The organism is Sporosarcina sp. NCCP-2331, assembly GCF_023707945.1.
Lineage (GTDB): Bacteria > Bacillota > Bacilli > Bacillales_A > Planococcaceae > Sporosarcina > Sporosarcina cascadiensis.
The window spans coordinates 1-57,671 of the sequence record NZ_BRCD01000018.1 but is presented as its reverse complement, the minus strand read 5'-3'; the positions used below and the strand labels follow the sequence as shown (position 1 = coordinate 57,671).

50 protein-coding genes, 1 tRNA gene and 1 rRNA gene (1 of these 52 running past the window's edge) are annotated in these 57,671 nt (G+C 42.5%); 14 read left to right on the top strand and 38 right to left on the bottom strand.

What is annotated here, in order from left to right:
- Both NCCP2331_RS11565 and NCCP2331_RS11560 read right to left on the bottom strand, forming a co-directional pair.
- On the bottom strand, positions 1 to 10 hold the 5' end (the start) of the coding sequence (locus NCCP2331_RS11565; RefSeq protein WP_251670833.1) for a class I SAM-dependent methyltransferase. It extends 758 nt beyond the left edge of the window; 10 of the gene's 768 nt are visible here — the first part of the coding sequence; the start codon lies at positions 8 to 10; the stop codon falls past the left edge of the window.
- A gap of 302 nt (positions 11 to 312) precedes the next feature.
- Positions 313 to 1,209, bottom strand: coding sequence for a 3-hydroxyacyl-CoA dehydrogenase (locus NCCP2331_RS11560; RefSeq protein WP_251670831.1), 897 nt, complete (start codon positions 1,207 to 1,209; stop codon positions 313 to 315).
- 227 nt (positions 1,210 to 1,436) lie between these two features.
- On the opposite strand from NCCP2331_RS11560, the gene NCCP2331_RS11555 reads away from it, so the two are divergent.
- Complete coding sequence (locus NCCP2331_RS11555; RefSeq protein WP_251670829.1) at positions 1,437 to 3,248, top strand: sensor domain-containing diguanylate cyclase; 1,812 nt, start codon at positions 1,437 to 1,439, stop codon at positions 3,246 to 3,248.
- Positions 3,249 to 3,348: 100 nt separating this feature from the next.
- On the opposite strand, the gene NCCP2331_RS11550 is transcribed toward NCCP2331_RS11555, so the two are convergent.
- Positions 3,349 to 3,840 carry an STAS domain-containing protein gene (locus NCCP2331_RS11550; RefSeq protein WP_251670827.1) on the bottom strand — a complete coding sequence of 164 codons (492 nt, stop codon included), beginning with the start codon at positions 3,838 to 3,840 and terminating at the stop codon, positions 3,349 to 3,351.
- 264 nt (positions 3,841 to 4,104) lie between these two features.
- On the opposite strand from NCCP2331_RS11550, the gene NCCP2331_RS11545 reads away from it, so the two are divergent.
- Together NCCP2331_RS11545 and NCCP2331_RS11540 are read left to right on the top strand one after the other, a co-directional pair.
- On the top strand, positions 4,105 to 4,644 hold the full coding sequence (locus tag NCCP2331_RS11545) for a hypothetical protein (RefSeq protein WP_153722834.1): 540 nt from the start codon (positions 4,105 to 4,107) through the stop codon (positions 4,642 to 4,644).
- 133 nt (positions 4,645 to 4,777) lie between these two features.
- Positions 4,778 to 6,019 carry a dicarboxylate/amino acid:cation symporter gene (locus NCCP2331_RS11540; RefSeq protein WP_251670825.1) on the top strand — a complete coding sequence of 414 codons (1,242 nt, stop codon included), beginning with the start codon at positions 4,778 to 4,780 and terminating at the stop codon, positions 6,017 to 6,019.
- A gap of 134 nt (positions 6,020 to 6,153) precedes the next feature.
- Here the strand turns inward: NCCP2331_RS11540 and NCCP2331_RS11535 are convergent, their stop codons facing one another.
- A complete protein-coding gene (locus NCCP2331_RS11535; protein WP_251670873.1) occupies positions 6,154 to 7,572 on the bottom strand; it encodes an MDR family MFS transporter in 1,419 nt (472 codons plus the stop codon).
- A gap of 358 nt (positions 7,573 to 7,930) precedes the next feature.
- On the opposite strand from NCCP2331_RS11535, the gene sdaAA reads away from it, so the two are divergent.
- Positions 7,931 to 9,508: an L-serine ammonia-lyase, iron-sulfur-dependent, subunit alpha gene (sdaAA, locus tag NCCP2331_RS18455; protein ID WP_309296371.1), complete on the top strand. Its 1,578-nt coding sequence runs from the start codon at positions 7,931 to 7,933 to the stop codon at positions 9,506 to 9,508.
- Between the two features lie 59 nt (positions 9,509 to 9,567).
- Here sdaAA and NCCP2331_RS11520 read toward each other — a convergent pair whose 3' ends face one another.
- Positions 9,568 to 10,530 carry a tRNA dihydrouridine synthase gene (locus tag NCCP2331_RS11520; protein WP_251670824.1) on the bottom strand — a complete coding sequence of 321 codons (963 nt, stop codon included), beginning with the start codon at positions 10,528 to 10,530 and terminating at the stop codon, positions 9,568 to 9,570.
- Positions 10,531 to 10,728: 198 nt separating this feature from the next.
- Entirely contained in the window at positions 10,729 to 11,376 is a 648-nt protein-coding gene (gene bluB, locus NCCP2331_RS11515) for a 5,6-dimethylbenzimidazole synthase (protein ID WP_251670821.1), read from the bottom strand.
- Between the two features lie 920 nt (positions 11,377 to 12,296).
- Between bluB and NCCP2331_RS11510 the strand changes: the two genes are divergently transcribed.
- The gene (locus tag NCCP2331_RS11510) at positions 12,297 to 13,142 is read left to right on the top strand and encodes a pyridoxamine kinase (protein ID WP_251670819.1); all 846 of its coding nucleotides are present in this window, start codon (positions 12,297 to 12,299) and stop codon (positions 13,140 to 13,142) included.
- Between the two features lie 322 nt (positions 13,143 to 13,464).
- Here NCCP2331_RS11510 and NCCP2331_RS11505 read toward each other — a convergent pair whose 3' ends face one another.
- On the bottom strand, positions 13,465 to 15,582 hold the full coding sequence (locus tag NCCP2331_RS11505; RefSeq protein ID WP_251670817.1) for an ATP-dependent Clp protease ATP-binding subunit: 2,118 nt from the start codon (positions 15,580 to 15,582) through the stop codon (positions 13,465 to 13,467).
- Between the two features lie 221 nt (positions 15,583 to 15,803).
- Between NCCP2331_RS11505 and NCCP2331_RS11500 the strand changes: the two genes are divergently transcribed.
- Both NCCP2331_RS11500 and NCCP2331_RS11495 read left to right on the top strand, forming a co-directional pair.
- The gene (locus NCCP2331_RS11500) at positions 15,804 to 16,460 is read left to right on the top strand and encodes a reverse transcriptase-like protein (protein WP_251670815.1); all 657 of its coding nucleotides are present in this window, start codon (positions 15,804 to 15,806) and stop codon (positions 16,458 to 16,460) included.
- Positions 16,461 to 16,532: 72 nt separating this feature from the next.
- Positions 16,533 to 17,075, top strand: a complete 543-nt coding sequence (locus NCCP2331_RS11495; RefSeq protein ID WP_483882477.1) for a DUF2798 domain-containing protein — start codon at positions 16,533 to 16,535, stop codon at positions 17,073 to 17,075.
- A gap of 111 nt (positions 17,076 to 17,186) precedes the next feature.
- On the opposite strand, the gene NCCP2331_RS11490 is transcribed toward NCCP2331_RS11495, so the two are convergent.
- A complete protein-coding gene (locus NCCP2331_RS11490) occupies positions 17,187 to 17,732 on the bottom strand; it encodes a GNAT family N-acetyltransferase (protein WP_251670811.1) in 546 nt (181 codons plus the stop codon).
- A 646-nt stretch (positions 17,733 to 18,378) separates the two neighbouring features.
- Between NCCP2331_RS11490 and NCCP2331_RS11485 the strand changes: the two genes are divergently transcribed.
- Positions 18,379 to 19,203: an endonuclease/exonuclease/phosphatase family protein gene (locus NCCP2331_RS11485; RefSeq protein ID WP_251670809.1), complete on the top strand. Its 825-nt coding sequence runs from the start codon at positions 18,379 to 18,381 to the stop codon at positions 19,201 to 19,203.
- Between the two features lie 59 nt (positions 19,204 to 19,262).
- Here the strand turns inward: NCCP2331_RS11485 and NCCP2331_RS11480 are convergent, their stop codons facing one another.
- Complete coding sequence (locus tag NCCP2331_RS11480; RefSeq protein ID WP_251670807.1) at positions 19,263 to 19,979, bottom strand: toast rack family protein; 717 nt, start codon at positions 19,977 to 19,979, stop codon at positions 19,263 to 19,265.
- A 204-nt stretch (positions 19,980 to 20,183) separates the two neighbouring features.
- Positions 20,184 to 21,674, bottom strand: a complete 1,491-nt coding sequence (locus NCCP2331_RS11475; protein ID WP_251670806.1) for a DHA2 family efflux MFS transporter permease subunit — start codon at positions 21,672 to 21,674, stop codon at positions 20,184 to 20,186.
- Positions 21,675 to 21,831: 157 nt separating this feature from the next.
- Here NCCP2331_RS11475 and NCCP2331_RS11470 point away from each other — a divergent pair, with 157 nt between their 5' ends.
- Together NCCP2331_RS11470 and tnpB are read left to right on the top strand one after the other, a co-directional pair.
- Entirely contained in the window at positions 21,832 to 22,428 is a 597-nt protein-coding gene (locus NCCP2331_RS11470; RefSeq protein ID WP_251670804.1) for a TetR/AcrR family transcriptional regulator, read from the top strand.
- 230 nt (positions 22,429 to 22,658) lie between these two features.
- Positions 22,659 to 23,792 (top strand): IS200/IS605 family element RNA-guided endonuclease TnpB, encoded by a 1,134-nt coding sequence (gene tnpB / locus NCCP2331_RS11465; RefSeq protein ID WP_251670802.1) that lies wholly within the window; start codon positions 22,659 to 22,661, stop codon positions 23,790 to 23,792.
- A 145-nt stretch (positions 23,793 to 23,937) separates the two neighbouring features.
- Here the strand turns inward: tnpB and NCCP2331_RS11460 are convergent, their stop codons facing one another.
- Positions 23,938 to 24,849, bottom strand: coding sequence for a hypothetical protein (locus NCCP2331_RS11460; RefSeq protein WP_251670800.1), 912 nt, complete (start codon positions 24,847 to 24,849; stop codon positions 23,938 to 23,940).
- Positions 24,850 to 25,080: 231 nt separating this feature from the next.
- Here NCCP2331_RS11460 and NCCP2331_RS11455 point away from each other — a divergent pair, with 231 nt between their 5' ends.
- Complete coding sequence (locus tag NCCP2331_RS11455; RefSeq protein WP_153723480.1) at positions 25,081 to 25,377, top strand: hypothetical protein; 297 nt, start codon at positions 25,081 to 25,083, stop codon at positions 25,375 to 25,377.
- A gap of 144 nt (positions 25,378 to 25,521) precedes the next feature.
- Here NCCP2331_RS11455 and NCCP2331_RS11450 read toward each other — a convergent pair whose 3' ends face one another.
- From NCCP2331_RS11450 to NCCP2331_RS11410, 9 genes are all read right to left on the bottom strand, one after another.
- Positions 25,522 to 28,068: an AAA family ATPase gene (locus tag NCCP2331_RS11450; RefSeq protein WP_251670798.1), complete on the bottom strand. Its 2,547-nt coding sequence runs from the start codon at positions 28,066 to 28,068 to the stop codon at positions 25,522 to 25,524.
- A gap of 620 nt (positions 28,069 to 28,688) precedes the next feature.
- Complete coding sequence (locus NCCP2331_RS11445) at positions 28,689 to 28,922, bottom strand: hypothetical protein (RefSeq protein ID WP_153723482.1); 234 nt, start codon at positions 28,920 to 28,922, stop codon at positions 28,689 to 28,691.
- Positions 28,923 to 29,035: 113 nt separating this feature from the next.
- Positions 29,036 to 29,827 carry a DUF2935 domain-containing protein gene (locus tag NCCP2331_RS11440; RefSeq protein WP_251670796.1) on the bottom strand — a complete coding sequence of 264 codons (792 nt, stop codon included), beginning with the start codon at positions 29,825 to 29,827 and terminating at the stop codon, positions 29,036 to 29,038.
- Between the two features lie 490 nt (positions 29,828 to 30,317).
- Positions 30,318 to 31,898 (bottom strand): hydantoinase/oxoprolinase N-terminal domain-containing protein, encoded by a 1,581-nt coding sequence (locus NCCP2331_RS11435; protein ID WP_153723484.1) that lies wholly within the window; start codon positions 31,896 to 31,898, stop codon positions 30,318 to 30,320.
- A 1-nt stretch (position 31,899) separates the two neighbouring features.
- Positions 31,900 to 32,991, bottom strand: coding sequence for an S-methyl thiohydantoin desulfurase family protein (locus NCCP2331_RS11430; RefSeq protein ID WP_153723485.1), 1,092 nt, complete (start codon positions 32,989 to 32,991; stop codon positions 31,900 to 31,902).
- Positions 32,988 to 34,319 (bottom strand): purine-cytosine permease family protein, encoded by a 1,332-nt coding sequence (locus NCCP2331_RS11425; protein ID WP_228551148.1) that lies wholly within the window; start codon positions 34,317 to 34,319, stop codon positions 32,988 to 32,990. Before NCCP2331_RS11425 ends, NCCP2331_RS11430 begins: the two co-directional genes overlap by 4 nt.
- 21 nt (positions 34,320 to 34,340) lie before the next feature.
- The gene (locus NCCP2331_RS11420; RefSeq protein WP_194841217.1) at positions 34,341 to 34,937 is read right to left on the bottom strand and encodes a TetR/AcrR family transcriptional regulator; all 597 of its coding nucleotides are present in this window, start codon (positions 34,935 to 34,937) and stop codon (positions 34,341 to 34,343) included.
- Between the two features lie 1,161 nt (positions 34,938 to 36,098).
- Positions 36,099 to 37,535, bottom strand: coding sequence for a MocR-like pyridoxine biosynthesis transcription factor PdxR (gene pdxR, locus NCCP2331_RS11415; RefSeq protein ID WP_251670794.1), 1,437 nt, complete (start codon positions 37,533 to 37,535; stop codon positions 36,099 to 36,101).
- A 244-nt stretch (positions 37,536 to 37,779) separates the two neighbouring features.
- Entirely contained in the window at positions 37,780 to 38,253 is a 474-nt protein-coding gene (locus tag NCCP2331_RS11410; protein WP_251670792.1) for an S-ribosylhomocysteine lyase, read from the bottom strand.
- Between the two features lie 244 nt (positions 38,254 to 38,497).
- On the opposite strand from NCCP2331_RS11410, the gene NCCP2331_RS11405 reads away from it, so the two are divergent.
- Entirely contained in the window at positions 38,498 to 39,829 is a 1,332-nt protein-coding gene (locus NCCP2331_RS11405) for a Na+/H+ antiporter NhaC family protein (protein ID WP_251670789.1), read from the top strand.
- An 864-nt stretch (positions 39,830 to 40,693) separates the two neighbouring features.
- Here the strand turns inward: NCCP2331_RS11405 and NCCP2331_RS11400 are convergent.
- The 8 genes from NCCP2331_RS11400 to groES all read right to left on the bottom strand — a co-directional run bounded on the left by NCCP2331_RS11400 (position 40,694) and on the right by groES (position 47,679).
- Positions 40,694 to 41,464 carry an ABC transporter permease gene (locus tag NCCP2331_RS11400; RefSeq protein WP_153723490.1) on the bottom strand — a complete coding sequence of 257 codons (771 nt, stop codon included), beginning with the start codon at positions 41,462 to 41,464 and terminating at the stop codon, positions 40,694 to 40,696.
- Positions 41,457 to 42,389, bottom strand: a complete 933-nt coding sequence (locus NCCP2331_RS11395) for an ABC transporter ATP-binding protein (protein ID WP_251670787.1) — start codon at positions 42,387 to 42,389, stop codon at positions 41,457 to 41,459. Before NCCP2331_RS11395 ends, NCCP2331_RS11400 begins: the two co-directional genes overlap by 8 nt.
- Positions 42,390 to 42,849: 460 nt before the next feature.
- Positions 42,850 to 43,293, bottom strand: coding sequence for a protein-export chaperone SecB (locus NCCP2331_RS11390; protein WP_251670785.1), 444 nt, complete (start codon positions 43,291 to 43,293; stop codon positions 42,850 to 42,852).
- A gap of 3 nt (positions 43,294 to 43,296) precedes the next feature.
- On the bottom strand, positions 43,297 to 43,692 hold the full coding sequence (locus NCCP2331_RS11385; protein WP_251670783.1) for a hypothetical protein: 396 nt from the start codon (positions 43,690 to 43,692) through the stop codon (positions 43,297 to 43,299).
- 12 nt (positions 43,693 to 43,704) lie between these two features.
- Entirely contained in the window at positions 43,705 to 44,283 is a 579-nt protein-coding gene (locus NCCP2331_RS11380) for a hypothetical protein (protein WP_251670781.1), read from the bottom strand.
- 263 nt (positions 44,284 to 44,546) lie between these two features.
- A complete protein-coding gene (locus tag NCCP2331_RS11375; protein ID WP_251670779.1) occupies positions 44,547 to 44,816 on the bottom strand; it encodes a hypothetical protein in 270 nt (89 codons plus the stop codon).
- 890 nt (positions 44,817 to 45,706) lie between these two features.
- Positions 45,707 to 47,347 (bottom strand): chaperonin GroEL, encoded by a 1,641-nt coding sequence (gene groL / locus NCCP2331_RS11370; RefSeq protein WP_251670776.1) that lies wholly within the window; start codon positions 47,345 to 47,347, stop codon positions 45,707 to 45,709.
- Positions 47,348 to 47,394: 47 nt separating this feature from the next.
- Positions 47,395 to 47,679 carry a co-chaperone GroES gene (gene groES, locus NCCP2331_RS11365; protein WP_153723493.1) on the bottom strand — a complete coding sequence of 95 codons (285 nt, stop codon included), beginning with the start codon at positions 47,677 to 47,679 and terminating at the stop codon, positions 47,395 to 47,397.
- Positions 47,680 to 47,872: 193 nt separating this feature from the next.
- On the opposite strand from groES, the gene NCCP2331_RS11360 reads away from it, so the two are divergent.
- Entirely contained in the window at positions 47,873 to 48,604 is a 732-nt protein-coding gene (locus NCCP2331_RS11360; protein WP_153723494.1) for a CPBP family intramembrane glutamic endopeptidase, read from the top strand.
- Between the two features lie 37 nt (positions 48,605 to 48,641).
- Here the strand turns inward: NCCP2331_RS11360 and dacB are convergent, their stop codons facing one another.
- The 4 genes from dacB to NCCP2331_RS11340 form a co-directional block, all read right to left on the bottom strand.
- Positions 48,642 to 50,132, bottom strand: a complete 1,491-nt coding sequence (gene dacB, locus NCCP2331_RS11355) for a D-alanyl-D-alanine carboxypeptidase/D-alanyl-D-alanine endopeptidase (protein ID WP_153723495.1) — start codon at positions 50,130 to 50,132, stop codon at positions 48,642 to 48,644.
- Positions 50,133 to 50,262: 130 nt separating this feature from the next.
- The gene (gene tatC, locus NCCP2331_RS11350; protein ID WP_251670774.1) at positions 50,263 to 51,066 is read right to left on the bottom strand and encodes a twin-arginine translocase subunit TatC; all 804 of its coding nucleotides are present in this window, start codon (positions 51,064 to 51,066) and stop codon (positions 50,263 to 50,265) included.
- Between the two features lie 17 nt (positions 51,067 to 51,083).
- Entirely contained in the window at positions 51,084 to 51,275 is a 192-nt protein-coding gene (locus tag NCCP2331_RS11345; protein WP_153723497.1) for a twin-arginine translocase TatA/TatE family subunit, read from the bottom strand.
- Positions 51,276 to 51,339: 64 nt separating this feature from the next.
- Complete coding sequence (locus tag NCCP2331_RS11340) at positions 51,340 to 51,987, bottom strand: redox-sensing transcriptional repressor Rex (RefSeq protein WP_251670772.1); 648 nt, start codon at positions 51,985 to 51,987, stop codon at positions 51,340 to 51,342.
- A 153-nt stretch (positions 51,988 to 52,140) separates the two neighbouring features.
- Here NCCP2331_RS11340 and NCCP2331_RS11335 point away from each other — a divergent pair, with 153 nt between their 5' ends.
- Positions 52,141 to 54,066, top strand: a complete 1,926-nt coding sequence (locus NCCP2331_RS11335) for an ABC-F family ATP-binding cassette domain-containing protein (protein WP_251670769.1) — start codon at positions 52,141 to 52,143, stop codon at positions 54,064 to 54,066.
- A gap of 421 nt (positions 54,067 to 54,487) precedes the next feature.
- Here the strand turns inward: NCCP2331_RS11335 and tsaD are convergent, their stop codons facing one another.
- The 6 genes from tsaD to rrf all read right to left on the bottom strand — a co-directional run bounded on the left by tsaD (position 54,488) and on the right by rrf (position 57,660).
- Positions 54,488 to 55,510, bottom strand: coding sequence for a tRNA (adenosine(37)-N6)-threonylcarbamoyltransferase complex transferase subunit TsaD (gene tsaD / locus NCCP2331_RS11330; RefSeq protein ID WP_251670767.1), 1,023 nt, complete (start codon positions 55,508 to 55,510; stop codon positions 54,488 to 54,490).
- Positions 55,507 to 55,959 carry a ribosomal protein S18-alanine N-acetyltransferase gene (gene rimI / locus NCCP2331_RS11325; protein WP_153723501.1) on the bottom strand — a complete coding sequence of 151 codons (453 nt, stop codon included), beginning with the start codon at positions 55,957 to 55,959 and terminating at the stop codon, positions 55,507 to 55,509. Before rimI ends, tsaD begins: the two co-directional genes overlap by 4 nt.
- Positions 55,952 to 56,653 carry a tRNA (adenosine(37)-N6)-threonylcarbamoyltransferase complex dimerization subunit type 1 TsaB gene (gene tsaB, locus NCCP2331_RS11320; RefSeq protein WP_153723502.1) on the bottom strand — a complete coding sequence of 234 codons (702 nt, stop codon included), beginning with the start codon at positions 56,651 to 56,653 and terminating at the stop codon, positions 55,952 to 55,954. The genes rimI and tsaB overlap by 8 nt, the downstream gene beginning before the upstream one ends.
- A complete protein-coding gene (gene tsaE, locus NCCP2331_RS11315) occupies positions 56,650 to 57,066 on the bottom strand; it encodes a tRNA (adenosine(37)-N6)-threonylcarbamoyltransferase complex ATPase subunit type 1 TsaE (RefSeq protein WP_376776822.1) in 417 nt (138 codons plus the stop codon). Before tsaE ends, tsaB begins: the two co-directional genes overlap by 4 nt.
- Before the next feature lie 375 nt (positions 57,067 to 57,441).
- Positions 57,442 to 57,517, bottom strand: a tRNA-Asp gene (locus tag NCCP2331_RS11310).
- Positions 57,518 to 57,544: 27 nt separating this feature from the next.
- Positions 57,545 to 57,660, bottom strand: a 5S ribosomal RNA gene (rrf, locus tag NCCP2331_RS11305).
- Between the last annotated feature and the right edge of the window lie 11 nt (positions 57,661 to 57,671).

The following is a 57,671-nucleotide window of genomic DNA, read 5'->3' as shown; positions in this document are numbered from 1 at the left end:
TAAAAGACATACTCCATAACCTCCGTGTTCTGTTTTACGAAAAAAGAGGTTGTCAGACAGGATAATTTATCCTTTCTTTACCTCGGTACTTTTTGAATTCTTGCATGCTATATCCATTATCATTATCATCACTCACTTTCAGCATTAATATAGTCATTCTATCATAACTATATAAGTTGAATTAAAAAATCTGAATTTTCGTCAATTGCGAATGTAGTACCACTGAATGCGCTGGCAGCAAAAAAACCCCTCTCGCATCCAAAGCAGATGAAAGAGGGGTTAATCAATTTAATTTTTTCCATGCATTATAAATTACTTCAGGAAATCCTTCTCCATAAAAGCGGGGTTGGGATATTTATAGAAACCTTCCCCTGTTTCACGTCCAAGCTTGCCTTTATCGATATACTCCGTTTTCAACAGTTCGACAAGCTGCTTGAACTCCTCCTTGCCAGTTGCTTCCGCTTTTGTCTGCACAATATTGTAGGCAGTCGTGATACCGACGACATCCAGAATTGCGAACGGACCCATCGGTGCACCTGTCGCAATCATCCACGTTTTATCGATTGTATGCGCGTCAGATACTTCTTTCACAAGCAATAACTCTGCTGCATCTAAAAAAGGAACGAGCAATGAATTCAAAATGTAGCCGGGCTGTTCTTTTTGAAGAGGCAGTGCGACCATTCCGATTGCCTTTGCAAATTCCATGACATGATCAAAGTTGGCCTGTTCAGTTCCAGGATGCTTCATTACTTCCGCAGTATTGTTCTTCCAGATTTCATTGGCAAAATGCAGTGCCAGGAATTTTCCGGGACGGCCAGTTGCCTCTGCAAATTGACTCGGCAGCAAGGTAGAAGAGTTCGTCACAAATATCGTTTTTTCAGGCGCCACTTTTCCAAGTTCTTCATAAAACGGCGTCTTGATCTTTGTTACTTCAGGAATAGCTTCGATAACCAGATCTGCATCCTTCACCGCTTCGCCAAGATTGCTGTAAAATGATAATCTCTTGAAACCTTCTTCGAATTCTTCGTCCGTTGTTCCTAAATCTTTTTGGTAATAGGGCTTTAAATTAGTAATTCGCTCTTTCGCTTTAGCGAGTGCCTCGTCGCTAATATCGTAGACACTCACATTAAATCCCTTATACGCAGTCTGAAATGCGATTTGACTTCCGAGCACACCGCTGCCGGCAACTGTTATGTTTTTGAAATTCATAGTTCCATCTCCTTAATAAATTGGATAGTACCCTTCTGCTTCATTGTATACCCTAATTTATTATATTAAAATCATTTTAGCTTGAATAAATTCTACATGTACAACAAAACTTTTCACCCACTCATTATATCAGGATAAATCGACTAAAAAGAATTAACTTACAGCTCGCTTCGTGGTACGATAATGAAAATGTAAAACGTTACAGAGAGCGAGGATGAATCATGCCTATGTTAAGAAGTCTAGCCAGAAATCCTGTAATTCTCTCCTGTATTACTTTATTTGTTTTTACCTTTTTCTTTTATACACCTGCAGGCAGCACAAGTAATGAAGAAACTCCTTCAGAACCCCTGGAACTAGGAACATATTATGATATTCTGCGGGACCCCACAAACAACATTACTATCGATGATTTGATATCAGGACAATACGACACTTCATTTACGGCCAGTACAGAAAAATATTTGTCCATCTTTCATACAGATGACACTATCTGGCTCAGGCTGAATGCCGATGAAATTATTCAGGATAAAGAGCAACTGTATTGGTTGGAATACAACGATAAGATCGAGTTCCTGACTGTTTATTCGGTGAAAGAAGACGGCTCTTATGATCTGCAGGAAAGCGGACTATACAATTTAGAAGAACAGAGTGTCAACTACCCCTCTTTCCTTTTTAGCATGGATGATCCTTCTATAAAAGAAATTTATTTAAAGTTAGATGGCCAGTTGCCATTGACTATTTTCACAAAACTGTATACTAATAATAGCTTCATTGAAAATGTTATCTCATATAAATTTTACTCTGGCAGTTTTTACGGCTTCTTACTGGCTTTGGCCCTGTACAATTTATTCTTATATTTTTCTTTCAAAGAACGGTCTTATTTATACTACACTCTCTATATGTTCAGCTTTATGCTATTCCAAGGAACCATGAATTCTTTTGACGTGGAGTTACTGGGTCATGTTCTTCCTGCATGGCTGTTGACAAAAACGCTGGCTCTCAGTTGCAACATCATGATTGTCTTTATGATTTTATTCGGGAAAGAATTTCTTGAATTAAAGCAACACCTGCCTAAAAGCAACAGACTGTTAAATATGGCAATAGTTATATCAATCCTATCGACAATCGGCTTGTTTTCTGGATTCAGTCAATACTATTCCGATTTATTCATCACATCATTTTCGCTTTTCGTACTGATCTTTCTTTGGATTTCTGGATTGCGTTTATTATGGAAAGGTCATAAGTCTGCCCGATTTTATATGTTGGGCTGGAGCGTTTTATTGGGATCTATGATAATTCAAGCTTTAGTCATGTTGGATATCCTTCCATTAACTTTGGCAGTTTTCGAAGAAATCCCTGCCTACAGCGCAATGTTTGAAGCATTAATCTTATCACTGGCTCTGGTGGATAAAATAAGCTTGATCATTAAAGAAAATCGACAGACACAGGAAGAGTTAAATGAAACACTTGAAAAGAAAGTACTGGAGCGAACAATACAGCTCGAACGTATACAAATTGAATTAGAACATCTGGCAAATACTGACCGGCTCACTCAAATACCTAACCGTGTTTTGCTGGATCACGTATTAGACCGTGAATTTGAAAGAGCGGAAAAGGAAGGTTTGCCATTTTCCATCGTATTAATTGATCTCGATTACTTTAAGAATGTTAATGATACATTCGGTCATCAGATCGGCGATTATGTATTAGTGGAAGCAGCGAAATTATTTAAATCATCGGTCAACGGCTCAGATACATTGGGGCGCTGGGGTGGAGAAGAATTTTTAGTCATTTGTCCCTCCACTACATTGGAAGAAGCTCTGCAGCTTGCTGAAAAGACACGTGAAAAATTAGCAGATTATCATTTTGTAGACGTAGGCAAGAAAACAGCAAGCTTTGGTGTCGCTTCCTACATTCCCGGTGATACGCCAAATACGATAATATCAAGGTGTGACAACGCGCTGTATAAAGCGAAGGAAAAAGGCAGAAATCGCGTAGAATTTATTAAGATGATGAATGACGAAAAGAATCTGGGTTAGTAATCAGAAAGCTGTTATAGCATTGTCTGCACTTTAAAATACGATCCCCCAAATTAAAAACAGCTTCACTTCAAAGATGCCGTTTGAAGTGAAGCTGTTTTTACTTCTTTATCGAAACAATCTCCATACCTTTTTGAGCCAGCAAATATTGCAAACTCATCCGGAATGTAGTAAATGCCTGAATCTTACCAAATCCTGAGACATTAGACAGAATTAAATTTTGTGCGAAAGCCGGTGAAAAACCTACAAAGATTGTTTCAGTGCCCATCAGTCTCAGCACATTGATCAGCTCATCAATTTTTTCACTTAACAGCTCATATCCCATATTTTCTTCAATAGCGAGTGTGCTGATATCAGTAAAATCAATGACTACCGTATTCACTATATTGTCCCCAATTTTTTTAACGATTTTGTCTTGGACATGCATAAAACGCTCAACAGAAAGCGCTCCAGTCAGTGGAACTAAAATTGTTTCCGGTACAATGGAAGGAATGATCGGTGCAGATAAATCTTCAATCAGTTTTTCATATAGTTTTATCTGATCTTTCAACTCTTTTATCTCTGCTGTTTGACTTTTTTCATCAATCGTCATAGTGCTCCACCTTTTCTTATCAAATCATGTGTTCGAGTGTTTTATTGTTTAAGTATACCATATGAATTGTAATTACAAGTATGTAAAGATAGGTCGGTGACCATTATATAACAGTCTATGCCAGTATTTCATAACCATTTGGAAGTTAGTTTTCCACTCTGACATGATCTATTATTCTTAACGACTAACAAGTGATCGGCCAGCAACTTTTAACACATTACTACGTCAGTTCAATGAGCATATTGAAGAAGGAGTTCGATACGATTGTCAATTATTCTACTGGCGGGTTTTTTAATTTTGATGCTATTATTATTATTTAAATCCTTGCTGCTGCGTTTGGTTCCGGATGACAATCTGATGACACGAAGTCTGTCTAAAGTTGTCTGGTTCCAACATGCAGGATGGAGCGGGTTGTTTTTATTTTTACTGAACGCATTACTTTTTGGAATAGCCGGACTATCACTATACGGAACTACATACTTATCGGTTCCATTTCTCCATCTCGTCATCATGCTTTTAGCTGTAATCGCCAGTTTGTATTGTTGGATTTCAATCGGACATGCGGATATTAAGGACAGAAAAGGACGTTTGTTTATGGCGGTGCTTGGCAGCAGTTTCTACTTTTTGCTGTGCAGCGGCTGCGTCTACCGCATGCTTACATTGTCTGCTGACAGTCCGGAGCAGGACCAATTTATGGCTTTCATCGGCTTACTCATGATCAGCATCGTTACACTGACAGCCTGGATCGCCTGCCTTATAATTACTGCCGGCAATCGCAGAACTGCAGAATCCCCTTTGCAATAACGGAAAAAACTACTGCGGTCATGTTATGGATTGCAATATATACTGCCTGCACGGCTATTTTGTCGAATAAAACCTGGTAAGCGCTTTCATCTTCTTGATATCAGTTGAATACAATTGATCAAGGAGGGATTTTATGAAACTGGCAAGAAATATCATCATCGCTCTCGTTGCAGGTGTTTTCGTCGGTCTGATCTTGAATCTCTTTGCACCCGGTCTATTTTTAAAAGCTGATGCATTTATATTTAAGCCATTAGGTACAATCTTTTTGAATCTCATGAAAATGCTCGTGGTGCCGGTCGTCTTTATCTCGATCGCACTTGGAACGATTGGCATCGGCGATCCAAAAAAGCTGGGCCGAATTGGAGGAAAGACCATTGGTTTCTTCCTCATCACGACTGCCATAGCGCTTGTGATCGCCATTTCGCTTGGACTGCTGTTTAAGCCTGGAGCAAGCGGTAATTTCGAGACTTCCACTGCCGTTTATGAAGCACAGGAAGCCCCGCCGATTGCAGACACTTTATTAGGCATTATCCCGACAAACCCTATCACAGCCATGGCTGAAGGCAATATGCTTCAGATTATATTCTTTGCAGCACTGGTAGGTTTCGGTATTGCCATGCTCGGCAAGAAAGTCGGCAGAGTGAAAGTATTATTTGAGCAAGCCAATGAATTGATCATGTACCTGATCACCTTCGTAATGAAATTTGCGCCATACGGGGCGTTTGGCTTGATTGCTTCTGCTATCGGCAGTCAGGGTTTCGACGCACTCAGGGCCATGGGCATGTATATGGGCGTTGTCCTCGGCGGTCTGTTCATTCATTCTATTCTGATATACGGCGGTGCCGTCGCGCTGCTCGGAAAACGCAGCCCTGTCTGGTTCTTTAAGAATTTCTTTCCTGCACAAGTGGTCGCTTTCAGTACATCGAGTTCAGCAGCGACACTTCCCATTTCATTAAAAACGGCTCAGGAAAAGTTGAAGGTGCCGGAGTCCATCAGCTCATTCACGCAGTCGCTCGGTGCCACGATCAATATGGACGGCACTGCAATTATGCAGGGGGCAGCCGTTATTTTTATCGCACAGGCCTACAGCATCGATTTGTCGACGGGACAGTTGCTGACCGTCATCCTGACTGCTGTGCTTGCAAGCATCGGAACAGCTGCTGTACCGGGTGCGGGACTCATTATGCTGGCCATGGTACTGACAGCTGTCGGTCTTCCGGTGGAAGGAATTGCATTAGTTTTGGGAGTTGACCGCCTGCTTGATATGGTGCGTACTGCCGTAAATATTACAGGCGACGCGGCATGTGCAGTCTGCGTAGCACAGTCGGAGGGAACGCTTGGGGAGCCTGACAATAGCGGAGCAAAAATGATGTAATAACAGGAAAACGTAAGCATAAAACCCCTTCTTCTAAAACATTAGAGGAAGGGGTTTTCAGAGTGTTTATGGGAATGCAGTAACGTTAGATGATCCTCCTAGCAGTTCAAAACCGTCTATGAAAACCTGGTATCTTATTGCGATGAGGAGTTTTCTTTTTCCTCGATCGGGACTGCACGATACACAATAAACGAAAGGATAACTGCTACAATTGACATCGCAAATGCAATAAAGTATACCAGTTCTACACCTGATACTAAGGCCAGACTTACCGCAGCAGGATCGTCCGGCGCCGCTGATTGCTGCAGTACATGCAGCTGGCGTGCATTCATGATACTAATGAAGACAGATACCCCAATTGCGCCTGCAACTGGCTGAAGCGTAGACATTACGGCTGTGCCGTGCGGATAGAGCCGTTTCGGCAACTGGTTCAGTCCGTTCGTTTCGGCGGGCATCATAATAGCAGAAACTGACAGCATGATTAAGATATAGCCGACGACAACGACCCATACCGGTGTATTCACCGTTAATTGACTCATCATAAACATCGTGCCGCTTAAGACCAGCGTTGCCGGAATCATCAGCACACGCGGCCCAAACTTATCGAATAGTGAACCCATGAAAGGCGACATAATTCCATTTAAGATACTGCCGGGAAGCAGCACCAATCCTGCAGTTGCTGCCGTCAATGCAAGAGGTCCCTGCATATAGATGGGCAAGATGATTTCTGATGCGAACATGGCCATGATAATGATCAAAAACATGAATACCGCATGTGTAAACATTGGGTAACGAAATACGCGCAGATCCATTATCGGCTCTTCCAGCTTCAGTTGTCTCCAGGCGAACAATGCGATACCCACAACACCTAGGCTGATCAGCAGCCAGACGCTGGGCGTTTGAAAACCATCTGCACTTTCCCCTACTGAACTGAATCCATAAACGATGGAGCCAAACCCGATGGTAGAAAGAATTAATGAAATAAAATCAATTTTCGGCTTCGTTACTTCAGATACATTAATCAAAAATCTGTAGCCAAACGCAATGGAAAACAGCGCGAATGGAATCACCATAATAAATAAATAACGCCAGCCCAGATACTCTACAATCACACCTGACAGCGTCGGCCCGATAGCAGGAGCAAACATAATGACAAGTCCGATAATCCCCATGATTTTACCTCTTCGATGAGGCGGATAAATCAATAAAAATACATTGAATATGATCGGCATTAAAAGTCCTGTTCCGACTGCTTGAATCAACCGTCCGGTCAATAAAATCGAAAAAGTAGGCGCACTGGCACAAATGACCGTGCCCACCGTAAATACAATCATTGTGCTAAGAAATAATTGACGTGTCGTAAACCATTGCAGAAGCAGCGCTGAAATGGGAATTACAATCGCCATGACCAGCAAAAAGCCTGTGGCCATCCACTGCACTGTTGCCAATGAAATGGCAAACTGATCCATCAGCGTTACCAGCGCAATATTTAATAATGTTTCATTCAATATAGCAAAAAATGCTCCGATAATCAGCGATAACATGATGGGCATTACTTTAACATTCGGGTTATCCACTAAGTATTCGTACTGTTTCTGTTCCAATTAAAAACCTCTTTCATATAAGGGGGTACACACCCAAAAATGTCCAAACATTGTAAGCATGTCAGCTTTGTTATTATACAGTGGATTGCCTGATACATTCCACTATTCATGAATACTCTGCAAGAAATCAATTTCATGCAAATAACGTAGATTGATTGACATTGTATAGTGAATATCAAATAATAATAGGTAAACGTTTTCAAATAAATCCATACATCATCACAGAACTCTGTCCGGCACATCAAATACTTTGAGAACTGTTCCATCAAAACCACACAGGAATCGTTCTCTCTAAGGAGCAATACGTATGGCTTTCACAAGTTTAGATCAGCTGATAAAGCTTGCTGAACAGGAGCAGACATTTATCTATGAAGTAATGATCCAGTCTGAATTGAAGCAAAAAGGACTGTCGAGAGAAACAATTATCAATAAAATGTCGGAGCAATTTACAGTCATGGAAGAAGCTGTACGCAAGGGCACAGCAAGCTCTGTCATGTCACGAACCGGACTGACAGGCGGAGACGGTCACCGCCTGCATGACTATGCAGAAAAAGGACAGTCCTTTGTACATCCCACAACTTTACACACCGCGGCCAACGCATTTGCAGTATCAGAAGTAAACGCCAATATGGGACGAATTGTCGCCACACCGACTGCCGGATCCGCGGGTATACTCCCTGCCGTTCTGGTTCACGCGCTTGACAGCGGCAAATTCACGCGGGAGCAGATCGTCTTGTCCATGTTCACCGCTTCCGCACTCGGCCTTGTCATCGCAAACAGAGCATCGATTTCAGGAGCCGCCGGAGGATGTCAGGCGGAAGTGGGATCTGCCACCGCAATGGCTGCAGGAACTTTGGTGGAACTTGCAGGCGGAACTCCGCAGCAGGTCGGCCACGCCATCGGCATTGCCCTGAAGAATTCATTGGGACTGGTCTGTGATCCAGTCGCCGGGTTGGTGGAAATTCCCTGCATTATCCGCAACGGCCTGCACGCAATTACCGCACAAGCTGCAGCAGACATGGCAATGGCCGGGGTTGTCAGCATCATTCCGCCTGACGAAGTCATCCATGTTATGCATGAAGTCGGGCAGCAAATGCCTGAATCACTGCGCGAAACGGGAATTGGCGGACTTGCAGGCACGCCTACAGGCAAAAGACTGAAGGAAGAAGTGTTCGGGAAAAATCAAAGCGCAGCAGAAGAAAACAGCGGCGGCCCCGCAAAATACCACAGCGCCTATGAAATTATCGGCCCTGTGATGATCGGCCCTTCAAGTTCGCATACAGCAGGTGCTGTCCGAATCGGAAATGTTGCTAACCAATTGCTGAATGAACAACCTCTGTACGCGAAGTTCTCCTTGATGGGCTCTTTTGCGAAGACATATCAGGGTCATGGCACCGACTTGGCACTCCTTGCCGGCGTAATGGGGTTTACGACAACGGATGATAGAATTCCAGATGCAAAAGAGTGTGCAGAAGAGACAGGCTTGCAGTATGAATTCACAAACCGTGTACTCGGCAGCTATCATCCGAACTCTGTGCTTGTCGAATTAAAAGGACAGACCCGCAAAGTTAAAGTTCTCGCCAGTTCATTGGGCGGCGGTAAAATCGAAGTGCAGGAGCTGAATGACTACCCGCTGAAGTTTTCCGGCGAACGCCCTGCACTCATCATCTTTCACACTGACAAAAAAGGCGTTATCGCGGATCTGCTGGGCATCCTTTCGAAAAAAGGAATTAATATTGCCCGCATGGCGAATGAACGGTTTGCGATTGGCGGCCCTGCCATCACCATCTGTGAGATCGACACTCAGGTCGGCGAAGAGATGCTGGCTGAACTGAAACGAGATGTTCCGATTATTGATGAAATTCTACTTGTAGAAACAGAATAGAATAACAGGAAAAAAATCAGGTCATGAGACAATTCTGCATTGTTCTCCTGACCTGATTTTTACTGTAAATCCAGTTCTTTCAGCAACTCACGAACTTCATCCGTTGAATTGGTATCCATTAACTGATTTCTTAATTCAGCGGCTCCCCTGAAACCTTTTACATAGATCTTGAAAAAGCGCCGAAGCGGCTTAAACAGCCGTGGTTCCAGTTCTGTTGAATATTTATCGTGGAGATCCAGATGCAGACGCAAAAGTTCGAGCAGTTCTTCACTGCTGTGCTCTTTCTTTTCCTTTTCAAAAGCAAAAGGATTAGTAAAGACGCCCCGAGCAATCATCACGCCGTCCACTCCGTATTTCTCGACAAGATCCATGCCGGTTTGGCGATCAGGAATATCTCCGTTAATTGTCAATAACGTATCTGGCGCTATTTCATCACGAAGTTTCTTAATCTCCGGAATCAGCTCCCAATGTGCATCAGCATGGCTCATTTCCTTACGGGTACGCAAATGAATCGATAAGTTGGCAATATCCTGCTTCAATACATGTGTCAGCCAGTCGCGCCATTCGTCTACATCCGAATAACCGAGACGTGTCTTGACACTGACAGGCAGTCCACCCGCTTTTGAGGCCTGAATGATAGCTGCAGCGTTTTCAGGATGACGGATCAATCCGCTTCCCCTTCCTTTCGTTGCCACATTGGGAACAGGACAGCCCATATTGACATCCAGTCCTTTAAAGCCCATTTCCGCCATTCCGATACTCATTTCACGGAAGTGCTCAGGCTTGTCCCCCCAGATATGTGCAACAATCGGCTGTTCATCTTCTGTAAAAGCCAGACGTCCGCGCAGACTGAAGATCCCTTCTGGATGACAGAAACTTTCCGTATTCGTAAATTCTGTGAAAAACACGTCAGGCCTTGCCGCTTCCGCCACAACATGACGAAACACGACATCCGTGACATCTTCCATTGGTGCTAATATAAAAAACGGACGCGGTAAATCGCGCCAAAAGTTATTACTCATTGGTTACTTTCATTCCTCTCATAGTAACTTGCATCTGCAACTAAAAAATTCGATTCTCTGCTCAGTAAGTACCTGATGCAGATGCCAGTAATACTATTATACAAAAAGAACGCCGGCATATTCCACTATCTCAGAAATTTGCCGGCATTTTGATATTGAAAAGATTCTTCTATAGCAATTGCGATATATAGCCTGTCTTTATTTGTTCCCCCACTTATCCTTAAAAATTAAATCCTCCAAAGCTCTTCTTTTTTCCCATTTGGCAGTCTCCAAAATAGGGGCTGCCGGATAATTCTCTGTGTAGCCAATAGATAAAAGCGCAACCGGCTCAACATGAGGCGGTATTTCCAAGATATCCCGGACATCATTCTTTTTATAAAAACTCACCCATCCCATAGCAAGTCCTTCCGCACATGCTGCCAGCCACATATTTTGGATGGCGCAGGCAGTTGAAAGAATGTCCGTTTCAGGAATGGAGTTACGTCCCAGCACATGCGAACCGCCGCGCGTTGGATCGCATGTTACGCAAATAGTAATAGGCGCCTCCTGTAAACCCTGGACTTTCAAACCGAGGAATTTCGTCTCTTTTTCTCCTTCATCTTCATAATGAATAGCAAGCGCCCGTCTTTCCTTTTCCGCAGCCCATGCTAATTTTTCTTTCGTCTCTCCGGATGAAACGACGATAAAATTCCAAGGCTGCATAAATCCGACGGAAGGTGCCTGATGTGCTGCATTCAATATGTTATGTATCACGTCCTGAGAAATTGGCGCCGGTAAAAAACTCCGCACATCTCTCCTATTATAAATCACCTTATAAACCGCATTTTTTTCTTCGTTTGAAAACATGGGCTATCTCTCCTTAGTATGTTGATAGAAATTACTTTCTTGAATAATGGGTCTGCACCTAAATCGGTACTTGACAGGCTATTTCATGAGCAGTGTGAGATTGGACTGTGATTGCGTATTATAGGGTAAGTGGGAAGATACCGTTTCCCTGCGTTTCAGGCGGACGCTTTCGGGAGGGCCCTCGGTGAGCCAACTGGTCGCTTCGCTCCCTTTAGTTGTCTCATCCTATCGGGCTGATCCTCCCCGAGTCGCCGCCTTCCACTCCGGTACACTGGCTTGTGTTTCAAGACTTTTTGTGTGAGCAAGCAGTATGAGCATACTATTTGGGACTATTACAATGGGTAAGGTTTTTCATGCAATACTTATCATTCTGCGAAGGCTTAGATTCTTGTGATAAATGCATTTGCAAACTCAAGATACGGAACAAGACCAGCTAATTCATACTCTGCAAAAAAAATCAGTACATTGTACTTTCTCAAACACCAGCGAAGGCGCAACTGCGGGGTCGGCCGTTGCTGTGAGACTGCTGGCGTGCTCTTTGCCAGTAGGCTCACAGCGTAAGGCAATCCCCCAGCGCCGAAGCGGGTTTAAACTGCAAACTCATACTTCAATTAAAATCCCTACAAAATCGAGCAACGAAATCCGCACTAAATCCATACACTGCCTTATGCACGTGACAGGTTTTTCAGGACAGATTTTGGCGTAGACTCTGAATAATCATTGTGAAAATGAGAAGTTCCATTTACTCTTCCAATGAAACTCTGCAAGTTATGTCTACTATACTACAAACACCCACTGAACATTTACCTTTTCTAGTTCGATTGGCTGGGATCATGCTGAAAATGAGAGATTGCTGCCGGGTCTTAGCAGATGCGTTTTATGTTATGATAGAAAGAAAATTTTCTACAGTGGAGGATATTATGAAGAAAGTTGCTGTTATACAAGATCTGTCATCGTTTGGAAAATGCTCATTAACTGCCGCTATTCCTGTGTTATCTGTAATGGGCGTGCAAGCCTGTCCTTTGCCTACAGCTATCTTATCTGCCCAAACGGAATATCCCAGCTATTTCTGTGATGATTTGACAGCCAATATGCCTTCTTTCATTCAGGAATGGGATAAACTGAACGAACATTTCGACGGGATACAGACTGGATTCATTACAGGAAAAGAACAGATTACACACATTCTAAACTTCTTAGATTTATTTCATAAAAACGACACTGTATTGCTGGTGGATCCGGTAATGGGGGATATAGGAAATGCCTATAATAACTTTGATGAGGAGTTATTGGAGCGCATGAAGAGTCTTGTAAAGCACGCAAATGTCATTACACCCAATTTGACGGAGTGCTGTCTCCTGACCGGTGTATCGTATAATAAACTTCATCGCTATTCAGATGAAAAGGACTTTTTGCAGGCCATTCAAGAAGCCGGAGTGCAGCTGTGTCAGGATACCGGCGCGCAAGTCATCATTACGGGAATAAATCCGCCTTCCCGATCTTCCAATGAATCAATCGGCAATATGTATATAGACGGAAAACAATCTGTATACAGTTCCGTTCCGTTTAACAATAAAAGCTATTCCGGGACAGGTGATTTATTTGCATCCGTTATCATGGGCTGCCTGATGCGCGGCGAGACCATTGCGCAGGCAATTCCACTGGCGGAAACTTTTTTAACAGCAGCTATTCAGGATACATACCTGGCAAATACCCCTGCTGTGGAAGGAGTTAATTTCGAGAAGTTTTTGAGATTGCTATTGTAAGTGCAGTCAATTTGAATTCTATTAAATAGCTGTCTTAAGCGTAATGATGCTGAGGACAGCTTTTTCTAACGGAACACACAGTGCAACGCGCGAAAAACACCCCTGAACGCACCAATAACTCCCACAAACGAACCAACGAGCACGTCAACCGAACCAATAACTTGCTGCGCCGCTCCAAACCAGACCTTATACGCACCAAACCCGTAATTCACCGCACCATTAAACTTTAACACTTCTCACCGGAATATCAGTCCACACAAAAAGACTGTTCATAAGTCAAAATGAATGTGACTTATGAACAGCCCTCTTTACTTCTATATTATTATACTCGCCGAACGACTATTTCGTTCTCTACAACCTCTACGCTGACCTTCTCAACAGAATCCTCTTCTAAAAGCAGGTCTGTCAACGGGTCTTCAATTTTATCCTGAATGACTCTTCGAAGCGGACGCGCACCGAAACGGCTGTCATATCCCAATGAAACTAAAGCTTGTTTAGCTTCTGCAGTAATATGGATGTCAATTTGGTTTTCCTCGATAGCTTCCTGAAGATCTCCAAGCATCAAGTCTACGATCACCAGCAAGTCTTCTTCTGCCAGTTCATTGAAAGCCACAATCGAATCAAAGCGGTTCAAGAATTCCGGCTTGAAGTAATCACCCAGCGTTTCAAGCATCGCCACAGACTCGTGTTCGGCTTTATTGAAACCGACAGTCATTTTCTTCACACCAGTACCTGCGTTGCTTGTCATAATAATAACCGTATCTTTAAAGCTGACAGTGCGGCCGTGAGAATCAGTCAATCTGCCGTCTTCCATAATTTGCAGGAACATATTCTGCACATCAGGATGCGCTTTTTCAATCTCATCCAGGAGCAGAATAGAATACGGATTGCGTCGGATTTGTTCTGTCAGCTGTCCAGCTTCTTCATGGCCGACATATCCTGGAGGTGAACCAATAATCTTGGAAACCGCGTGTTTTTCCATGTACTCACTCATATCCAGTCGAATTAGTGAATCCCGGGAACCGAATAACTCTTCCGCCAGCACTTTCGTGATTTCTGTTTTACCGACGCCGGTAGGGCCTACGAACAGGAACGAACCAATCGGACGGTCTTTGGATTTCAGACCTGCGCGGCTGCGGCGGATTGCTTTGGCAATTTTATCGACCGCTTCAGCCTGTCCAACTACTTTTTTGCTGAGGTTTTCAGCAAGACCTTTCATTTTGGCCTGTTCTGCAGTTTGCAGTTTCGTCACGGGAATACCTGTTTTCTCTTCAACAATCTGTGCAATATCTGCAACAGTAACGATCGTCTGTGCTGTTCCTCCATTTTGTCTGGCAGCATTTATTTTTTCTTTCAGCTGCATCTCTTCCTGATGTAAAGTGGCTGCTTTCTCGTAATTTTCCTGCTCTGCCGCTTGCTCTTTCTGCTGAACAACTTCCTGCAGACGGGTAGACATGAAGTCAGAAGATACGTGCGTAAGATTCAAGCGCGCACCTGCTTCATCGAGCAAGTCGATTGCTTTATCCGGCAGGAAACGTTCCTGAATATAACGCTCTGACAAGCTTACACAAGCCTGTAGCGCTTCATCTGGATAAGACACTTCATGGAAACTTTCATAACGGTCTTTAATGCCGTTCAATATTTTGATTGTATCTTCAGCAGACGGTTCTTTTACGATAATCGGCTGGAACCGGCGTTCAAGTGCCGCATCTTTTTCAATCTGACGGTACTCTTTTAACGTTGTCGCCCCAATCAGCTGCAGGCTTCCGCGAGCCAGTGCAGGTTTTAAAATGTTCCCTGCATCCATCTGAGAACCTTCTGCTGTTCCTGCTCCTACAAGCAAGTGAATTTCGTCCACGAACAGCAAGACTTCATCCCGAGATTCGAGCTCTTCGATCAGCTGCTTCATCCGTTCTTCAAATTGACCGCGAATTCCTGTGTTGGTAACAAGTGATGCCACATCGAGCACATACACTTCTTTGTTGCGCAGCTTGGCCGGTACATCACCTTCATGAATCTTCACCGCGAGTCCTTCAGCAATAGCTGTTTTACCGACGCCCGGTTCCCCGATCAATACGGGATTATTTTTATTTCTTCTATTTAATGTCTCAATTACTCGTTTAATTTCTGTCTCCCGGCCAATAACCGGATCAATCAATCCATCTCTTGCATCATTCGATAGGTTTTTACCCAACTGATCCAGCAAGCCGGGTGCACGGCCTTCTGCTTCTTCTCTGACTTGAACATGGCCTTTCTTGCCGCCATTTTCTTGGAAGAAGTGGCTGACTTCGTTGCTGAATGAAGGCATATGACCGGCAGCCAATTGACCCCGCATCTCTTGATAGCACGCTTGGCAAATATGCACCTGCATCGCATGCTGATTAATTTGCAGTCTAAAACTCATTGCTGCTTCGTTCTTTCCGCAATGTTGACATTTCATAGTTGGCTCCCCCTTGTGAGTTCATTTTGAACGGCCAAGTCAGGATTACTGACATTGACTATCTTTGATCTATACCTATATTATACTCTGACGTACTTTGACCTTCAACCATTATGCTTGTCTTATTACGAACTGCTCACCATAATTTCATAAGAACTCAAGTCTTTAAAAGGTTTTTAATATGAAAGGTTGGATAAACTGAATGTATAGGAGGGATTCCAATGAATCTGGTCATCGAGTGGAGTTATCGATCGAAGAAAGGCACAGAAACGTTCTTCCGTTCTGAAGAAATGCCTGCAGCACAGGCCTTGCTGATTGCAGAGGATCTTGATAAAACCGGACGTACAAAACACATACAATTCTTAGATCAGTACGACAGTTTCTGGACTCTGAAGGAATTGAAAAGTTATGTAAAGGGAATCGAAACAGAACCGCATAATATCATTGTATATTTTGACGGAGGATTTGATTGGGAAACAAAGATGGCGGGGCTTGGCTGTGTCATCTATTACGAACAGAATGGAAAATCATTTAGATTAAGAAGGAATTTAGCCATCACGGGCCTCATCTCCAATAACGAAGCGGAATATGCGGCACTTCATCTCTGCCTGCAGGAACTTGAGATTCTGGGAGCACACCACTTACCCATCAAGGTGCTGGGCGATTCTAAAGTTGTGATTAATCATTTAAATGAAGAATGGCCGGTAATCGAAGAAGACCTCTACAACTGGGCGGATAAAATTGAAGCAAAAATGGATGCATTAGGGTTTCAGCCGGAGTTTGAGTATGTATCACGGAAGACAAATAGCGAAGCGGATCGACTTGCTGCGCAGGCTTTGGCAGGTGTGGAAGTTACAGCTGTAGTGGAGCGAACATAAAAGGTGCCAGGTTCTCGGACAGTCCAAAATAATTCACATGAACGTCACTTATGAAGAAAAGTAAAAGTCTATATACTAGGATATATTCTTCTCACGAAAGGAAGTTATATTTTACCTAGTACTAAAAAAGAAGGTATTATCTTCGGTCTGTTCATGTGCTTTGGAATGGTTCTCATCATGTCTGTTTACAATACAACATTGTATGGCTTGACGAAGTTTACTTTGGGTGGATTCACCATTCAATTTATCATCACATTCTTCATTGCATTCGCAGCCGAGACAATTGTGGGGCCGCCAGCACGTAAACTTGCGCAGTCTCTTCCATTTGCAAAATCAAGTGAACGGAATTTCATTCTAGCGATTTCTGTTTGTATGGTTCCACTTATGATTTTGATTATGTCTGGATACGGACTGATAGTTACGTCCCTCACAACCGGGATTGAAGGGTCCATTATAACCGTTTATCTTAAGCTGGCAGGCTTGAATTTCATTGTAGCGCTTCCCTCTCAATTACTCATTGTTGGGCCGATTTCGCGCAGATTATTAGTGAAATATGTGAAACCTTCGACTTTAAAAGAAACATTATCTCCAGTCACTTCAATTGCGAAGAGATAAGATAGGAAAAATACTTCTTTGCGGTAAATGACAATCCTGCCATTGTAAACGCCTATTAGAAATGGTACCTGACCCTTAACAGATTTTTTGAGGGCCAGGCATCTTTAATTACTAGTAGACCAGTTTCTTTTGATAGACATGAATTTCACAGGGCACAGCCAGCATCGGCACCAATTGAGGAAAGGAAGCTTCCATTGTTTCCATATACGCCTTTTGATAGCCAAGCCGCGTATACCATTGTCGCAAACCTTCCTTTACTTCATGCAAACCTTGTTCAGGCACCAGCAATTCCAGCTGCATGTAAAAGAAATCTTTTTCTTTAAATTCCTCTTCAACAAACTGAATTAACTTCCGGCCAATACCAGCTCCCTGACATGCGTCGTCCACAGCCAGCATGCCGAATTCCGCTGTACCCTCACTCATCCGGTAAACGCGTATGCATCCGACAATCTGCCCGTTTGACCAAGCCGCAGCCACCTCTCCATTGCCTATGTACTCTGCCACTTCTGCTGTGGTGATGCGGGCGGCACCGTCTTTCCATAACCCTATTTCAGATGCCGCGTACACACGGTTCACGATTTTCGTGATATGTTCTACATCCACGGTATTGGCGCCGGCATCAACCGGTAACATTCCTATTTCTATCGCCTGCTTCATTAACGGGACCCCTTCCAGCAATAACATTATTTCACTTGATGTTCTTCTCTGAATTATACAATTTATTTTAACATACAGGACTGTTTTTGAAACATTTTGTTAGTTTAAATGCTTCTCTTTTTAACTAGATAACGAGTATGACAGGGAAACAACTATCAAATATTTTTCAGAAATAGGGATTTTATTAACAAAAAAATAAGCATCGTCTGTAATCGATGCTTTCCCATAACGCTATACTGACTGCTTTTAAGCGGGCAAATCAACCCGCCTCCTATTTCATTTCTCTATAAATGTTGCGCGCTTTTCTTTCCGCTTGCTCCTTGCTTTTATCAAAGACTGTAATCAACTTATTTCCAAAAATAAAGTTCCACTGTTTTGACAACGTCGTTCACCTCCCTTTCCATACCTTTCTATATGATCTATACCTGTTTATCTGAACTGTTAAACCTGATGGGAGACGTACCGGTTCTTCCTGTACTTTTCACTATCCATAATGAATTCAGGCTGCCTGCTATTCAAGTCGATTTCATGAACTTTTCACACGTATTCTTTACAATTCTTTATAGCAGGTTTACAATTTCTACATATTATATGGTTATAGTATTCAATAGAACGGTGAAGTGACCATATAAAAAGGAGAGATTTCATGACAGGATACGTGGCACAGCCAGTGAACCGGATTTTCAGCAGTACTTGCACAGAACAGGTTCATAGTTTGCGGGTGATGTCATTCAATATCGCACACGGAATGGGAATGGATGGACGAGTAGACCTTCGCCGCACGGCAGAGGTAATCAGAAATTCCGGTGCTGATATAATAGGATTACAGGAAGTGGACAATCACTTTTCCGAGCGCAGCGGATTTACCAATCAAGTTGCCGATCTGGCGAGATGGCTGGGAATGAATTATAGTTACGGAGCAAATGTAATTGAACCTCCATTGCTTCCCGGACTGCCGGCCAGGCAGTATGGCAATGCACTGCTCAGCAGATTTCCGATTAAATATACAAAGAATCACCTATATACCAAAGCCTCTTCATTCTCGGAAGACCCCGAATTAAGAGGATTGCTTGAATCTACAGTCGATCTCGGCGGAACGTTTCTTAGTTTTTTCAATACACATTTATCGCTTGGGGAAAAAGAGCAGCGGGAGAACTTAAAACAATTATTGGCTATTACTAATGCCTCCGCATTCCCTGCTGTAATTACAGGGGATTTTAACTTATCACCTGAGCACCCCCAATTAAGCGAGTTCAGAAAAGCTTATACAGACTCATTCAGCAGGACGGGTATGGAAACCGCTTATACATTTCCTGCTTATTATGAAGATGCCCGATCAGCTGTAACGGCTATTCCTGCATCCAGAATCGACTATATTTTTACTGATCAAAGCACCATTATCGAAAAAACTGAGGTACTGAAAACATCAGCCGCCGACCACTTGCCCATTATTGCCGATCTTCTGGTATAGAAAACACTGCAGACGCAGTAAAAGGCACAGTTCCCCACAGGATCTGTACCTTTTTTAAATTACTCGGCAAGAAGCAGTTTTACATCGCCGACACCAAGATCAATTTTCAAATTAATTTGGACAGCAGAATGACCATACGCTTCATTCACATAGACGCCTTTCCCCTTCGAAATGAAATCTTTTGCTCCAATGCTGCCGATTCCCTTTGAAACAGTCACTTTCACTCCGGTTTCTTTTGGCAGATGAATTTCCGCATCGCTTACCCCTAAGTCAATTTCTCCGTCAAAGCTATCCTTCCATCCTCCGTCCAGCTTGATTGTTGTATCACTGACTCCCGCATCGACTGATAAGCGGCTGAGCCTGATACCTGACAAGTTCAATTCCGAATCGGAGACTCCCATTTCGACATCCAGGTTCACGGGTACTTCATTTGTCAGCTGGAGATGCCAATCATTTCGATTTTTCCGCAAAGCTGAAATCCCTTTCATCTTCTGCTGAATCTCGAGATATCCAATCGTTTTTTTATTCTTGTAGGTTACCGATGGATACCACTTCTTCACATTTGTATCGACGGTACCGTTCACCCACTCCTGCGAACCGCCCTCAATCAAAAGATTACCGGCACCAAAACGAATATCTACATCCAGAGACTTTGCCCCGTCCTTTTCAATAGACAAATCACCCGCCATCTGATCCGATTTTAACAAGCCGTACGCCCAGGAGCCAACCATCCACACAAGCCCGGCGGCCACAATAATGATTATAACTTTTCGCATCCCACCACCCCTTTTCCCTATCATAAGCGATTTCCGGTAAAGTTGAGTCCATCGAATGAATGAACTGCGCATCAGACTAAAGACTGAGCGGTTCAGTATACGCGGGACGGAGGCTGAAATATGTATCACTGTGATATCGACGGTTCTTCTACTAATAAAAAAGCAACACGAACTGTATTCTGTACAGTCCGCATTGCTTTTTGTTTATAATTTCGTATCAATTTCTTCAGCAGTTACTTTCTTTCGCCGCAGAAAGAGACCGAGCACGGCTCCAAAAATCGCGATATACACCATGACCTGGAAAGTGTCCGCAAATGAATGGGCACCGATTTCAGCCGCCGCCTGTTTCATGACTTCCGGTGAAGGAGCGACGGAACTCTGTCCGGCTGCTGCCGCTTTGAATTCATTAGAGAATCTTGTTGTATAACCGGTCAGGATGGTCACAAGTGTGGCGACTGATAGTGAATTGACGACTTGCTGCATGGAGTTGGTCAGTGATGTCACACGGCTGACGAGATGCTGCGGCGCCATGTTGAACAGATGAGTGTTCATCGGCATCGTCATCAGACCCATACCGGCCCCCGCCATGATCAGCGGCACGATAAGATCTTTGCCGGTTGTCGCGGCGTCAACGTTTGCATATTGCATCGTTGCGCCTGATACCAGACCGAGACCCGCCACAACCAGCCAGCGGGCACCGATACGGTCAAATAAATAGCCGGCAATCGGCATAATCGCCATTGAAGCAAGTGCCTGGGGCAACAGAATCATTCCTGTATCAAAAGCACCGAATCCGCGTACCTGCTGTAAAAACTGCGGCAGCAGGAATATGGCGCCGAATAGAGCAAACTGGCCGACCCACTGCACAATAATACCGAGAGAAAAATCAACTGAACGGAAGATTTTCAGCTCCAGCAGCGGAGTTTTGCACGTCAGTTCGCGAATGATGAACGCAATGAGCGCAAGGCCGCCAATCACCAGGCCGGCAATTGTTTTCGTTGAAGTCCAGCTCGTACTGCCTTCAATTACGCCGAATGATAAACCCGCAAAGGCAATCGGCGCAAGTATAATTCCTAGCTTATCAATTCCGGCAACTGTTTGTCGTTCGACAACAGGCAGGGTCTTATACCCAATGTATATAGCGATGAGTCCCACGAAAACATTAATGACAAAAATCCATCTCCAAGAATGAAATTCCACAAGCCACCCTGCAAGGACAGGACCGATAGCAGGGGCAAATAAAACTGGAATCCCCATCAATGCCATTACTGTGCCGACTTTTTGCACAGGGCTCAAATGATAAACGTAAGCCATGGCAATAGGAAGCACGCATCCTCCGCCGAGACCCTGCAAGATACGGAACGCAATGAGCAGTCCAACGTTCTGCGGGAATATACAGAGGATCGAAGCAAACGTGAACAGTCCTATTGAACTCAGGAAAATCAGTTTTGCTCCATATCTATCTGAAAGCCAGCCTGCAAGCGGAATGACGGATGCCTGGGCAAGCATGTATCCTGTGACTGTCCACTGAATAGTGGCGAAGTCTGTATTCAGGTCTTCCAGCAAAGTAGTCAGTGCCACGTTCATTGATGTGCTGTTGAGCACCACCATGAATACCCCTGAAATAATGGCAAGCAACGGAACGAGGATATTCTTTAAACGAAAATTATTTGGTTCAATTTGTGCTGCTCCCATTCTCTCATACTCCTTTTTCGTAAGGGGTTTGACCGGAATCAAACCCTATTGTTATACTAACAGGGGACAACTGTCCTCCAGAAAATATAATAGCGGACAACTGTCCTGTATGTCAATTAAAAAGAGATGATTTATAAAAATAGAAGGAGCGGTTTTAATGCCCAAACCAAAAGACCAGAAAGATTACGATACCTTGATCCGTTCTGTTTCTCATGAGCTGTTTGAAGAGCACGGCGTGGAAAACGTATCGATGCATCAGATCGCCAAGAAGGCTGCCATTGGACAGGCAACACTCTACAGGCGCTATGCGAATAAAGGAGAGTTATGCATGGCGATCCTCAGCAGCGATACGGCAGCGTTTTTGCATGAGCTGGATTTGTTTATGGAGAAATCGCGTAAGGAAGAATTGCCTGCACTAGATGTATTAAGCGGGGTGATTGAAAAAGCCGCACAATATATTTGCAGCAAGGCCAAAATTCTAGTCATTGTAAAAAATGAGTACGGCCGCAATCTTCTTCTGCTGCAGTATAATCATCCGGTATTTATGCATCTGCAAGAAATTATCGAATCCATCTATGTCAAAGCAATGAATGAAAATGAAATTATTCCTATCGACGTCCCGCTGGTCACTCAGTTACTCATCGCTGCTTTAAACCCCGATCTTTTTCTGCATAAGCAATCAGAGGAAGATTTTGACGAAGAGGCTATGATTGACGGCATTAAACTGCTTTATGTAGAACGTCTGAAGAAGTAGAGTTATTGGCACCCTGATTAAAATGAAAGAGACGTAAACAACCGCGACTGTTTCAGCATTCACGATTGTTTAAGTCTTTATCATTTCTCGGCAGAAGACTCCCTCTTCAATCGTGTGAAGGGCAAAACCTAACGATAAGTGGGAGATGAATGCCGGTTGGCGATAGCCAAAGGGATTCTAACTGTGATATAATAGGAACATATATTCCTATATGAAGTGAGGTGAAAACAATGCTAGTCAACAAAGCCTATAAGTTTCGTATCTATCCAACCAAGGAACAGGCAGTCCTCATCGCTAAAACCATTGGATGTAGTCGTTTCGTATTCAATCAATTTTTAGGGCAATGGAACGACACCTACAAGAAAACAGGCAAAGGATTAACCTATCATTTTTGTTCTGCTGAATTAACAAAATTGAAAAAGGAATTACTATGGCTAAAAGAAGTTGACAGTATTGCCCTCCAGTCCTCACTAAAGAATCTTGCGGATTCCTACACAAGATTCTTCAAGAAACAAAACAAAGCACCACGCTTCAAGTCTAAAAAGAACCCTGTTCAATCTTATACGACCAAGCAGACCAATGGAAATATTGCCATCGTAGGCGACAAAGTGAAGTTACCTAAATTAGGGCTTGTTCGTTTTGCCAACAGTCGGGAAGTACAGGGGCGTATCCTGAATGCGACCGTCAGACGAAATCCAAGTGGCAAATACTTTGTATCTATTCTAGTAGAAACAGAAGTACAGCAGTTGGAGAAAACAGCATCATCTATCGGTATAGACCTCGGCATCGTTGATTTCGCCATTCTTTCTGATGGCCGTAAGATTGACAACAATAAGTTCACATCTCAAATGGAGAAGAAACTAAAAAGGGAACAACGGAAACTTTCAAAACGTGCCTTGTTAGCAAAAAATAAAGGCATCCACCTATTTGAAGCAAGAAACTACCAAAAACAAAAGCGTAAGGTTGCCAGATTACATGAAAAAGTAATGAACCAGCGTGACGACTTCCTTAATAAGTTAACTACAGAACTCATCAAAAACCACGATATGATCTGTATCGAAGACTTGAATGTCAAGGGAATGTTACGTAATCATAAACTAGCTAAAAGGATCTCTGATGTGTCCTGGTCCAGCTTTGTGACGAAATTAAAATATAAAGCAGATTGGTATGGAAAATTACTAGTTGAAATAGACACATGGTTTCCATCTAGTCAATTATGCTCCACTTGCAGTCACAATGATGGCAAAAAGTCACTAGACATTAGGAAATGGGTTTGCTCTAATTGCCAAACACCTCACGATAGAGATATCAACGCCAGTCTGAATATCCTAAGCGAAGGGCTTCGATTACATTCCTTAGCCTAACTACACAATAAAACCGTAGGAACTACGGAGTAGCTTGGTAAATAAAAGAAACCTCTGCGAGTAAAGAAATACGCTGGCAAGTATGCTTTGTTCCCAAGAATTTCCCATCTTCAATCAGACCGCAATGTCGATAAGTGGGAGTAGTTCAATTCATTTCATACAAGTACAGTTCACCGCCGTCTAATAACAGCATCTTATCCGCTCTGTTGGATGTCAGATGCGGCCGTAAAGAACTGCCATCGGGCTTGCGGAAATCTATCTCGTGAATAATGTTGAACCCGCTGCCTTCCCTTGCCAGCTCAAAGAACTGATGGTTATCGAAATACTGCCGGTGCACCATCATCTTGTCGTTCTTCACCGCAAACGTCTGGAAACCAAACGCGTCAGTAGAGAAAACCGATTCTGTTTCATTATGCAGTAAACCGATCTGTGCACGCTCGCCGACGAAATACCAGACCCGATCATTTGCCGCCACATTCAGCGCCAAGCACTCTCCTATAAGCTGCCGGTCGTCTCCATTGTCAATAATGCGGCCATCATAATCCCAGCCTACCAGACCTGATCCGCCGATTGGGTTCTTCCAGCCGTAATTACCGTACACGCCTTCATCAAAATAACCCGTCCAAATATGTTGATCTTCTGTCGTATACACATGATCAATACCGTCTCCCAAACAGAACGAGCGAATAAATCGCCCCTTCCAGTCATAGACGCGGGCATTCTTATCAATACGTTCTGCATCATGATACATGGAACGGGCACAGACCAGCATCACATGATCATCATCGAAAGACTGTACTAAATGATAATTCCATTGCTCATCAGGCAGATTCAATATCTTCTTCCTGCCGTCTTTAAGATGGAGGACTTTATAGGAATAATGCTCCTCTGTATATGTGGGGTGAAATCTGCCTTCAATCAGCGGCGGCCGGTGTTCTGTAAGGAGAATGAGCAAGTCCTGGCTGGGACCAATCGCGATGGATAGCGGTATGAGGTCCTCTATGTCTTCCTGGATGTTGGCAAATGGCGTCAAGTGGATAATTTGGTTTATTGGCATCCGGGTCACCCTTTCTAAAATACGTGCCTGTGCACGAAACATTCATGAATATTACGTTTGTTTAATTAATCATGAATGTTTAAACAAACGCAATTGTTCCATGCACAGGCACCCGAATTCTATTCTCCCCACATCCTACCAGTATTAAAGAGCCATCACAATAGCTGCTGATTCCCAACACACCTTCCTTCCTCTATAATTAAAGGAAAGTTATTATCGGAGGTATCCACAATGGAATTCAAAGATCTGAACGAGCAGATTATACAGAAATACAAAGATGACGAGAACCTGATGATCCGTCTATTTGTACAATGGTGCGCCAATCATAATCTGGATCCGCAGGCGCTGTATCGCAAAGCCTATCCTGATCAGGTGAAAAATGCTGCGCTGGCGAAAGTGATGGAAGAAGACGATGGTTTCGAAGAGCTGCACATAGACAATGAAACGATGCTGGATGTTCTTCAACTATTCGGGAATGATGATCTGGCGTTTATAGCAGCAGAGGAAATCGAAAGGCTGAACAAATAAAGACCCGCAGCGGACGCACTTTCGTGTGTTCCTCGCGGGTCTTTTTGGGTGCCTGTGCGTAAAACATTCATGTTTGTTTGAACAATCGTGAATGTTTAAACAAACACAATAGTTTGCTGCACAGGTAGGTCTTTAAGGACGTCTTTATGCTTTTACAGCAGTCCCCCGAGTGAAATCCACAGGAAGGAAGGTCAGCAATTCTTCTTCGGTCAGTTTGTCATAGGCAGCCAGCCGGTTCGACATATTCAGCGTGGCCTTTTCAAACAGTGTTCTGGCAAATCTTCCATTACCGGAATGTCCGCTGCGGAGTTCTTCTGCGAAAATTTCTTCGAGCACCGGCCTGCAGCCGTTATTCAATCTGAAACCTGCGCCTTCAGCAATTTTCACTAGGATTTGATACATTTCTTCCACTGTATAATCATGGAATGTAATCGTATTTGAGAACCGCGAACGCAGACCAGGATTAGAATTTAAGAAGGTCTCCATCTCGTTTTCATAGCCCGCCACGATGACGACCAGATTATCCCGGTAATCTTCCATCGCCTTCAGCAACACATCAATCGCTTCTTTTCCGAAGTCATTTTCCGAACCGCGTGCCAATGAATAGGCTTCATCAATGAAAAGAATACCGCCCAGCGCTTTTTCAATCATTTTCTTCGTCTGCTGTTCGGTATGACCGATATAAGCTCCCACTAAGTCGCTGCGGTCCACTTCCACCAGATTTCCTTTCTTTAATAGCCCCATACTCCGGTAAAGATCTGCAATAATTCGGGCGAACGTCGTCTTGCCGGTACCTGGATTTCCTTTGAACACCATATGCAGAGAAGGCGCTGATGCGGCAGGCAAATTCAGTTCTTTCCGCTGCTTGTTCACTTTCACCTGCGCTTCCAGGTCCTTAATATATCTCTTCACTTCTTCATTGCCGATAATTTTGGAAAGTTCTGTATCCAGATCGAACGCTTCCTGCTCCACCCCGCCCATGATATCTGCGGGCAGGATTTGATAAATATCTCCTTTGATCCGTTCATTATTCAGTGTTGCAGCGGATAAGCGTACAGCCTGATTGCTCATCACTTCCTGCACAATCTTATCTATAAGACGGCCATTGCCGTCGTCATTCCGGCCGACAATCGATTGGCTCTGAATCAGGTCATAGAGCTTCGCTTTACTGTTGTCATCCAGTTCGATGCGGTTGCTTGCGAATTTTCTCAGCGCAATTTCCAGTAACTCATCCGCCGTATAATCAGCAAATTCCACAGTCGTTGAAATCCGTGATCGCAAGCCGCTGTTTTTATTCAGAAAATCTTCCATTTCATCAGTGTAGCCTGCCAGGATGACGACCAGGCTGTCCTTATTTTCATCCATCGCTTTAACCAGCACATCGATCGCTTCCAGCCCGAAATCAGTTTCCCCGCCGCGCGCAAGAGAGTACGCTTCATCGATAAACAAAATGCCGCCCCACGCCTGGTCTATCACTTCCTGTGTTTTGACTGCAGTATGACCGATGTATTCGCCGACCAGATCTTTGCGTGTGACTTCCACTAAATGTCCCATTGGCACCACATCTAGCGCATGCAGCATTTCCGCCACAAGCCTGGCCATCATCGTTTTCCCGGTGCCCGGATTTCCTGTAAACAGCATATGCTGCGAATGAAATTCCGACATCTGCCCGGCATCGACTCTTTCCTGCTGGATCAGACGATTTGTTTTAATTTGCGCCATTTTATCTTTCACGGACTGCAGACCAACAATCGCTTCCAGCTTCTTTTCGACTTCTCCAAGCTGCTCATAATCCAGAAGGTCAACGGTTTCCCCGTTGGGATCATCGGAAATATAGTCGGATTCGGATAGTCCGTCACTATCGGAAAGAGCGTCTGCTGCAGCTGCCGTTACGCCCTGCACCTCGTACAACTCGTCAAGATCAAATGCCGGATCAGCCTGTTCTTCGATCAGTGACCATTCGTGATTTGCCCGTTTTTCATCCAGCCGTCTGATGTTATCCTCAGCCTGCTTCTTGGAGGCTATCTTTTTTTCGACAAACACCACGCTGAAACTAATCTCATTGGGTGTGATACTTTTCATGCTGATTTTTCTGTTGAACTTTGTCTGCAGGTATTCTTGTATATGGGCAGGATCCCATGTCCGGTTCTCGTCATTCAATTGAAAACGGAACTCACAATTAGTCTTATTGATTTGAGCGATCCAGTAAAAATCGAAGTCCTGCCAATTTTCCGTGTACAATTCCACAAAGCGGTTGTAGACATCGACTACATTCGATTTATAGGTTTCCACTTCATTGTTGGAACTTAAAAATGACAGGGTGCCTGAATATAAAGAGATCATGCCGCCGTAAATTGCCAGCCCTGCGGCAACCCAGAACAAGTAGTTGAGTAATGTCAGTATTGCGCCTGACGTGCTGCCGGTAAATAGCATCAGCACGACTGCGAGCAGCGGCAGAAGCAGTGCAAGTTTCACATACTTATGCAGCCCAAAAAAGCCGGTGAAAATAAATTTTACATATTTCAACTTGGGATACTTCGTGATCAGCCCATCCGCTTTTTTCTCCGAAAACCTCTTCTGGCCTTCAAACCGGTTCATCCCGATCTTTTCCCGAGCGAGTGTCGCCTCGAAGAATTGCCGGACTGTCCTGATGATTTGATCTTTTTCATGAGAAATTTTTGCTGCGTTCATTTTTAACCGCCTGCCTTTCCAATGAATCTCTTATTATGTAATGCTGAAACTTTATGTTATCGTTGTGTCGAAGTTTCAGGAGGTGAACATGATGTTTCGATATTCCATTATTCTCATAATTGGTTTCTCATTGACCTTTGTTTTGATCGGTGACTTTTTCTCAAGCAATAGTGTTCTGTTGAATATAACGCTCAGAATTTCTTTTGCTTTATTTTTTTCATTTATCTTATGGTTACTACAAAAGAAACCCAATAAAACGGAAAATGAAAAGTAACACAATAATCCTGCGTACTGACAATCTTCGAGCATTTCAACCAATATATTCTAAATACCTCTTAGCTTACCGCATAGATGCTCGTACATCAATAAACTTCAGCAATTCAGGCTATAACTCACCTGTGCCCGATATGACATATATGCCTTTCTCTTCATACAGCTATGACATTATTCCACTTTTCTCTCCGCTGTGTGAGTATGGTCAGTGAAATCAAATGGTCCATCATTTCAGGCATGACGATCCAGCTTCCCTTCTCATTCATACATCAATCTTGCCGCCATCCTATATTGGTCTGAAGTGAATATAAAAAAACGTCCCGCCAATGAGGAAGGACGCCGTCTTATCATGACCATATACCCAGCCTTACGAAAATATTTGCCAGAACAACCAGCCCCAATAAAGCAACCACCAAGTATTTCTCGATGACGAATACCAGCTGCGATCTTTCCTTCATTGGATTCATCTGGGCAAACCAGCGTTTTTCGCCGCATACTTCACACAGCAGCTTGTGCTGCGTATTCGTTGCTCCAATTTCCGCCAGGCCGCTTTTCACACTCCCGCCTATTTCTCGCTTCAACGAAAAATGAACTTTCCAGATTGTATCGGATAATTTGATTTCTTTCCTGTGCGGGCAATCTACTGATTGATACTCGAAATAGAAATTTTCTGCATTTATGATTTGATTCGTGGTTACGTAGGATCATCCTTCTGCGGAGGAATATCTGTCGACTCGGATAATTTCATCAAATAATAAGTCTCTTCACGTGCCATATGGTCTGCCATTAAGGGAGTCAGTGTTCCTAATGTTTCTTTCTTTAACTCCATCTCTTCTAATTCCTTTAAGAACATCTTGAATATAGTCATTTCTAAGTTTATATCATTGTGGAACTTATTCAATGCGGGAAACTTCATTATATTCGTACGTAAAAAACCAGCCATTTCTATAGCTTTTAAATAAAAGGCTTCCCATTCTTTTGTGAATTTATGACTTTTCTTTTTGAGCTGCGCTTCCACTCTGTCTAAATTTGAATCAATTGCACCTGCATGTCCTGCCGCATCCAATAACCACAGCAAGTCATGATGCAGCGGATGCACAGCCGGTGTATTCTCGCCTTTTTCTAAATAAGAAAAGATGCGTATGGCTTCTTCCACTTCATTGACCATATGATTAATAAAGGAAGGAGATAAACTGATTTTTATTTCTCCGACTAGGTGTTGTTCTATCAATAATAATTTAAACTCACGAATTTCCTCACTGCCTTCTTTGGCTTCTCTGACTAAAGTCAGAAGCGACGACTTATCCAAATTTTGTCTCGCCGATGCAAGCAGATAATCAAATAACTTTATAAATTCACTTGCCGCCTTAATGTTTTCTACTTCACTTGGAGCTAATGAGTCATGAATGAAACGTCCATGATCACCTAATATTTGCAGCCAAAACCGCAGTTCAAATGTTGTTTCCTCATGTAAACTTTTCAACAATATTCCCCTTCCTGTTCTTTTGAGATCACTGAAAAAAGCCATTGAAGAAGCTTTGAAAAGCATGGTTTTTCAAACAGAAATTCGCTAATGTTTGAGACATTAGTTTAGCGGCACAACCGTCTAAGCTTCGCAACCAACCATACAGGCTTTCAGTGACCTTCCCCCTATTCCTTCGCTCTTATTGTATGCGCACGTGTTTTCTTTATGAATTACAAGCCACTTGTTACTGCTTCAAACCTACTGGCATATGAATTTTAAGAGCAAAAAAATAACCGCCTCTCGATTATTAACTAACAACACTTCCTTTTGGAATTGCCGTATATCAGCAATGCAGTCAAAAGACAGTTATATTTACCTTTGATATTAGCTGTGTCTTCATTAATTACATTACAATGTCCATCACGAAAACCACCCGTTTGCCTGAGACGGCTTTGGGGTGGTTTTCTTTCTGTAGAAAGGTATTCATATAATTATTTGACTAGATTTTTATTTATGAATTTGAAACTAATTTATTGTCTAACAACTCCCCAGCCGCCTTGACGCGAATCTTGGTTGCATTACCGGGTAAGTAAGAAAGGGGGACTTCATCTATGTCTACAATAACAAGCTTACCTGGATCTGCACCCGCATCCACAGCTTCCTGGCAAGCCAGCTCTTTAGCCAGTGCCACCGTTTGCTCACGTCCCAGTTCATCCGTTTTGAAAATCTTTTCAATTTGTCCGCTTACTTGTGAAATAGCAGAGCCGATGGCGTTTGCTACCCCTGAATTCTTAGGTTTGATAACTTCAGAAGCTCCTTGTAATTGTGCAGGGAATAAGATGCTTCCACCGCCTACTAAGATAACAGGAACTGGATCTGCACTTGTCTTCATTTTATCGATAGTTGCTTCTGCCATTTCTATCATGCGGGCATATACTTTTTTGAGCACGGATAGATCAAGATGAGCAAGTAACTCACGATTACCAATATTGGCAACCCCCACTGCGACTGCAACATCTGTCGTCGTCAAGGTATTGCCACCGAATACAATTCCTTTTTCCGAAAGTAAGTATCCGACACTTTCAGGCCCAATTGAAAAGCTGCCATCTTCATGTAGTTCAACAATTGTGCCGCCACCCAATCCAATAGAAGCAATATCCGGCATACGGAAATTCGTACGGACGCCGCCAATTTCAACTGCTAATGAAGATTGACGAGGAAAAGAGTCGATCAATACTCCGACGTCAGTTGTTGTTCCACCGACATCGACTACTAATGCATCTGGATAATCCGACAAATAGGCAGCGCCTCTCAAACTGTTTGTTGGACCGCAAGCAATCGTTAAAATCGGGTATTTCACTGTATACTCTACCGACATCAGTGTTCCATCATTTTGTCCGAAGAAGACTTTAGCGTGAATGCCTTCTTTCTTGAGTGCTTTCACAAAACCATCAGCTGTTGAACGAGCAACTTCTACAATGGAAGCATTCAGGATTGTTGCATTTTCTCTTTCCAGCAAGCCCACACTTCCAATTTCATGAGAGAGAGAAATGGGTATCTCTGTGCCGAGTACTTCCTCAAGAATTTCCGCAGTTCTTATCTCATGCGCAGTTGAGACAGGAGAGAAGACCGATGTAACGGCTACAGAGTCTGCCTGTCCCTTAATTTCTTTTGCAATTTCATAAATATGCGATTCATCTAAAGGAACAATTTCCCGACCATCAAATTCATGGCCGCCGCGTACAATATGAATATGCTTACCTATAATATTCTTCAAATCGTCCGGAACACCGGTCAGCGGCTTAATAGCCAAGGTAGCAGGAGCTCCAATTCGAATGATGGCAATTTTATTGAGTCGTCTTCTTTCAACGATTGCATTTGTGCAATGTGTAGTACCGAGCATTGCGAAATCAATTTCACTTGCTAATACACCCGACGCTGCTACAACTTCTTTCATTGCTTTGTAAATACCCTCACTTACATCTGTAGTTGTGGTCGTTTTCACTTCAGCGATCACTTGATAGGCATTATCTAAAATAACTGCATCTGTATGAGTGCCTCCTACGTCAATACCCAGACGATAACTGTTCATATTAGTTCTCTCCTTTCGCTAATAACTCATCAAGTGGGCAGTAGTCGAAATCATAGCCGAAATAACGAGGTCCTGTCACTTCAATACCTTTTTCTGTGCGCCATTTTGGATCACAAGGCATTCCGATGACTGTGCAGCGAGCCCCATATCTCAAGCCTTCCGTAGTGATAGGTATCCCTGTGTCAGAGTCAATTACTGCTATTAAGTCAGGTGTCACACAAACCGTTTTCTCATTCACTTCAGCAAGTAAATGTTCGTTTTGGAAATGAAGCTTACATTCTTGGTCTTGATATTCGGACAGCCCTTGAATAGAGGCAGTTCCCTTTGCAAAACCTCCTTCAGTTTTCCGGTCGATATCCGCAACTTTTCCTTTAAACAAAATATGGCCTGAAGTCAGCTCTAATATTTCTTGCACAGGATCCTCATTGTTTTTAACAGCTTGACTAACTTTTTCTCCTATTTTTTCTTCCAATGTTAATGTATTTGGAATTCCAGATTGTTTGAGTGTCCTACCATCCATGGGATATATAGCCATCATGAGCGATCCGCCCATCTCCATCGTCGCCGAACGTGCAATTCGTTCCGCCCAGACACTATCTACTGTATTTAATACAATACTATTTCCTTTTTCATCTCCTAATACTATAGGCGTGGCAGTTACACCATCTAAATGGAAGGTAACCATTTGAAGTTCGGGAAATGCCCGTCCCATTCCATCTACATCCACCACGGGAATACCTAATCGTGCAGCCAAAGCTAAAGGAATCATGGAATTCACGCCGCCAGCTTCGATAGGCATAGTAGCGAAAATCTTTTTACCTACATAGCTTTCCAACGCTTCGAATGCCTGAACAGTTTCTTCACCATTCGGGATTTTTTCTACCATCACAGTAGGGGCGCCCATCATGGCTGTAGGAACAATTAAAGCGTCATCTGGTACTTCGTCCACATTCAAAAGTTGAATTGGTCCATATTCTTCTACGGCTTGAAGAGCCATCAATTTACCAATGTAAGGATCCCCACCACCGCCAGTTCCAAGTAAGGCAGCACCAATTGCGATATTTTCAATTTCCTCTTTACCAATTAATCTCATTTGATAATCTCCTTTTTTATAGCATGATTGGAAGTTTTCGAATTTGGAAGTAGTTTAGTGGCTACTAGTTGAAGCACAAATGCCACAAGAAATGCATCGAAACCAGATGCTCCTGTTAAAGTAAATAATCCAAATCCGTTAGGTGCCGGGCTCGTGGTAAACGCAACAAGTGTAGCAAGTCCCCATATGAGAATACTAACTGGATAGATAGTAGGCTGATTCTTTAAATTAGCGAAACTGTATTTTTCTCGATTGCTGAGGTAATCTGCTGCATAAACCCCTCCGATTGGGGGTATCAAGGCGCTTAAAAATGACAAGAATGGAATGAAGTTTGTATAGATTCCGCCAACTGCCATCATTGTTCCAATAAAGCCTGCTGCAATCGTCAGTTTATACTTAGGTGTATTATTGAAGATTACAGAAAATCCTAGAGAAGAAGAGTATAAATTATTATCATTCGTTGTCCATTGAGCCAAGATTAGGATGAGCATTGCAGCTGTACCCCATCCAAGACCAAGCATAATTGCGACAATATCAACTTGTGAAGTGGCTTTTGCTAAGATAGCAGCGATAATCAGGACGATACTAAAACCACCGAAGAAGCCGACAAAAGATGATATAACCGCATCTTTCGGTGTTTTTGCATAGCGAGAAATATCGGGTCCGATAATCGCTCCAGCAGCAAGAGAACCGATAATTAGTGAAATAGCTACCCCTATCGTAATAGGATCACTGGTAAGGGGCGCAGCCATAACTTCCGAAAATGAAGATCCTTTTAATACTCTAATCAAAGACGCAACTAGGAGTATTCCTAATAAAGGAACTGCAAAAACGCTTAATTTTTCAATGGCTTTATAGCCAATAAAGGCAGTAGTCGTCATTAAAATTCCACCTATCACGACCAAAACCTTTTGGTTAATGTCAATTTGAAAGACATTCATCAACACGCTATGTAAACTAGCACCAAACAAATCTAATTGAACACCGAACCAACCAAATAATGAAATGGCAATAATGGAGGAAACTGCATAAGAACCATATCTACCTAATGCAAACATAGAAACCAACGGGGTAGACAGACCCGTCTTTGCTCCGACAATACTGCAAAGAGAGCTCAGAATTGCCAACAAGAAACACCCAATGAAAGTTGCAATAACAGCTGAGGACATTGACATCCCTGCACCTAAAGCCCCGCCTAGTGCAGTAGCGGAGAGAGCGACAATTCCACCTAACCAAACAACTGATAATTTACCCCAGCCTTTACGATGATCCATAGGAACAGGCTGCAGTTCATAATCTTGGACCATTTTATTAGTATTATTTTCCAATGTTCTCAGCTCCTTTTGATATTAATTAGTTGTATCACTATGACCTAAATCATTAAACATACTAATAATGATTTGAGAGGCTAGTTCAATCTGCTCAACCAAGGAATCATTTGTATATAAATTAATACCCCAGAATAAACCATTGCCAAGTAATACAAATTGCTTGATTAAATTGTTAACCTGCTTAGCACTTGTGTGGGGATAATCTTTAAATACTAAATTTTCCAAAGAAACAGTGAGCCACTCATTAAAGCTCAACATATACTCCTGAAGATGTATTTTAATTTCTGGAATAGGTGCTGTTATCAAAGATATATACGAAGACATTTCAACCTTATCAGCTGAATGATGTTCGACAATCGCTTCAAGCATTGCAATAAAGATTTGATCAACAGGTTCATCACGATGATTAGCCAAAGCATTATTCATTGCATGATGATGATTATCCAAAATTTGCTGAAAAGCTTTCAAAAACAAATCTTCTTTATTATCGAAAAAGTAATATATAGAAGCAGCTTTGACTCCAACTTGCTCAGCAATCTTACGCATTGTCGCACCTTGATAACCATGTTTTGAATATTGCAAGAGAGCTGCATTCAATATTTGTTGTTCTGTCAATAGTTTCACCATCCTTTTTTGTTCACCTAACAAGTGTTAAGTGAAATAATAACCCCAATAAACTGAATAGTCAATAGAGATTTAACATTTAATTTAATTCATCAGCTTCGCACTAAATTAATTTCATTCGTTAGTGGATTCAGAATACCTGTTACATACTTTTTTTCGAAAAAAAATCCTTTATAATGGTTTGGAGGCAGTAATGCGTCTCAATCCAAAATAAAGGATAATCTCATATACTTTTTTTTCATATGGTGATCATTCTGCAAAGGCTTAGATTCTTGTGATCGATGCATTTGCAAACTCGAGATACAGAACAAGATAAGCTAATTCATACTCTGTAAAAAAATCAGTACATTGTACTTTCTCCAACACCAGCGAAGGCGCAACTGCGGGGTCGGCCGTGGCTGTGAGACAACTGGCGCGGTCTTTGCCCAGTAGGCTCATAGCGTAAGGCAATCCCCCAGCGCCGAAGCGGCTTTAAACTGCAAACTCACATTTCAATTAGAATCCCCGCAAAGTCGAGAAACGAAACCCGCACATAGTAAATCCACACACTGCCAACATGCACGTAACAGGTTGGCAAGCACATGGTTTGGTGAAAAGCCCTTATTTACACATAATTCTTATCGGTCTCATAATCTATCACCAACCACTGTAATATAAAAGTGGTTGGGTTAAATACCCCCTAATTGGATGGTCTTTAAAAATGGTTTATATTATAGAATGATAATGTAGAGAACGAAGAAATTCATTTCTAAAAGGAGGAAGGCATGAACCTAGCCCTTATTGTCTCAATGATTTTCGTAGTCATCGTTTTAGTTGTCGGAGTAATTTTGACCATATCCGTTGCTAATTCCAGTACTATGCCCGGGAATAAAAGTTACGATAGTAAAAAAAGTTTTTCCGGTTTGCTGTGGGTTTACGTTTTATCAGTGCCAGTCGCTATTATAATAACTCTTGTCGCTATATTTGTATTTTATTAACAACGAAGGGCAGTTCGGGATTAGTGAGAAAGCACATGTTTTTTTAGAGTCTCAGGAACAGTCTAAGCTCCCTGCATGCCGTATAATAATGATACATCTCCCTGTAGACTCTTTGACCGAGGGTAAATTATTTATAGTCGTCCCCTAAATTAGGTTGTCAAAGAATAAAATACTGTTATATCTCATAACTTCTTAGCGCATAGACAAACCTTGAAATGCCTTCTTGTATTGAGGCTACGTTACTTTTTCCATAAGTGAAACGAACGTATCCATTTGTTGAACCCATTACTTTTCCAGGTACAAATGAAACGCCTTTTTTCATAGATGCTTCAAGTAACTTATATTCATCGATTTCATGATTTATTTTACACCATAAATGAATTCCGCCTTGTGGCACCAAATAGGTAACCTCATTTTTCGTTAAACTGTCCAAGGCGGAAATTAGCGCATCCCTTCGCTCCCTCAGTTGAATCCTTAAATTTGAAATATGTTTGTCAAATTGAGGGGAATCTAGAAATTGATTCGCTATCCATTGAGGAAAAACACTATGACCAAAGTCAATTTGCTGTTTGCCATCTGATAAGCGCTCAATCACTTTCTCCGGTCCAATAATCCACCCAATGCGTAATCCTGATGCAACAACTTTTGATAAAGAACTAATGTATACAACATTTTCATTATCGGCCATTGATTTTAACGTGGGTCCAATGCACCCATCGAATGACGTCAAATTATAAGGATCATCTTCTATTATGGGAATACCGTACTTTGATGATAATTCCAATATTCTCTTTCGACGTTCCAGAGACATTTTGGTGCCAGTAGGATTTTGATAATCAGGATTTAAAAAAAGCATACGAATTCGATGTTTTCTTTGCAAAGCTACTATATCATCAGGATTCAAACCATATTGATCAACTGGGAGTAATAACGTCTTAATACCAAACGATTGAAAGATCGGTAAAGAGAATGCATAGGATGGATCTTCAATAGCTACTGTATCACCTGGTTTTAGCAGACATTGAACAATTAGGTGGATTGCTTGCTGAGCACCTGATGTAATCAGTATGGAGTTTGGCTCAACCACCATATTTTTATAGGTATTTACATGTTTACAAATGGTCTCCCGTAATCCCGCATCGCCTAAAGGATGATCGTAACCTAAATGCTTATCAAACGCCTGATCCTTAAGAATCCTGGCGAATTGGATGGTAGGCAGTAAATCTGCTGCAAGTTCCCCGCTTGATAGGTTAATCATTCCTTCCTGTTCAGTTTCATTACGAAGTTTCTGTACCAGCGGAAGATTCGGAAGAAATGAGCCAGCCTCTACATATTTACCCCAATTCGGGATTCTTTTATGAGTAAGTCCCCATATATCTGTATTTATATAAGTGCCGCTTCCTTTTTTTTTGACGATTAATCCAATCGCCTCCAACTCATCGTAAGCAGTCACAACGGTACTCCGATTTATCTGTAACTTTTTTGCTAACTCACGTTCAGATGGCAATGGCTGATCCCGAGATAAATCTCCCGTTATTATCCCATTCTCTATATGATCCGCAAGTTGCCTATACATCGGTTTTTTTAATGAACGGTCTAGCTTAAATTGCATGAAACTCCATCCTTTATTAGTAATTTCCCCATATAATTAATTTCGTATTATTCTTCTATTACGTACCTGTTAACATACCGCCTTTATGTATATTGTATCAAAGTTCTTGGACACTTACGCTCTATCGCAAATACAAGACGTTTTAATTTCGGCAGACGTAAAAACGCCAACCCCGTAAAGGAGCTGGCGCTTTAGTGCGTGTGTACTTGGTACCGAATTATAAAATAGAGCAATCAATTATCCCCTACACTGTTTCGGCAGTTAATGCACGGAATGGGTCGTCGCTTAATCCCGCGTCTACTACTAATTTAGCATATTCTTGGGCAGCGAATAGTGAATGATCTCGATAGTTTCCACACTCTAATGCAGAAACAGCTGGGATATGTTCTGTTTCAATCACCTTTTTAAGTACTGACGTTAATGCCGTCGCAACATCTTTCGGTTCATGTTCATCCCATATGATCATATAAAATCCCGTTCTGCAGCCCATTGGAGAAATATCGACAATCCCTTCTAATTCATCACGCAAATAAGTCGCTAATAAATGTTCTAGTGTGTGTATGGCTGAAGTCGGGATTGAATCGTGGTTCGGCTGCAAAAAGCGTAAATCATACTTCTGCAATACACTTCCTTTTTCATGATGTTCGGTACCCGCCAAGCGCACATAAGGTGCTCTCACTTTCGTATGATCAAGAAGAAAACTTTCAACTACTGCCATTGTTATCATCCTTTCTGTAATTGATAACTAAGTTAACACAGTACTGCCAGTCCTGTAAATGTATTTCATAAATATTTAGAAAAATGCATTATTGTATTGACATGCTATTAGAAGAGAGGTATTATACTCTTTAATTCCGATATAACTAATATGTTTTAGGATGATTGAATCTAAACACATTTTATTTAAAACATCTTGGAAGAATAAGAGTGAGTCGTACAACAAATGAATTGGGGGGATGGAAATGTCCGTAAATGAAGTGAAGAAAGGAAATGCTTTAGCACTTTTACCATTAATTATTTTTGTGGCACTTTTTATTGGTGCTGCTGTTTTAACGAAAGATTTTTCGAATATGCCATTGAATGTGGCGCTTATTATAGCATCAGCTTTCGCTTTATTAATGAACCGCAAAGAGAAATTCGAAAAAAAGATTGAGATATTTACAAAGGGTGCGGGTCATGCGAATATCATTTTGATGGCTGTCATCTTTATATTAGCGGGTGCGTTTGCAACTGTGGCAAAAGGGATGGGCGCAGTAGACTCTACAGTGAACCTGGGATTATCCCTATTACCTGCGAATTTATTAATGGTTGGGCTATTTATTATCGGCTGCTTCATTTCTATTTCTATGGGAACTTCAATGGGAACAGTAGTCGCACTTGCGCCGATTGCAATTGGAATTGCGAGTCAAACGGATATTCCTGCAGCATTGGCATTGGCAACGGTCATTGGCGGCGCCATGTTCGGAGATAATTTATCAATGATTTCAGATACGACAATTGCTGCGGTCAGGACACAGCAAACGAAAATGAAAGATAAATTTAAAGTGAATTTCTTCATCGTATTGCCTGGTGCAATTTTGACATCGATCATTCTCGGCGTCATTACGCGAGGAAACACAGCCCTGGTTACACCTGAACATCAATATAACCTGTTAAAAGTTCTTCCTTATCTCGCTGTTTTGGCAGCGGCACTTGCAGGTGTACATGTGTTAATCGTTTTGATTGGAGGCACGATTTTTGCAGGGGCTATTGGATTGGTTGACGGATCATACAGTTTCGGCAGTTTTTTAGCAACTGTAAGTGAAGGCATTATTGGCATGGAAGATTTAGCTATCATAGCGCTATTGATCGGCGGTCTCGTAGCAATCATTCGGCATAACGGCGGAATCGATTATCTTCTATATACGGTCACAAGTAAATTAAAGACTAAAAAAGGCGCTGAATTTGGAATTGCGGGGTTGGTTAGTGCGGTCGCACTTGCTACTGCGAATAATACGATATCGATTATTATTACAGGCCCTTTGGCGAAAAGCATCGCAGATGAATATGACATTGATCCAAGAAAGTCTGCCAGTTTACTTGATACATTTTCCAGCAGCTGGCAGGGAATTCTTCCTTATGGCGGCCAGATGCTCGCAGCTGCAGGACTTGCTTCCATATCGCCACTCACTATTATGCCATATTCGTTTTATCCGATTCTGATGGGAGGATGTGCAATCATTGCCATTCTGATTGGATATCCAAAATTGCAGAGCAAGACGGCAAAACAAGTTGCGACGGTGCCTGCAGATTAATAAAATTTTGAAGCAAATCGTGAAACGCTCATTATCTGATTTATATATACGCAAAAGTAACCGCCTGTGTTTATATAAGATGAATTAATAAATAAGCATTCTACAAATTACCTAGTACCGTTGATTTCCGTTCCAGGCAGACGCGTGTCTTGCGGGCCCGCGGTGAGCCAACTTGGTCGCTTCGCTCCCCTAAGTTGTCATCACCTGTCGGGCTGATCCTCCCAGAGTCGCCGCCTTGCACTCCAATCAACTGAGTAGATAGAACATAGCTTCCCTATGATGTAAAAAGTTTAATTCAACTTATATAGTTTACAAGGGGTTACTTTTTCTATTGTTTTTAGAATAAGTTCAGGTACGTGCAACTCCTCTGAATCCTTGAAAATACATGAGGTTATAGCTGACTGGATAATCATCTACCTGTCTGAGAAGCATACATGTTTGATACTCACACGGCCCCCCACTGAAAACAAAAAACGTCAATCTCAAATTACGAGGTTGACGCTGTCATATCTATTTCAGAAAGTCCGGCTTATATCATACCGCCCATTCGAATGCTGTTATTATGAAGGGGTATTATATTTTAAACGTTAGCGTATCAAGGTTTCTTGTTAAAGTCTTCTCACAGCTTTTCATGTAGTATCATTTCATTGTTACACTATACCGCTAATGAATAAAATACCTCCATAATGAAGGGTTGGAGACGTACACAGTTTGTACCAGTCTTCCATTATGATTGTGATTAATGTTTCGGCAGAACTTGTATTGAGCCAAGCCCCTGATTAAGGTAACACCCCTACAGCTATCACTAAGGCAGTTTGAATTTGTCACTGCTTTTAAGACTTTGTTGAGTAAGCACAAAAAACGTTAACTTCTCAGCCCACGGCCTTTTTCAATCAGATACCAATTGATTGCATAAAGAGATATGACAAAGAGAAACGAAATGAGAACAGAGAATAAAATCGGAACGTCGACTACACCGAGGATCCCGAATCGGAATCCCGAAATCATATAAACAATCGGGTTGAACTGTGATACAACCTGCCAAAACGGAGGCAGCATCGAGATTGCAAAAAACACGCCGCCTAAGTAGGTTAACGGCTGAAGAATAAACGTAGGAACAATCGACACATCGTCAAATGATTTTGCAAAAATACCGTTCAACAGTCCTGCCAAAGAGAACAAAATAGACGTCATCAAAAGCGTCAAGACGACAATGCTCCAAGAGTAGACTTGCAGCGGAACAAAAAACAGAGAAATAATCGTGACCAGTATCCCCACCAGAATACTTCTTCCCATTCCTCCAATCACAAAGCCCCAGATAATGATATGAGTCGGTACAGGGGCAACCAATAGTTCTTCAATGTTCTTTTGAAACTTTTGTGAAAAAAATGATGACGAGACATTTGAGTAGGAACTCGTGATGACTGACATCATGATCAATCCAGGGACTATAAACTCCATGTAGGAGAATCCTTCCATTTCGCCAATCCGTTTGCCAATCAAATTCCCGAAAATGATAAAGTATAATGAAGTGGTAATGACCGGCGGGACCAATGTTTGGATCCAGATTCTAAGATAGCGGTTCGTTTCTTTGACTGACAAGCCTTTTAATGCTGTAAAATATAGTTTAAACATGTGCATCACCCACCGCAGTTTCTTCTGTAAGTTTTAAAAATAACTCTTCTAATCGATTGGACTTGTTACGCATAGACAATACTTTAATTCCTTGTTCTGTCAATTGGCTAAATACTTCGTTAATCCCTTGATCACGCGCCACTTCCACAGAAAGCGATCCTTCGTCCATGAGTTCACTTTTATAGCCTTCGATTACCGGCACCCGTCCGGAAGTTTCGATGTCTAAAATAATAGTTTCAAACTGGAGCTTAGCCAGCAATGATTTCATACTGGTATTTTCAATCAACTGCCCTTTTTGAATGATACCAATGTTTCGGCACAACATCTCCGCTTCTTCCAAGTAATGTGTTGTCAGAATAATCGTCGTGCCGTTTTCATTCAACTCTTTCAGAAACGTCCACATCTCTCGTCTTAATTCAATGTCCACACCGGCCGTCGGCTCATCCAGAATGAGCAGGCGCGGTTCATGCATCAAGGCGCGTGAGATCATCAGTCGACGTTTCATGCCTCCAGAAAGCTTCTGTGCCTGAACATTTCTTTTCTCCCATAAATCAGACTGCCTCAAGTACTTTTCACTGCGCTTCAATGCCTCTTTTCTTGGCACGCCATAATAACCCGCCTGGTTCAACACAATCTGCTGGACCGTTTCAAAAGGGCTAAAGTTGAACTCTTGCGGGACCAGACCGATCTGCAGCTTGACCTGCATTAAGTGTGTGTCCATATCATAGCCGAAGACATTAACTTTTCCTGATGTCTTATTGACGAGGGATGTCACAATCCCGATAGTCGTAGATTTGCCAGCCCCGTTAGGACCCAAGAGAGCGTAGAAGTCTCCTTCTTCCACTTTCAAATCGATGCCGCGCAAAGCCTCGACACCGCCTGTATAAACTTTTTTCAGATCTTTTATTTCTAATGCATACGTCATTCCTTTTATCTCCTGCCTATCTTTTTAATCAATTGCATGTGAATAGCTATTTGCTAGTATACCACTCCTGTCATGAGCAAAGCTTTATGTATGCATTTTCTATATAATTGCTCCTTACAGAGACATATCGTTTATAAATTAAAAACGCCAACCTCAAGTTAAGAGGTTGACGCTGTAAAATCTATTTTAGACAGAACGACTTACATCATGCCGCCCATCTGTCACCGCTAAAATACGTGAAAACACAATGTACAAACACCTTCAAATCAACGTTTCATTGTTTTACCTGCTAATGAAAACACACGATATTCAACATGAACATGAACAAAACATGAGCAAGAACGAGTGGCTCCATTTCACTGCCGATTATCCGACTATGAGGACTGTCCAGTTTTGGACTATGAAATTTCCGGTATAATAAAAAAAGAGCCAAGGCCCTTGTAATCTATCTGATTCTTATTTAGTTTTCATCTGAATCAAAATTTTTAACTAACGTAACAGCTTCTTCAGTCGCTAACATTTTGGCTACATTAATGATAGGTAAGTTTAAAACTGGAAACTCATTAGACTTCGCAGTTAGTTCAGATATTGTGGACCTAATATACGGAAATAATATTGCTATTGCATTGTTTGTTAAGTATTCTTCAAATCTTAAGCCTTCGCTATCATCTTCTACGAAATCAAATAATCCTTCGATCTCTACTTCTACTTGGAATGGAGAACTTTCATCTTCCAAATCCCCTGTTTTGCTTTTTAATTTAACTAATGCATTGCTTCTATTTTCAGCTATCTCACATTCAAACCCTGTATGAACATTGACTTCTTTAATATTAGGTTTGAAATTATAATTTTTTACATAAGATGCTTTACAAATAATAAAATCATTAAATATTATTCCCGCCATTATTTATGCCGCCTTATCAGTTTTATTGGGTTCATTATTCACTTTCATATAAATGTTATTACCTGTCTGCCCATCATAATTCATTTCCCCGACATTTTTACTGTCCGTACCTGAGTATTTTTTGTATGTTAACTTATTACTCTTAAAGTATTCAACCTCTTTATATTTTAAGTCGCTTCTAATTATCACTTCTTCTGCAGATTTAATAGAAACATCATTCTCTTTAAATGAAATATTTCTTGGCCAATCTATAAAATCTATATCTAATTCAGCGAAATTATAACTGCCCTTATCTTCTTGTTTTTCATTTTCAAAAAAGACACCTGGATTTTTAGAATTAACTTCTACTATCAATCCAAGTTTTTTAGCAGCTTCTACAATTTTATCGTTATCAAACATATTATTACCCCCTCAGAGTACTTTTAATGTGTCAAAGTCTATGATTGTTTGATCGTAAACACTTAGTTGCTTACCTTTATTTAAGATGCCATATTTCTTTGTTCCTTTATACAATTCATCTCGATCAGATTCAAAGGTATATGAGCATGCCTTATAACTTTCTACCTCTACCAGTAAATCCAAAATTTCACACCGAGCTTGATGCTCAGTAGCTGAGTCATCTGTACTTCTAATAAATTTGAAGTTATGTCGTTCAAGATGCGAATTAAATTCAGAGAATTTCCTTTGGCCATCCTCTGTATCCAAATCCAAAAGATCTCTATTATTCAAATTCGCTTCTAAATATAATATTTTTCTAGTTGTATCGACCGGAGATTTACTCGTTCCAATATTTCTTTTAGCTAATTTCCGTGTTTCTTTTGCCCACCATTCAGCTTTAGATTTATCATTTATAAAGAAATAAACACCACTACCTAACCAATGATCATTCCGTTTTTTTATAGTGAATTTACGACTTTTTATGATTTCATCAGAGAAATGTTTTATCGTTCCATGGAAACAGTTAAAACTTATATTATAATCCATTTTCATTCATACTCTCACCCTATATATTAATCAATATATACTAAGAGTACCACCAGATGTTTAAATATGAAACATATTTACCTTAATTTCACAATGTATTCTCTTTTGATTACATTTCTCGTCAATGTATTTCAAGATTTCCCCAACTATACTGTGCATTCATATGACTAATTATAACCATAGTATGTCACTTGCGTCGATAAATATTCATCACAATATTAATTGTGTGTGTACCTGGTACCTAAATTAAACTAAAAATCATCTCGAATTCATTCTTTGTAAAATAATGCAATAAGATATTCCGGATAACCTCTTTCAGTACCGTATATATGTAAGTCTTCGAATGAAAGTGCTAAAATTCTCATTTCACGAAGTTCTTTATTATCACCACTTGTTATCTTAGAATCCCATTTTTTTATAAGATCATTATTTTTTTGGTGCAAGTCTTCTAATATAATTTTTTCATTTTTCTTCTTTGTGTAACGGTAATAATGATAGGCGCGGGGCGGCGAGCCAAGTAATTTAAAGATACCAAACATATCGAAAACTCCCTTCAAATGTATTAAATCTTAATTTACTATCTTTACAGTACATACTAAATGTTAGTTAAACTCTTGGTTATATTTTAGCAGTGGGCTTGATTTGGAAGAAGACGAAATGAGTAAAAAAAGCGGTTCATTAGAGTCGATAAATAATTGTGTGTGCACCTGGTACCTAATTCCCAAAAATGAAAGCCGTCTAATCTTTCAATAGTCTTCCCTTGCTCATTACCTTAATATTAAGAACTAATTGCAGAGATTAATTCTAGGTTGACAACCTATGCTTGCCGAGATGAAAACTAATGCGCTCATTTTAGGTATATTAAAGATAAAATCTAAGTATTTTCTTTTTCAAAGAATACAAAAGACTCAATACCATGTGACATTTCACCATCAATACAGAAATACATAAATAAAAAGATCGGCCCTTCATTGTTCACTTCTAAATTATCTGCTAATATCAATAGCTATTTAGCATTGTCATTAGGAATACTAATTGTAGTAACAAATTCCTTACCTATTTGTTTGCCGCTTTCGTAAGATTTCATCGACGTTTTTGCCCTCCCCTATCTACTTAGCCATGATGCTTTGTGACATAATACTATCTATATGTGTATATCTTTCTGTGGCTAATTGTTTAACTATGTCTATTATATAATTAGCTTATCAACGATAAAGCTCAATATTCTCAAATAACATACGAAGCTAATAATTAACCTAATAAATTCAATGTTCAAAGTACTCGTATATCAAAACCATACCATTTACCTTCTTAGGTTACAATACTTGTAAACATATCAATATTTCGCATGTGTCAACTGATAAGTTCAAAAAACGCCAACCCCAAGTTAAGAGGTTGACGCTGTAAAATCTATTTTAGACAGAACGGCTTACATCATGCCGCCCATTCCACCCATACCGCCCATATCAGGCATTCCGCCGCCCATTCCAGCTGGCTCAGGCAAATCTGCTACAACAGCTTCAGTAGTCAAGAACATAGCCGCCACAGATGCTGCGTTTTGCAGTGCATAACGAGTTACTTTTGTCGGATCTACGATACCTGCTTCTACCATGTTGACCCATGTGCCGTCTGCTGCGTTGAAGCCGATGCCGACTTCTTCACGCTTCAGGCGATCTACTACGATTGAGCCTTCAAGGCCTGCGTTGGTTGCGATCTGGCGTACCGGCTCTTCAAGTGCACGAAGTACAATCTTGACGCCTGTTGCTACGTCGCCTTCTGTCTCTTCAAGCAATGCTTCTACTTGTTTGTAAACATTCACCAGTGCCGTACCGCCACCGGATACGATTCCTTCTTCGACTGCCGCACGAGTAGAGTTCAATGCGTCTTCGATGCGAAGTTTGCGCTCTTTCAACTCTGTTTCAGTAGCTGCTCCGACTTTGATGACTGCTACGCCGCCAGCTAATTTAGCCAGACGCTCCTGCAATTTCTCTTTATCGAATTCAGAAGTTGTTTCTTCAAGCTGTGAACGGATTTGGCCTACACGTGATTCGATTGCATTCGTGTCACCGCTTCCTTCAACGATTGTTGTATGATCTTTTGTTACAACGATTTTTGCAGCGCTTCCCAATGAAGTCAGGTCAGCAGATTTCAGATCCAGTCCAAGATCTTCCGTGATCACTTGGCCACCCGTCAAAACTGCAATATCTTCAAGCATTGCTTTACGGCGATCGCCGAATCCAGGAGCTTTAACAGCCACTGCATTGAATGTTCCGCGTAATTTATTGACAACTAGAGTAGCAAGCGCTTCGCCTTCTACATCTTCTGCGATAATCAATAATGGTTTTCCTTGCTGAACGACTTGCTCAAGCACTGGAAGAATTTCCTGGATGCTCGCAATTTTCTTGTCCGTGATCAAGACATACGGATTGTCCAAAACGGCTTCCATCTTGTCTGTATCTGTTGCCATATATGCAGATGCATAACCGCGGTCGAATTGCATACCTTCTACTACGTCAAGCTCTGTAACGAATCCTTTAGACTCTTCAATCGTGATGACACCGTCGTTGCCGACACGCTCCATTGCCTGTGCAATCAACTCACCGACTTCTTCATCTCCTGAAGAAATTGCTGCAACCTGTGCAATTTCCTGCTTGCTTTCGATTTCATCCGAAACGCCCTGCAAACCTTCCACTGCTGTGACTACTGCTTTTTCGATTCCTTTACGGATGCCGACAGGATTAGCGCCTGCAGTCACGTTTTTCAAACCTTCGCGGATCATTGCCTGTGCAAGAACCGTTGCCGTTGTTGTACCGTCCCCTGCGATTTCATTCGTTTTGGAAGCAACTTCAGCTACAAGCTTCGCGCCCATGTTTTCGAATGCATCTTCGAGTTCGATTTCTTTCGCGATTGTCACACCGTCATTTGTGATCAATGGTGATCCGAATTTGCGCTCTAATACAACGTTGCGTCCTTTTGGTCCGAGTGTTACTTTTACAGCGTCAGCCAATGTGTCTACACCGCGCAGCATTGCCGTGCGTGCTTCTTCGTTGAATTTAAGTTCTTTAGCCATTTATATAATTCCCTCCTGAGTTTATATTGATTTATTTAAAGGTTTTATTAGCCGATAATTGCTAAGATGTCGCTTTCACGCAGAATCAAATATTCTGTTCCTTCATATTTCACTTCAGTACCTGAGTACTTGGAGAAGATGATGCGGTCTCCTTCAGTTACTTCCAATTCTACTCGCTGTCCGTTCTCAAGAACACGGCCTGTACCAACAGCAATTACTTTTCCTTCTTGCGGCTTTTCCTTTGCAGAGTCTGGCAGGACAATGCCGCTTGACGTTTTTTCTTCTGCTTCGATTAGTTCGATTACGATACGGTCACCTAGTGGTTTCAACAAATGAAACAACCTCCTCGAGATATTGGTTTATTTATTTTTCTTAGCACTCAGTAATAGCGAGTGCTAACACAACTCTTATCTTAATGAATTCCAATAAAAATTGCAAGTAAAAGCGTTCGACATTTTCTTCTTTTGCCAAACCTCTTTTTTCGCGTTAAAATGGTCATCAGATATAGATGAAAGGTTGTGCACAGTGAAAAACTGGGTCGTTGCGTTAATACTCTTTATTACGTATGTTGTTATGCAGATTGGCAGTATATTTCTGGCACCGGTACTCCTCTTGTATTTCACGGAGTTGGGGCTGCCAAAGGTGGAGGCCATTTCTCACGCTTTTGCTTGGACATTGTTTATCGTCAATACGATTGCGGCAATTATCTTCGTGATCATTTTAATTAAGAATAAAAAATTCATTCCAGTATTCAAAGGAAAGCCTGCTCATTTTGGTCAAGTACTTCTTTGGGGAATCCTTGGATTTTTCCTGGCAATGGCCGGTCAGATTCTGGGTGCTGCGATCGAGTCGCTGTTCGGCGTTACGGCAGGCTCAGAAAATACGGAACTGCTTTCGAATATTGCAAAGACAGCTCCGATTATTATCTTTCCCATGGTTCTGTTCGCACCGTTCCTTGAAGAAATCGTGTTCCGGCGTATTTTATTCGGAGGCCTCTACACGAAGACAAACTTCTGGATCGCTGCGATTGCGAGTGCGATCGTCTTTGCCGCTGTGCATAACGAATTGCAGCATCTGCTCATGTACTTGATGCCTGGACTCGCCTTTGCGTTTGTCTATTACAAAACAAAGCGTTTGCTCACGCCGATGATCGCGCACTTCCTGATGAATGGTTTTGTGACGGTCGTTCAATGGAACGCGGATAAATTGCAGCAGCTGCAGGATATGCAGCAGAGTATCATATCATTCCTAATGTAAAAAACTCCCCTTGCAAATTTATGCAAGGAGAGTTTTTTTATTGTGCCGCCATTACTTGTACCATCTTATCGATATCCGGTCTGGCAGTCGTTCTCGCGCCTTCTGTCAGGATACTGAAGATGAGATCTTCACCGTTCTTCGTTTTCACATAACCGGACAATGCGTCTGTATGATTCAGCGAACCAGTTTTAGCCAGCACTTTCCCCCGTACCAGAGGGCTTGTCAGACGGTTGCGCAATGTCCCGCCAAGCATGCGGTCATTTACACCGGATACCGGCAATGAACGCTCAAACGCCGGATACCATGGTTTAGACTGCACGGCAAATAATACTTCTGAAATTTTCTCGGATGGAATTTTGTTTTTATGCGACATACCGGACGCATCTTCCAAGTAGATCCCTTTTGTATTGATTCCTTCTTTTTCGATCGTTTCCTTCATTACCCGGATACCTGCATCCCAGCTGCCTTGGTTATATACTTTGCGTCCCATCGACTTCGCAAGGATTTCGGCATGAGAATTATTGCTGAGTTTCATAAATGGCATCATTAAGTAATACAAAGACATCGACCGGTTCGAGGCTAGCACCTGAGCATTTGCCGGAGTCTTGCTGCGGGACACTTTTGCCGTCTTGCTCAGGCTGATGCCCTGCTTTGACAGCGCGCGCATGAAGACATCCGCAGTATAGGCGCTGGGATTCGAAACCGTCACCCACTGGCGTTTGCCGTTCGAATTAACGGGCAAGTTGCCTGAAACGACAATCGTATTCGTTCCGTACTGCCGTGTCATCGAAACCGTATTGGGCTTGTTTTTCGGAACCGTGCGTGTACGGTTTACTATTTCGACGATATTCGTATGCGGCGTCAGTGTGACTGCAGCCGGTTTGCCGTTTTTCGTTGGTTTGGCTTCCACAATGGTGGTGCCTGAATCATAATCTTCATTCGGCGAGATGGTCAGCGCCGAAATCTGTGCTGCGTAGTAATGCGTTTCGTCAGATTTATAGATTCCGGGAGAAAGACGCTTTGTGTCGAACCACGTATCGTCCGCCACAATATTTCCTGTGACGGATTTGATGCCCGACTGGCGCAGTTCTTTTGCCATACGCTGCAGATCACGTTCCATTAATGTCGGATCGCCTGTTCCGCGCAAATATAAATGGCCGTTCAGCACGCCGTTTTTCACCGTTCCGTTTGTTAACACATCCGTCTCGAACGTATAGTTCTCTCCTAATACTTCAAGAGCTGTTGCAGCTGTCAGAACTTTAACATTTGACGCTGGTGTCACGCCCTGATCAGAACGATATTGATAGACTACTTTATTTGTATCTGCTTCTCTGACGACCACACTGCTCTTTGTGCCGCGCATGCGCTGGCTTGTGATCACCTGATTGATTCCTGCTTCTAAACCTTTATAGGACTGCTCTGCTGCAGCCGCTTGACCTCCTATAAAAGGAGTGTACATACTCGCCGTGACTAAAATTGCACCCAATACCCATTTACTCAGCCGTTGCCGAGTCTTTTTCGTGTTCATTGAAATACATATCCTCCCAATCTCGTTGTCTTTGCTAGTTTACCATAGGCTATCTTCCAAAAGAACCCGTCCCTGACAATTGTCATGACAAATTAAAAAAGTCCCCTTGCGTATGCAAGAGGACGGGCATTTATTGTTCATCTGTACGGTTCAGCACTTCGTCAATCTGACGCTGCTGTTCTGCTTTTGCTTCTTCGAGCAGCCGCAGACGTTCCGCTTTTTCATACTTCCGATAACCCAGACGGGAAATCACGATGCTGATCTCGTAAAGGATAAATAACGGAACTGTCACAAACAGATGCGATACGATGTCAGGAGGTGTAATGAAGGCAGCCAATACAAACAAGCCGAAATATGCGTACTTCCGCACCTTCACCAATGTTTTAGGTTCCAGCACTCCCAGACGGGACAGGAACAGGATGACGATCGGCAACTGAAAAACGAAGCCGAACGGCAATAAAATAGAAAAAAGAAACGAGAAGTATTCGTTGATGCCGATGGTCTGTTCAATATTTAATTGATCGGACAGATTAATCATAAATTTCATGATATACGGCAGCAGCACGAAATACGAAAAGCTGATTCCCCCAATAAACAGGAGAAAAGCGAAAGGAATGTACGACAGTGTAACTTTTCGTTCCAGCTCGCGAAGGCCTGGTGAGATGAACGCCCAGAACTGATACATGATGACCGGTGAAATAATGACGATCGCCAGAAACACAATGACCTTCAAATAAATCACGACCGGATCAATGACGTTAAATGCATTCAACACCACTTGTTGCGCCGGTGTATCATATTGTATGAAGTGAATGAGCGGCTTCGCGAAGAAGAAACCGGCAATCACGCCGACAATAAAGAAAACGACGATTACCATCAGCCGTTTTCGCACTTCATCTATATGTTCAATGATCGTTAAGTTTTTATCCGCCATCAGACTAACACCCTAACTTACCGCACTTCTTCTTTCTTGTCTTCGATCTTCTTTACGTCGTCATCGTCGTCAGCAAGACCTTTTGTTGCGTTTTTGAATTCACGCAATGAAGAACCGAATGCTTTACCGATTTCAGGTAACTTCTTAGGACCAAATATAAGCAATGCGATAACCGCAATAATTAACAAACTTCCAATGCCTGGAGCCATGATTGGTCACCTCCTCATAATATGTCTATTCTACACGAAAAGCCTTGTATTTGCTATTGCCGTGTCACTTTATTTGTGAATCTTTTACGTCATTTTTAATCAGGTAAATCAATGTCTGCAGCTCACCGGAAAGATCGATGCTCTGGATGCGGATGGTGTCCGGCACCGCCAGCCGCTCGGGAGTGAAATTCAATATCCCTTTCACGCCGGTCTGCGCGAGACGGTCGGTCAGTTCCTGCGCCACTCTCTTCGGTACAGTCAGAATCACCATTTCAATCCCGAGCTCCTGAATTTTCTCTTCCAGCCGTTCAGGCGGATAAATAGGGATATGATTCTTTTCTTCCCCTTCGTACGGTGCCTTCGGATCAAATGCCACTACAATTTTTGTGTTATGAATCTTTTGGAAATTATACTTCAGAAATGCATTCCCGAGACTCCCCACCCCGATCAGCGCAACATTGGCGCCTTCATCCTGATCAAGTGTCTCACGGAAGAACTGCAGTAATGAATCGACATCGTAACCGTAACCTTTACGCCCGAGTGCGCCAAAATGTGAAAAGTCTCTGCGGATTGTTGCCGCATCGATTTTCATGGCTTCACTTAATTCGCTCGATGAAATGCGCTGTACTCCAGCGTCTGCGTAGTTTCGTAAAAATCTATAGTATAAAGGCAATCGTTTCGTCGTTGCCTGCGGAATTCTATGTTTACCCACTGCTTTTTTTACCCCCAGTGTTGCTCCTTGACACCTCTTCAGAAAGAGGTTAGAGCACTTTTTATCGTACAGGAGAACACGGTCATTGTAAAGCCGATTATTGCATGGTACCGTGGATTCCATTAAACTTAAAAGAGAATAGAGGTGTGGGGCTTGATTATTTTACAAGTGAATGGATTGACCAAGTCTTTTTCAGGCACGGATTTGCTGGAAAACGTGCGTCTTGAGGTACAGCATCGGGACCGCGTAGCACTGGTCGGACGAAATGGTGCCGGAAAATCGACATTATTGAAAATCATAGCAGGAGAACTGAATGCCGATGAAGGCGATATTATCATTCCGAAAGGTGTGCAGGTCGGATATTTGGAGCAGCACAGCGGAATTAATTCGGAACTGACGATTTGGGATGAAGTGATGACCGTGTTTATCCCATTACGGCAAATGGAAGCACGTCTGCGTTCTCTCGAGCAGCAAATGGCCGATCCTGCTGTCTATGAGGACACGGACAGCTATACACGTGTGATGACGGAATATGATGAACTGCAGGTGTCGTTTAAGGAAGCGGGAGGTTATCAGTTTGAGGCGGATGCCCGTTCTGTTCTTCACGGCATGCGGTTTTATCCAGAGGACTTTGAAAAACCTGTTCATCTTCTGTCGGGCGGTCAAAAAACCCGTCTTGCACTGGCGAGAATGCTGCTGAGCAAGCCTGATCTTCTGATACTCGATGAGCCGACGAACCATTTGGACATCGAGACACTGAACTGGCTGGAGCGTTATTTGTCAGCTTACGAGGGAGCTATATTGATCGTTTCACATGACCGTTATTTCCTGGACAAAGTGGTGAATACGGTTTATGAAGTGTCCCGGCGCAAAGTGACAAGGTACAGCGGCAACTACAGTGCGTACCTGGATGAAAAAGCGAAGAATTATGAACGTGATCAAAAGATGTTCGAACAAGAGAAGGATGAACGGGCAAAGCTCGAGGAATTCATTCAGAAGAATATTGCACGGGCTTCGACTTCTAAAATGGCAAAGAGCCGGCGCAAGCAATTGGAGCGCCGGGACTGGATGGATTCTCCTGACGGCGATGAGAAGTCCGCCAATTTCTCATTTTCATTGGACCGGCCGAGCGGCAATGATGTGCTGTCCCTCGATGATGTGAAGATTGGATACGCAGAAAAACCTGTGTCACAGAACATTGCATTGCGTGTCTATAAAGGAGACCGGGTCGCTTTCGTCGGACCGAACGGCGTTGGTAAATCGACTCTCTTGAAAACGATCGTCAAGCGCAATGAGCTGCTTGGCGGAGAGATTCGCTACGGCACCAACGTGCAATTTGGTTATTATGACCAAAACCAGGCAACGTTAATCGGCTCAGGCACTGTTCTTCAGGAAATCTGGGATGACTGGCCTATGATGAATGAAAAGGATATTCGCTCCCTGCTTGGACGCTTCCTGTTTACGGGGGATGATATCGGGAAACTCGTCACTTCTCTTTCAGGCGGAGAAAAAGCACGGCTTTCATTGGCCCGGCTCATGCTCGAGAAATCCAACACACTGATTTTGGACGAGCCGACGAATCACTTGGACCTGGACAGCAAGGAAATCCTTGAAAATGCGCTGGACGACTTCCCGGGCACTATCCTTTTTGTATCGCACGACCGCTACTTTATCAACCGGCTCGCGACGAAAGTCATCGAACTGAGCGAAGACGGCGCAGTCGAATACTTAGGCGACTATGACTACTATATTGAAAAGAAAATCGAAATGGCAGAAATTGCAGCTGCGACAATGGTAGAACAGCGGGCCAAGGAACCGGCTGTTAAAAAGGAAGTTGCCGGCAAGGAGTTTCAGCGGCAGGAACGCAGACTGACGCGGGCCATCGCTGAAATTGAGAAGAAACTCGAGCAGTTTGATACAGAAATGAGCAAGTTGCAGGAACAGCTGCTTGATCCCAATCTTGCCAATGACCATGTGCAGCTAATGGATATACAGAAGCAAATCGATGCAATCCAGGCAGAACATGATCTGCAGGAAGAAGAATGGCTGACATTGCAGGAAGAAATCGAAAATTTATAAAGTCGGGGCTGTCGATGAAAGTTCATTTATGAATTTCTGTCGGCAGCTTTTACTTTTCTCTGAAAAGGTCAAAGCATGCGTTCTGCCGAGAATCTTTTTAGACCGCCATAATCCCCCTAAGTAACTCTATTCATCTGAAAGTCTCCTACAAATTCCGCTTCAATTCTCCACAATCTTTTCCACAGATGAAATCGCGTTTTAAACATATATGCACATAGTTATAAACATTATCCACAGTTTGTCTATAAAAAATCCACAAAGTTATACAAAAATTAAAGGGGCAGTTAGCGCATCTTTTGAAACTTACCCACATCTTATCCACGGAATGTGCATAAGTACGAATGTTCTCTATTGACAAACGCAAAATTGCACAACAAAAAAACACACATTTTGCTGAATTTTAGCAAAATGTGTGTAACTATCACTTATTCCAAGAAATCAGGTCCATTCCAGGCCGTCCATTCATCGCAGAATCACTTCGCACTCCACTTTTCCACATTTCATAGCCAGCTGCAGCAATCATCGCAGCATTATCTGTGCATAACGCAATGGCAGGTACGTAGAATGGAATATTCTCTTTCTCAAGTGCTTCTGTCAGTGAGCTTCGCAAACCTTTATTGGCTGCCACCCCGCCTGCTGCAATCACTTGTTTTACCCCAAATTCTCTTGCCGCTCTGACGGTTTTCGCGGTAAGAACCTCAACAACGCTTTCCTGAAAACCCGCCGCGACATGATGCGGATTGATTTCGCCGCCTTTTTGTTCAATATTATGCTTATAATTAATAACCGCAGACTTTAAGCCGCTGAAACTGAAGTCATAGGAATCTGCCTCCAGCCAAGCGCGCGGGAACTCTATACTTCCGTCACTCTCCGAAGCCAGTCGATCCACATGCGGTCCGCCCGGATACTGAAGGCCGAGGACACGCGCCACTTTATCATAGGCCTCTCCTGCTGCATCATCACGCGTTTCTCCGATTAATTCAAAAGAGCCATGTGATTTCATGACAACCAGTTCCGTGTGACCGCCTGAAACGATTAGTGCCAGCAGCGGAAACTCCATTAGATGGAGTAATTGATTTGCATAAATATGGCCCGCAATATGGTGCACACCGATTAGGGGCAGCTGATTAGCAAACGCAAAAGCCTTTGCTGCATTGATCCCAATTAATAACGCCCCCACAAGACCTGGTCCCTCTGTTACCGCTATAGCTTCCAAATCACTTGGCACAAGACCAGCTTGCGAAAGAGCCTCTTCGATCACCCGTGTAATCTGCTCCACATGCAATCGGGAAGCAATCTCCGGTACTACACCGCCAAATTGCTTTTGCTGCTGTATTTGTGACGAGACAATATTAGAAATAATCTCCGTGCCATTTTTTACAACAGACGCTGCGGTTTCATCACAGCTCGTTTCGATACCTAATATATAATGATCTTTCTTCATTCGAATTCCACCCACATCACGAGACCGTCTTCATGGTCATCCGTATAATAGTTCTTCCTGATGCCGCCTTCTTGAAAACCGAGTTTTCGATAAAGCGTCCGTGCCGGTTCGTTACTGACACGAACCTCAAGCGTCATAGTCTTCACTTCATTCAGTCTGCATAACTCCATCGCCTGGCGCATGAGATCTTCACCATAGCCTTTCCCGCGCGCTTTCGAACGGACAGCGACATTTGTTATATGGCACTCATCCAGTACAATCCACATGCCACAATGTCCAATAATCTCACCGTCTAACTCCGCTACGATATAATGAGAATAAGCGTTGCCCGTCAGTTCATGCTCAAAGATTTCTTCTGTCCAGGGAGTAGCAAACGATTCACGTTCAATATCTGCTACCGCATGAATATCCGCCGCAGTCATCTTACGAAATACAACTTCCTCACTCATGTAAAGGCCCCTTTTTCACCAAGTTGGCTTCAGCCTCCGTAATCCGCTTATACTGCGGTGTAAAAGCATGTACTGACTCCGCTTCATCTTTACCCATGGCTAATAAAACAGCAGAAGATGCACGCGGTACATTCATCGCGAATGAAGCAAAATGGGCCTGCTTGCCAAGATGTTGCTGAATCACTTCTTTATGGATCTTTACATCTTCCCCAATGATGAGAACAGGCTCTCCTAGCTTGGCCAAACGACCGAGGAGATCTGCAAGGGAACCATGCTGATCTTCTTCTACAGCAGTCAACCCTTCTTCCTCTGCACGATAGACAGCAGAATAGACATTGGACCTTCTTGCATCGATCAACGGACAGATCAGCCCGTTAAACAGCTGTCCGTTTACCGCGAGTGTCTGCAGACTGGAAACACCGTAAAGCGGCTTATTCAATGTCCACGCAAGTGTCTTCGCTATGGTGACGCCAATACGGACACCTGTATAGGAACCGGGACCTTCCGAAACAGCAATTGCATCTATGTCAGCCGGTACAATAGAAGCTTTTCTGCACGCTTCTTCTACAGCCGGCATCGCACGCAGCGAGTGATTCACTTTCATCATACTCGATTCTTCTATAAGCAGCACATCATCCTTAACGATTGCTACCGATAACGGAGAATTCGCTGTGTCTATACCTAACCATATCATTTGAAAATCTCCTCACATATATGCGTAAATCGTTCACCTTTTGGCGTCAGCTCAATAGTTCTGGCATTTGGTCCAGTTTGACGGATCACCATATCCAACCGCTGTTCAGGCAGTTCATTTTGAATAAACTGAGCCCACTCTACAATAGAAATTGCGTCGCCATAAAACAGCTCGTCCCAGCCCAAGTCTTCCTCACTGTCGGCCAGACGATACACATCTAAATGGTTTAAGGGATAATTCCCTTCATATTGTTTTATAATCGTGAAGGTTGGACTGCTGACTGTTCGGGTAACACCGATAGATTTCGCCAGCGCCTTGGAAAATGTCGTTTTACCTGTTCCCAGTTCGCCTTCGAGCGTCAGAACATCCGGCGGTTTTAAATAGCTTCCAATTTCAGCTGCCAGTGCTTCCATTTCTTCAACTGATTTAATATCTTTCTTCCACACAGCCAACGCACCCTTCTTTTAGATCATCTATATACTAGTGTACAGAAAAACACAAAATAATTAAAGAGAAGATGACGCGCTCCTAAATACCATGTTAACTATTTTTCTCAACAAACGCGCCAAAACAGAATTTTAGCGAGCGATACTCTGCCTTTAACGCACCAAACTCAAAATTCACCGCACCTTTCAACTGCTTCTGCGAACCAAACTCTCCTGCAAACGAGCCAAAGTAGAATTTCTGCGCACCAAAATGACTTTATAACATGATAAGCAAGCGAAATAATTATTAAAAAAAAAAAAACGATTTCGCCGTGTAGGCGAAATCGTTGGAATGTTAAAATATGGCGGTCCCGACGGGAATCGAACCCGCGATCTCCTGCGTGACAGGCAGGCATGTTAACCGCTACACCACGGGACCATGAATTTTTGCAAAAAAAAATGAACAGCCCAGCAACGTCCTACTCTCACAGGGGGAAACCCCCAACTACCATCGGCGCTGAAGAGCTTAACTTCCGTGTTCGGTATGGGAACGGGTGTGACCTCTTCGCTATCGTTACTAGACTGCATTGAGT

Coding starts and splice junctions, on each gene's coding strand:
- NCCP2331_RS11505 (WP_251670817.1), bottom strand. CDS start 15,582: ATGAAATGTCAACATTGCGGAAAGAACGAAGCAGCAATGAGTTTTAGA.
- NCCP2331_RS11560 (WP_251670831.1), bottom strand. CDS start 1,209: ATGAATTTCAAAAACATAACAGTTGCCGGCAGCGGTGTGCTCGGAAGT.
- sdaAA (WP_309296371.1), top strand. CDS start 7,931: ATGGCTTTCACAAGTTTAGATCAGCTGATAAAGCTTGCTGAACAGGAG.
- NCCP2331_RS11460 (WP_251670800.1), bottom strand. CDS start 24,849: ATGCCAATAAACCAAATTATCCACTTGACGCCATTTGCCAACATCCAG.
- NCCP2331_RS11470 (WP_251670804.1), top strand. CDS start 21,832: ATGCCCAAACCAAAAGACCAGAAAGATTACGATACCTTGATCCGTTCT.
- pdxR (WP_251670794.1), bottom strand. CDS start 37,535: ATGCAATTTAAGCTAGACCGTTCATTAAAAAAACCGATGTATAGGCAA.
- rimI (WP_153723501.1), bottom strand. CDS start 55,959: ATGAGTGAGGAAGTTGTATTTCGTAAGATGACTGCGGCGGATATTCAT.
- tatC (WP_251670774.1), bottom strand. CDS start 51,066: ATGGCGGATAAAAACTTAACGATCATTGAACATATAGATGAAGTGCGA.
- NCCP2331_RS11485 (WP_251670809.1), top strand. CDS start 18,379: ATGACAGGATACGTGGCACAGCCAGTGAACCGGATTTTCAGCAGTACT.
- NCCP2331_RS11535 (WP_251670873.1), bottom strand. CDS start 7,572: ATGCCCATCATGTTATCGCTGATTATCGGAGCATTTTTTGCTATATTG.
- groL (WP_251670776.1), bottom strand. CDS start 47,347: ATGGCTAAAGAACTTAAATTCAACGAAGAAGCACGCACGGCAATGCTG.
- tnpB (WP_251670802.1), top strand. CDS start 22,659: ATGCTAGTCAACAAAGCCTATAAGTTTCGTATCTATCCAACCAAGGAA.
- bluB (WP_251670821.1), bottom strand. CDS start 11,376: ATGTTTTCAAACGAAGAAAAAAATGCGGTTTATAAGGTGATTTATAAT.
- NCCP2331_RS11540 (WP_251670825.1), top strand. CDS start 4,778: ATGAAACTGGCAAGAAATATCATCATCGCTCTCGTTGCAGGTGTTTTC.
- dacB (WP_153723495.1), bottom strand. CDS start 50,132: ATGAACACGAAAAAGACTCGGCAACGGCTGAGTAAATGGGTATTGGGT.
- NCCP2331_RS11405 (WP_251670789.1), top strand. CDS start 38,498: ATGTCCGTAAATGAAGTGAAGAAAGGAAATGCTTTAGCACTTTTACCA.
- NCCP2331_RS11450 (WP_251670798.1), bottom strand. CDS start 28,068: ATGAACGCAGCAAAAATTTCTCATGAAAAAGATCAAATCATCAGGACA.
- tsaD (WP_251670767.1), bottom strand. CDS start 55,510: ATGAAGAAAGATCATTATATATTAGGTATCGAAACGAGCTGTGATGAA.
- NCCP2331_RS11550 (WP_251670827.1), bottom strand. CDS start 3,840: ATGACGATTGATGAAAAAAGTCAAACAGCAGAGATAAAAGAGTTGAAA.
- NCCP2331_RS11555 (WP_251670829.1), top strand. CDS start 1,437: ATGTTAAGAAGTCTAGCCAGAAATCCTGTAATTCTCTCCTGTATTACT.
- NCCP2331_RS11430 (WP_153723485.1), bottom strand. CDS start 32,991: ATGAGATTAATTGGTAAAGAGGAAATTGAAAATATCGCAATTGGTGCT.
- NCCP2331_RS11455 (WP_153723480.1), top strand. CDS start 25,081: ATGGAATTCAAAGATCTGAACGAGCAGATTATACAGAAATACAAAGAT.
- NCCP2331_RS11490 (WP_251670811.1), bottom strand. CDS start 17,732: ATGAAGCAGGCGATAGAAATAGGAATGTTACCGGTTGATGCCGGCGCC.
- NCCP2331_RS11380 (WP_251670781.1), bottom strand. CDS start 44,283: ATGAAAATGGATTATAATATAAGTTTTAACTGTTTCCATGGAACGATA.
- NCCP2331_RS11500 (WP_251670815.1), top strand. CDS start 15,804: ATGAATCTGGTCATCGAGTGGAGTTATCGATCGAAGAAAGGCACAGAA.
- tsaE (WP_376776822.1), bottom strand. CDS start 57,066: ATGGAAGCACTGGCAGCTGAAATTGGAAGCTATTTAAAACCGCCGGAT.
- tsaB (WP_153723502.1), bottom strand. CDS start 56,653: ATGATATGGTTAGGTATAGACACAGCGAATTCTCCGTTATCGGTAGCA.
- NCCP2331_RS11395 (WP_251670787.1), bottom strand. CDS start 42,389: ATGACGTATGCATTAGAAATAAAAGATCTGAAAAAAGTTTATACAGGC.
- NCCP2331_RS11475 (WP_251670806.1), bottom strand. CDS start 21,674: ATGGGAGCAGCACAAATTGAACCAAATAATTTTCGTTTAAAGAATATC.
- NCCP2331_RS11345 (WP_153723497.1), bottom strand. CDS start 51,275: ATGGCTCCAGGCATTGGAAGTTTGTTAATTATTGCGGTTATCGCATTG.
- NCCP2331_RS11435 (WP_153723484.1), bottom strand. CDS start 31,898: ATGAACAGTTATCGTCTGGGTATTGACGTAGGAGGCACTCATACAGAT.
- NCCP2331_RS11390 (WP_251670785.1), bottom strand. CDS start 43,293: ATGGCGGGAATAATATTTAATGATTTTATTATTTGTAAAGCATCTTAT.
- NCCP2331_RS11510 (WP_251670819.1), top strand. CDS start 12,297: ATGAAGAAAGTTGCTGTTATACAAGATCTGTCATCGTTTGGAAAATGC.
- NCCP2331_RS11400 (WP_153723490.1), bottom strand. CDS start 41,464: ATGTTTAAACTATATTTTACAGCATTAAAAGGCTTGTCAGTCAAAGAA.
- NCCP2331_RS11480 (WP_251670807.1), bottom strand. CDS start 19,979: ATGCGAAAAGTTATAATCATTATTGTGGCCGCCGGGCTTGTGTGGATG.
- NCCP2331_RS11410 (WP_251670792.1), bottom strand. CDS start 38,253: ATGGCAGTAGTTGAAAGTTTTCTTCTTGATCATACGAAAGTGAGAGCA.
- NCCP2331_RS11385 (WP_251670783.1), bottom strand. CDS start 43,692: ATGTTTGATAACGATAAAATTGTAGAAGCTGCTAAAAAACTTGGATTG.
- NCCP2331_RS11375 (WP_251670779.1), bottom strand. CDS start 44,816: ATGTTTGGTATCTTTAAATTACTTGGCTCGCCGCCCCGCGCCTATCAT.
- NCCP2331_RS11520 (WP_251670824.1), bottom strand. CDS start 10,530: ATGAGTAATAACTTTTGGCGCGATTTACCGCGTCCGTTTTTTATATTA.